Annotated in this window: 51 protein-coding genes, 1 other RNA gene and 1 pseudogene (1 of these 53 only partly in view); 21 read left to right on the top strand and 32 right to left on the bottom strand. The window is 65.2% G+C overall.

What is annotated here, in order from left to right; translation table 11 throughout:
• The 11 genes from murC to rsmH all read right to left on the bottom strand — a co-directional run.
• Positions 1-762 carry the 5' portion of a UDP-N-acetylmuramate--L-alanine ligase gene (gene murC, locus AC1RR3_RS34365; protein ID WP_492829042.1) on the bottom strand. 642 nt of this gene lie to the left of the window's left edge, so 762 of the gene's 1404 nt are visible here — the first part of the coding sequence; the start codon lies at positions 760-762; the stop codon falls past the left edge of the window.
• A gap of 123 nt (positions 763-885) precedes the next feature.
• The gene (gene murG, locus AC1RR3_RS34360; protein ID WP_492829040.1) at positions 886-1986 is read right to left on the bottom strand and encodes an undecaprenyldiphospho-muramoylpentapeptide beta-N-acetylglucosaminyltransferase; all 1101 of its coding nucleotides are present in this window, start codon (positions 1984-1986) and stop codon (positions 886-888) included.
• Between the two features lie 155 nt (positions 1987-2141).
• The gene (gene ftsW / locus AC1RR3_RS34355; RefSeq protein WP_492829038.1) at positions 2142-3293 is read right to left on the bottom strand and encodes a putative lipid II flippase FtsW; all 1152 of its coding nucleotides are present in this window, start codon (positions 3291-3293) and stop codon (positions 2142-2144) included.
• Between the two features lie 222 nt (positions 3294-3515).
• The gene (locus tag AC1RR3_RS34350) at positions 3516-3920 is read right to left on the bottom strand and encodes a hypothetical protein (protein WP_492829036.1); all 405 of its coding nucleotides are present in this window, start codon (positions 3918-3920) and stop codon (positions 3516-3518) included.
• Between the two features lie 2 nt (positions 3921-3922).
• Positions 3923-5323, bottom strand: a complete 1401-nt coding sequence (gene murD, locus AC1RR3_RS34345; protein ID WP_492829034.1) for a UDP-N-acetylmuramoyl-L-alanine--D-glutamate ligase — start codon at positions 5321-5323, stop codon at positions 3923-3925.
• Positions 5323-6426 carry a phospho-N-acetylmuramoyl-pentapeptide-transferase gene (gene mraY, locus AC1RR3_RS34340; protein ID WP_492829032.1) on the bottom strand — a complete coding sequence of 368 codons (1104 nt, stop codon included), beginning with the start codon at positions 6424-6426 and terminating at the stop codon, positions 5323-5325. The genes murD and mraY overlap by 1 nt, the downstream gene beginning before the upstream one ends.
• A gap of 188 nt (positions 6427-6614) precedes the next feature.
• On the bottom strand, positions 6615-7994 hold the full coding sequence (locus AC1RR3_RS34335; RefSeq protein ID WP_492829030.1) for a UDP-N-acetylmuramoyl-tripeptide--D-alanyl-D-alanine ligase: 1380 nt from the start codon (positions 7992-7994) through the stop codon (positions 6615-6617).
• On the bottom strand, positions 7991-9463 hold the full coding sequence (locus AC1RR3_RS34330) for a UDP-N-acetylmuramoyl-L-alanyl-D-glutamate--2,6-diaminopimelate ligase (protein ID WP_492829028.1): 1473 nt from the start codon (positions 9461-9463) through the stop codon (positions 7991-7993). The genes AC1RR3_RS34335 and AC1RR3_RS34330 overlap by 4 nt, the downstream gene beginning before the upstream one ends.
• Before the next feature lie 83 nt (positions 9464-9546).
• On the bottom strand, positions 9547-11289 hold the full coding sequence (locus tag AC1RR3_RS34325) for a peptidoglycan D,D-transpeptidase FtsI family protein (RefSeq protein WP_492829026.1): 1743 nt from the start codon (positions 11287-11289) through the stop codon (positions 9547-9549).
• Complete coding sequence (gene ftsL / locus AC1RR3_RS34320) at positions 11286-11678, bottom strand: cell division protein FtsL (protein WP_492829024.1); 393 nt, start codon at positions 11676-11678, stop codon at positions 11286-11288. The genes AC1RR3_RS34325 and ftsL overlap by 4 nt, the downstream gene beginning before the upstream one ends.
• Positions 11679-11681: 3 nt before the next feature.
• Positions 11682-12671, bottom strand: coding sequence for a 16S rRNA (cytosine(1402)-N(4))-methyltransferase RsmH (gene rsmH / locus AC1RR3_RS34315; protein WP_492829022.1), 990 nt, complete (start codon positions 12669-12671; stop codon positions 11682-11684).
• A gap of 512 nt (positions 12672-13183) precedes the next feature.
• On the opposite strand from rsmH, the gene AC1RR3_RS34310 reads away from it, so the two are divergent.
• Positions 13184-13966 (top strand): N-acetylmuramoyl-L-alanine amidase, encoded by a 783-nt coding sequence (locus tag AC1RR3_RS34310; protein ID WP_492829020.1) that lies wholly within the window; start codon positions 13184-13186, stop codon positions 13964-13966.
• 118 nt (positions 13967-14084) lie between these two features.
• Here the strand turns inward: AC1RR3_RS34310 and AC1RR3_RS34305 are convergent, their stop codons facing one another.
• Entirely contained in the window at positions 14085-15317 is a 1233-nt protein-coding gene (locus tag AC1RR3_RS34305) for an RNA polymerase sigma factor (RefSeq protein ID WP_492829018.1), read from the bottom strand.
• 22 nt (positions 15318-15339) lie between these two features.
• Positions 15340-15693, bottom strand: a complete 354-nt coding sequence (locus AC1RR3_RS34300) for a YciI family protein (protein WP_492829016.1) — start codon at positions 15691-15693, stop codon at positions 15340-15342.
• A gap of 148 nt (positions 15694-15841) precedes the next feature.
• Here AC1RR3_RS34300 and rnpB point away from each other — a divergent pair.
• An RNA gene (gene rnpB / locus AC1RR3_RS34295) (RNase P RNA component class A) lies at positions 15842-16258 on the top strand.
• A 155-nt stretch (positions 16259-16413) separates the two neighbouring features.
• Here rnpB and AC1RR3_RS34290 read toward each other — a convergent pair.
• Both AC1RR3_RS34290 and AC1RR3_RS34285 read right to left on the bottom strand, forming a co-directional pair.
• The gene (locus AC1RR3_RS34290; protein ID WP_492829015.1) at positions 16414-17127 is read right to left on the bottom strand and encodes an alpha/beta fold hydrolase; all 714 of its coding nucleotides are present in this window, start codon (positions 17125-17127) and stop codon (positions 16414-16416) included.
• A 70-nt stretch (positions 17128-17197) separates the two neighbouring features.
• Positions 17198-17662 carry a DUF983 domain-containing protein gene (locus AC1RR3_RS34285; protein WP_492829013.1) on the bottom strand — a complete coding sequence of 155 codons (465 nt, stop codon included), beginning with the start codon at positions 17660-17662 and terminating at the stop codon, positions 17198-17200.
• 49 nt (positions 17663-17711) lie between these two features.
• Here AC1RR3_RS34285 and AC1RR3_RS34280 point away from each other — a divergent pair, with 49 nt between their 5' ends.
• Positions 17712-19082, top strand: coding sequence for an aminotransferase-like domain-containing protein (locus tag AC1RR3_RS34280; protein WP_492829011.1), 1371 nt, complete (start codon positions 17712-17714; stop codon positions 19080-19082).
• A 7-nt stretch (positions 19083-19089) separates the two neighbouring features.
• Here AC1RR3_RS34280 and AC1RR3_RS34275 read toward each other — a convergent pair whose 3' ends face one another.
• Positions 19090-19350, bottom strand: a complete 261-nt coding sequence (locus AC1RR3_RS34275) for a hypothetical protein (protein ID WP_492829009.1) — start codon at positions 19348-19350, stop codon at positions 19090-19092.
• A gap of 216 nt (positions 19351-19566) precedes the next feature.
• Here AC1RR3_RS34275 and AC1RR3_RS34270 point away from each other — a divergent pair, with 216 nt between their 5' ends.
• Positions 19567-20310: a sulfite exporter TauE/SafE family protein gene (locus AC1RR3_RS34270; RefSeq protein ID WP_492829007.1), complete on the top strand. Its 744-nt coding sequence runs from the start codon at positions 19567-19569 to the stop codon at positions 20308-20310.
• Between the two features lie 16 nt (positions 20311-20326).
• On the opposite strand, the gene AC1RR3_RS34265 is transcribed toward AC1RR3_RS34270, so the two are convergent.
• From AC1RR3_RS34265 to AC1RR3_RS34245, 5 genes are all read right to left on the bottom strand, one after another.
• Positions 20327-21601: an O-antigen ligase family protein gene (locus tag AC1RR3_RS34265; RefSeq protein ID WP_492829005.1), complete on the bottom strand. Its 1275-nt coding sequence runs from the start codon at positions 21599-21601 to the stop codon at positions 20327-20329.
• Positions 21602-21697: 96 nt separating this feature from the next.
• A complete protein-coding gene (locus tag AC1RR3_RS34260; RefSeq protein ID WP_492829003.1) occupies positions 21698-23104 on the bottom strand; it encodes an MATE family efflux transporter in 1407 nt (468 codons plus the stop codon).
• Between the two features lie 55 nt (positions 23105-23159).
• On the bottom strand, positions 23160-24959 hold the full coding sequence (locus AC1RR3_RS34255; protein ID WP_492829001.1) for an ABC transporter ATP-binding protein: 1800 nt from the start codon (positions 24957-24959) through the stop codon (positions 23160-23162).
• Between the two features lie 476 nt (positions 24960-25435).
• Positions 25436-27019 (bottom strand): DHA2 family efflux MFS transporter permease subunit, encoded by a 1584-nt coding sequence (locus AC1RR3_RS34250; protein ID WP_492828999.1) that lies wholly within the window; start codon positions 27017-27019, stop codon positions 25436-25438.
• Positions 27020-27050: 31 nt separating this feature from the next.
• Positions 27051-28358: an HlyD family secretion protein gene (locus tag AC1RR3_RS34245; RefSeq protein ID WP_492828997.1), complete on the bottom strand. Its 1308-nt coding sequence runs from the start codon at positions 28356-28358 to the stop codon at positions 27051-27053.
• Positions 28359-28553: 195 nt separating this feature from the next.
• Here AC1RR3_RS34245 and AC1RR3_RS34240 point away from each other — a divergent pair, with 195 nt between their 5' ends.
• The gene (locus AC1RR3_RS34240; protein WP_492828995.1) at positions 28554-29189 is read left to right on the top strand and encodes a TetR/AcrR family transcriptional regulator; all 636 of its coding nucleotides are present in this window, start codon (positions 28554-28556) and stop codon (positions 29187-29189) included.
• A 52-nt stretch (positions 29190-29241) separates the two neighbouring features.
• Positions 29242-29583, top strand: a complete 342-nt coding sequence (locus AC1RR3_RS34235; RefSeq protein ID WP_492828993.1) for a DUF6665 family protein — start codon at positions 29242-29244, stop codon at positions 29581-29583.
• A 4-nt stretch (positions 29584-29587) separates the two neighbouring features.
• On the opposite strand, the gene AC1RR3_RS34230 is transcribed toward AC1RR3_RS34235, so the two are convergent.
• From AC1RR3_RS34230 to AC1RR3_RS34220, 3 genes are all read right to left on the bottom strand, one after another.
• Positions 29588-30181 carry a histidine phosphatase family protein gene (locus tag AC1RR3_RS34230; RefSeq protein ID WP_492828991.1) on the bottom strand — a complete coding sequence of 198 codons (594 nt, stop codon included), beginning with the start codon at positions 30179-30181 and terminating at the stop codon, positions 29588-29590.
• Between the two features lies 1 nt (position 30182).
• On the bottom strand, positions 30183-31391 hold the full coding sequence (locus tag AC1RR3_RS34225; RefSeq protein WP_492828989.1) for an extensin-like domain-containing protein: 1209 nt from the start codon (positions 31389-31391) through the stop codon (positions 30183-30185).
• A gap of 323 nt (positions 31392-31714) precedes the next feature.
• Positions 31715-32602: a DUF2147 domain-containing protein gene (locus AC1RR3_RS34220; RefSeq protein WP_492828987.1), complete on the bottom strand. Its 888-nt coding sequence runs from the start codon at positions 32600-32602 to the stop codon at positions 31715-31717.
• Between the two features lie 207 nt (positions 32603-32809).
• Here AC1RR3_RS34220 and AC1RR3_RS34215 point away from each other — a divergent pair, with 207 nt between their 5' ends.
• Together AC1RR3_RS34215 and AC1RR3_RS34210 are read left to right on the top strand one after the other, a co-directional pair.
• Positions 32810-33589: a DUF2147 domain-containing protein gene (locus tag AC1RR3_RS34215; RefSeq protein ID WP_492828985.1), complete on the top strand. Its 780-nt coding sequence runs from the start codon at positions 32810-32812 to the stop codon at positions 33587-33589.
• A gap of 187 nt (positions 33590-33776) precedes the next feature.
• Positions 33777-35171, top strand: a complete 1395-nt coding sequence (locus AC1RR3_RS34210) for a FecR family protein (protein WP_492829072.1) — start codon at positions 33777-33779, stop codon at positions 35169-35171.
• A gap of 155 nt (positions 35172-35326) precedes the next feature.
• Here the strand turns inward: AC1RR3_RS34210 and AC1RR3_RS34205 are convergent, their stop codons facing one another.
• Both AC1RR3_RS34205 and asd read right to left on the bottom strand, forming a co-directional pair.
• Positions 35327-35896 carry an NUDIX hydrolase gene (locus AC1RR3_RS34205; protein ID WP_492828983.1) on the bottom strand — a complete coding sequence of 190 codons (570 nt, stop codon included), beginning with the start codon at positions 35894-35896 and terminating at the stop codon, positions 35327-35329.
• A 66-nt stretch (positions 35897-35962) separates the two neighbouring features.
• A complete protein-coding gene (gene asd / locus AC1RR3_RS34200; protein WP_492828981.1) occupies positions 35963-36826 on the bottom strand; it encodes an archaetidylserine decarboxylase in 864 nt (287 codons plus the stop codon).
• Positions 36827-36861: 35 nt separating this feature from the next.
• On the opposite strand from asd, the gene AC1RR3_RS34195 reads away from it, so the two are divergent.
• The gene (locus AC1RR3_RS34195; RefSeq protein WP_492828979.1) at positions 36862-38526 is read left to right on the top strand and encodes an aminotransferase class III-fold pyridoxal phosphate-dependent enzyme; all 1665 of its coding nucleotides are present in this window, start codon (positions 36862-36864) and stop codon (positions 38524-38526) included.
• A 305-nt stretch (positions 38527-38831) separates the two neighbouring features.
• Here the strand turns inward: AC1RR3_RS34195 and AC1RR3_RS34190 are convergent, their stop codons facing one another.
• The 3 genes from AC1RR3_RS34190 to AC1RR3_RS34180 all read right to left on the bottom strand — a co-directional run bounded on the left by AC1RR3_RS34190 (position 38832) and on the right by AC1RR3_RS34180 (position 41512).
• Positions 38832-39491: a hypothetical protein gene (locus tag AC1RR3_RS34190; protein ID WP_492828977.1), complete on the bottom strand. Its 660-nt coding sequence runs from the start codon at positions 39489-39491 to the stop codon at positions 38832-38834.
• A 245-nt stretch (positions 39492-39736) separates the two neighbouring features.
• A complete protein-coding gene (locus AC1RR3_RS34185; RefSeq protein ID WP_492828975.1) occupies positions 39737-40426 on the bottom strand; it encodes a class I SAM-dependent methyltransferase in 690 nt (229 codons plus the stop codon).
• 33 nt (positions 40427-40459) lie between these two features.
• On the bottom strand, positions 40460-41512 hold the full coding sequence (locus AC1RR3_RS34180) for a glycosyltransferase family 4 protein (RefSeq protein ID WP_492828973.1): 1053 nt from the start codon (positions 41510-41512) through the stop codon (positions 40460-40462).
• A gap of 275 nt (positions 41513-41787) precedes the next feature.
• On the opposite strand from AC1RR3_RS34180, the gene AC1RR3_RS34175 reads away from it, so the two are divergent.
• Positions 41788-42504, top strand: coding sequence for a L,D-transpeptidase (locus AC1RR3_RS34175; RefSeq protein WP_492828971.1), 717 nt, complete (start codon positions 41788-41790; stop codon positions 42502-42504).
• A 140-nt stretch (positions 42505-42644) separates the two neighbouring features.
• Here AC1RR3_RS34175 and AC1RR3_RS34170 read toward each other — a convergent pair whose 3' ends face one another.
• On the bottom strand, positions 42645-43031 hold the full coding sequence (locus tag AC1RR3_RS34170; protein ID WP_492828970.1) for a nuclear transport factor 2 family protein: 387 nt from the start codon (positions 43029-43031) through the stop codon (positions 42645-42647).
• A 129-nt stretch (positions 43032-43160) separates the two neighbouring features.
• On the opposite strand from AC1RR3_RS34170, the gene AC1RR3_RS34165 reads away from it, so the two are divergent.
• Positions 43161-43646 (top strand): Lrp/AsnC family transcriptional regulator, encoded by a 486-nt coding sequence (locus AC1RR3_RS34165; RefSeq protein ID WP_492828968.1) that lies wholly within the window; start codon positions 43161-43163, stop codon positions 43644-43646.
• Positions 43643-44152, top strand: a complete 510-nt coding sequence (locus AC1RR3_RS34160; protein ID WP_492828967.1) for a GNAT family N-acetyltransferase — start codon at positions 43643-43645, stop codon at positions 44150-44152. The genes AC1RR3_RS34165 and AC1RR3_RS34160 overlap by 4 nt, the downstream gene beginning before the upstream one ends.
• Positions 44153-44165: 13 nt before the next feature.
• Here the strand turns inward: AC1RR3_RS34160 and AC1RR3_RS34155 are convergent, their stop codons facing one another.
• Both AC1RR3_RS34155 and AC1RR3_RS34150 read right to left on the bottom strand, forming a co-directional pair.
• Positions 44166-44441 (bottom strand): hypothetical protein, encoded by a 276-nt coding sequence (locus tag AC1RR3_RS34155; RefSeq protein ID WP_492828966.1) that lies wholly within the window; start codon positions 44439-44441, stop codon positions 44166-44168.
• Positions 44438-45217 (bottom strand): DUF899 domain-containing protein, encoded by a 780-nt coding sequence (locus tag AC1RR3_RS34150; RefSeq protein ID WP_492828965.1) that lies wholly within the window; start codon positions 45215-45217, stop codon positions 44438-44440. The genes AC1RR3_RS34155 and AC1RR3_RS34150 overlap by 4 nt, the downstream gene beginning before the upstream one ends.
• 93 nt (positions 45218-45310) lie before the next feature.
• Between AC1RR3_RS34150 and AC1RR3_RS34145 the strand changes: the two genes are divergently transcribed.
• The 9 genes and pseudogenes from AC1RR3_RS34145 (at position 45311) to AC1RR3_RS34105 (ending at position 56191) form a co-directional block, all read left to right on the top strand.
• On the top strand, positions 45311-46531 hold the full coding sequence (locus AC1RR3_RS34145; protein WP_492828963.1) for a helix-turn-helix domain-containing protein: 1221 nt from the start codon (positions 45311-45313) through the stop codon (positions 46529-46531).
• 28 nt (positions 46532-46559) lie between these two features.
• Entirely contained in the window at positions 46560-47198 is a 639-nt protein-coding gene (locus AC1RR3_RS34140) for a Vgb family protein (protein WP_492828961.1), read from the top strand.
• A gap of 138 nt (positions 47199-47336) precedes the next feature.
• Positions 47337-48905: a DUF4403 family protein gene (locus AC1RR3_RS34135; protein WP_492828959.1), complete on the top strand. Its 1569-nt coding sequence runs from the start codon at positions 47337-47339 to the stop codon at positions 48903-48905.
• Between the two features lie 111 nt (positions 48906-49016).
• The gene (locus AC1RR3_RS34130; RefSeq protein WP_492828957.1) at positions 49017-50126 is read left to right on the top strand and encodes an ABC transporter ATP-binding protein; all 1110 of its coding nucleotides are present in this window, start codon (positions 49017-49019) and stop codon (positions 50124-50126) included.
• 56 nt (positions 50127-50182) lie between these two features.
• Positions 50183-51241, top strand: a complete 1059-nt coding sequence (locus tag AC1RR3_RS34125) for an ABC transporter substrate-binding protein (protein WP_492828955.1) — start codon at positions 50183-50185, stop codon at positions 51239-51241.
• Between the two features lie 217 nt (positions 51242-51458).
• Positions 51459-52714: pseudogene (locus AC1RR3_RS34120) on the top strand (ABC transporter permease).
• Entirely contained in the window at positions 52711-53541 is an 831-nt protein-coding gene (locus tag AC1RR3_RS34115) for an ABC transporter permease (RefSeq protein WP_492828953.1), read from the top strand. Before AC1RR3_RS34120 ends, AC1RR3_RS34115 begins: the two are co-directional and overlap by 4 nt.
• 173 nt (positions 53542-53714) lie before the next feature.
• Positions 53715-54701 carry a hypothetical protein gene (locus AC1RR3_RS34110; RefSeq protein ID WP_492828951.1) on the top strand — a complete coding sequence of 329 codons (987 nt, stop codon included), beginning with the start codon at positions 53715-53717 and terminating at the stop codon, positions 54699-54701.
• 278 nt (positions 54702-54979) lie between these two features.
• Positions 54980-56191 (top strand): ABC transporter substrate-binding protein, encoded by a 1212-nt coding sequence (locus AC1RR3_RS34105; protein ID WP_492828949.1) that lies wholly within the window; start codon positions 54980-54982, stop codon positions 56189-56191.
• Positions 56192-56339 lie beyond the last annotated feature (148 nt).

Here is a 56339-nt window from a genome sequence, read left to right as displayed (position 1 = left end):
CATCGGCGTGAGATCGACGAAGCGCACATCTGCCTGCGGGTTCTCGCCGTAAGTAATGATGCGGCGATCCTCGATCTTGCCGACGAGGCTCTGCACGACGGGATGATCGATGCACATCACGGCAAAGCCGTAGAACGGCAAATTCTCGACGAAGCTTCGGAACGCGTCCTGCACGGCCTCGAACGTCTTGAAGTGGTCGAGATGCTCGGGGTCGACATTGGTGACGATGGCGACATCGGTCGGCAGCTTCAGGAATGTGCCGTCGCTCTCGTCGGCTTCCACTACCATCCAGTCGCCGGCGCCCAGCCGCGCGTTGGAGCCGTAGGCGTTGATGATGCCGCCGTTGATGACGGTGGGATCGAGCCCACCGGCATCGAGCAGCGTCGCGACCATCGTGGTCGTCGTGGTCTTGCCGTGGGTGCCGGCGATGGCGACGCAGCTCTTGAGCCGCATCAGCTCGGCCAGCATCTCGGCGCGGCGCACCACGGGAATGCGCCGTTCGCGCGCCGCCATCAGCTCGGGATTGTCGCGCTTGATCGCGGTGGAGACGACGACCACCTCGGCACCGTCGACATTCTCGGCCTTGTGGCCGACCGAGACTTTCGCGCCCTTCTTGCGCAGACGGTCGAGATTGTAATTGTCGGAGGCGTCCGAACCCTGCACGGCATAGCCGAGATTGACCAGCACCTCGGCGATCCCGCTCATGCCGATCCCGCCAATCCCGACGAAGTGGATGGGTCCGATCTCGCGCGGCAGTCTCATGCTCTGTTCCCTGACCTTGCCGCCGGAAAGGCGGCATCTGGCGAAGGTCACGGCCAAATCAGCCGCGCGCCCTTTCCTACTGGATGCCTCGCTTTAGAAGGCGAAGACAAGGGCTTTTTCGCGTCAGAGTCCCGCGACCTTGACCACCAGATCCGCCAGCCGCTCGGCGGCATCGAGCCGCCCTGCCCCCTTCGCGGCCGCAGCCATGGCGGCGAGGCGCGCAGGCTCGGCAGCGAAGGCGGAGATCTCGGACGCCAGCCGGTCCGGAGTGAACTCGGTCTGCGGAATGCGGATCGCGCCGTCGACCTTGGCCAGCACGCCGGCATTGGCAAACTGATCCTGGTCGATCGCGCCCGGCAGCGGCACCAGGATCGAGGGTCGTCCGATCGCAGCAAGCTCGGCGACGGTGCCGGCGCCGGAGCGCGACACGATCAGGTGGCAGGAAGCAAGCCGCGCCGGCAGGTCGGTGAAGAACGGCGCGAGCTCGGCCTTGATCTTGAGCTTGTCGTAGACCGCGCGGACGCGCGCCATGTCCTCGTCGCGCACCTGCTGGGTCAGGACGAGCCGGCTCCACAGCGCAGGCTCGAGCCGCTCGATCGTATCAGGCACGATGTCGGCCATGATGCGCGCGCCCTGGCTGCCGCCGACGACGAGCAACCGCAGCGGACCGTTCACTTCAGGCGCAGCGTATGGCACGGCCGCCGCAGCAAGCACCGCCGGACGCATCGGCGTGCCGACCGTCGTGGTCTTGCCTGATAGCGCCGGGTCGCGGTCGAGCACGCCGGGCAACGACGTCGCGATGGCGCGGACGCGGCTCGACAGGAACCGGTTGGCGCGACCGAGCACAGCGTTGGCGTCGTGGATGATGCCGGGTACGCCGGCGAATTTTGCCGCGACCAGCGGCGGCAGCGTCGGGTAGCCGCCGAAGCCGACGACGGCGACCGGCTTCAGCCGCTTGATCAGGCCGTAGGCGGACAGCGTGCCGGTGGCGAGCGTGAGGCCGGCATAGGCAAGCTGCAACGGATTGCGGCCGCGCGCGGTTTCGCTCGCGACGACGTCGATCATGTCCTTGCTGAACAGCCCGCTGTAGCGCAGCGCGCGCTCGTCCGTGACGAGACGGACGCGAAAACCGCGCCGGATCAATTCGACGCCGAGCGCCTCGGCCGGAAACAGATGACCGCCGGTGCCGCCCGCAGCGAGAAGAATCAAGGGGGAAGTGTCCATGGACGCCCTTTTACAAGGCCTCCGCCGTCATTGCGAGCGCAGCGAAGCGTTCGTAGCCCGGATGGAGCGTAAGCGTAATCCGGGGCGGTCTATCCGCGGTGAGACTTTCCCGGATTGCGCTTCGCTCCATCCGGGCTACGCGTCCACATTGACGACTACGCGTAACTCCGCATCGCCTCGGCGTGGCCGCTGGCTTCGACCTCGGTGCGCGGGCGCAGCCGCGTCAGCGCCAGCATCATGCCGACGCCATAGGCCAGCGACACGATCGAGGAGCCACCGTAAGAGATGAACGGCAGCGTCATGCCCTTGGCGGGGATGAGCTGGAGGTTGACCGACATGTTGATCGCCGCCTGCACGCCGAACAGGATCGCAAGGCCGGAAGCCGCAAAGCGCGAGAACATGTCCTCGTTGGCGTAGGCGCGCGACAGCGTGCGGATGACGACGAAGGCGAACAGCGCCAGCATCGCAAGGCACAATATGATGCCGAACTCTTCGGCGGCGACCGCGAACACGAAGTCGGTGTGGCTGTCCGGCAGGCTGCGCTTGGCAATGCCCTCGCCCGGCCCAAGCCCGAACCAGCCGCCGTTGTAGAAGGCTTCCATGGCGGTATCGACCTGGAAGGTGTCGCCCGAGGCCGGGTTCATGAAGCGCTTGATGCGTCCAGCCACGTGAGGAACAAAGAGATAGGCGCTGAACAGGCCGGCGGCGGCGGCGCCCGCAAGGCCAAACACCCAGATCATGCGCATGCCCGCGATGAAGAACAGCGAGCCCCACACCATCAGGATCAGCATGGTCTGGCCGAAGTCCGGCTCCATCACCAGCAGCGACACCAGCATCAACAGCAGCACCAGCGCCATCGTGGTCGCCGGCATCTCAGGCCGCCTGGTCGATTCCGCAAACAGCCAGGCGGCGATCACGACGAACGAAGGTTTTGCGATTTCGGAGGCCTGGATGTTGAGGCCGAGCAGCGTGATCCAGCGCCGCGAGCCCTTCACTTCAGGGCCGATCGCGAGCGTCAGCACGATCAGGATGATGCTGGCCGCGAAGATGATCAGGGCCGAGCGACGGATCGCGCGGGGCGACAGGAAGGACACGCCGAGCAGCACCATGAACGACGGCGCCAGGAACATCACGTGGCGGCTGAAGAAGTGGAACGGATCGAGCCCGATGCGGGTCGCAACCGGCGGGCTTGCCGCCAGCGACAGGATCACGCCGGTCAGCATCAACACCAGGATCGCGCCGAACAGCGGCTTGTCGACGGTCCACCACCACTCGGAAAAGGGGGTGCGTTCTTCACGGGAGAGCATGGGCGGCCGCTTTCGGACAGAGATAGTCCATTGGTCGCCGAGGTTGGTTACCGGGGGGTTAAGGAAACGTTCAAGTTTTGAAGAGTCTCGTGCCCCGGACGCAGCGCAGCGCGCCGCCTCTTCGCGACGTGGTGCGCTGCTGAGCCGGGGCCCAGCGGCATTCTGGGTCCCGGCTCTGCGGAGCGTCACTGCGTGCCGCACCGCGTCCGGGACACGAGGGCCCTATTCGTAGCTGATTGCAACATCACCCGCGCGCTGATCGTGCTTGTAGATCTGGTCAGGCCCGGGAATGAAACCGATCCGGACCGCCCGCTCACTGCTCCAGGCGACGACAGGATCAAGATGCCCGCGCACGCTGACGAAGGTCGGCGTACTCTCTGGCGAGAAGGTCCGGCCGCGCGCCACGATGCTGGCTTGCGTGCTGTCCGGTACCGTCGCTCCGCACGACTTCCAGACCACGACGACCAATTGACTACCGCTTGGGGAGGCGAACGCACGCTGGCGAACGACGCGGCATGCGCCGAATCCGTTCATGACGTTATCAATGAAGACAACACAGAAGAAACCCGCAGCGACCGAAACAGCAATGACGGCGGCGACCAAACCGATCCAGCGTCGCCGCGACATCCTCACACCACCGGCTTCACACCCGGCAGCGCCTGCACCAGCTCGCGGAATTTTGCGCCGCGGATTTCGAAGTTGCGGTACTGGTCGAAGGAGGCGCAGGCCGGCGACAACAGCACGACCGCATCGGTGAGGCCGGATGCTTCCGCATCACGCGCCGCGTGCTCGACGGCGACATCGAGGGTCTGGCTGATCTCGTGCGCGACTTGCGTGCCCAGCGTACCCGAAAACTCCTGCGCCGCTTCGCCGATCAGATAGGCCTTGCGGATGCGCGGGAAGTAGCCGGTCAGGCCAGTGATGCCGCCCGCCTTCGGCTTGCCGCCGGCGATCCAGAAGATATCGGCAAAGGACGACAGCGCATGCGCGGTGGCATCCGCGTTGGTACCCTTGGAATCGTTGACGAACAGCACGTTGTCGCGGCGACCGACCTGCTCCATGCGGTGCGCAAGGCCAGGAAAGCTGCGCAGGCCGTTCTGGAGCACATCGAGGTTGATGCCCATTGCGAGCGCCGCAGCGGCAGCGCAGGCCGCGTTCTGCGCATTGTGCTGGCCGCGCAGCGAACCGATGCCGCCAAGCTTTGCGACCTCGCTCCTCGCGCCGCCCGCGGTGCGCACGATGGTGCCGTGCTCGACATGGATGCCGCTGGCCAGCGAATTCTTCACGGAAATGCGCACCACGTTCTTGCCGGCGCGGTCGAGCCGGTCGGCAATGTCACGGCAAAAACCGTCATCGACGCCGACGATCGAGGTGCCGCCCACTTGCACGCCCGCAACGAGGCGCTCCTTCACCGCGGCATAATGTTCGATGGTGCCGTGGCGATCGATGTGATCCTCGCTGACATTGAGCAAAATGCCGACGGAGGGATCGAGCGAGGGCGTGAGGTCGATCTGGTAGGACGACATCTCGATGACGTGGACGCGGCCCGTGCCTGGCTGCTCCAGCGACAGGATCGCGGTGCCGATATTGCCGCCCATCTGGGTGTCGTAGCCGGCGACTTTCGTCAGATGCGCGATCAGCGCCGTCGTGGTCGACTTGCCGTTGGTGCCGGTGATGGCGACGAACGGCGCATCAGGTGCATGCCGCCGCCGCTCGCGGCAGAACAGCTCGATATCGCCGATCACTTCGACACCCGCCTCGCGCGCCTTCAAGACACTCCAGTGCGGCACCGGATGAGTGAGCGGCACGCCGGGCGCGAGCACGAGGGCTGCGAAACTCACCCAGGAGACGTTGCGCAGATCCGCGGTGATGAAGCCGGCTTGCGCCGCCTTGGCGACGTTCTCGGCATTGTCGTCGGCAGCGATCACCTCGGCGCCGCCGGCCTTCAAGGCGTGGCAGGAGGCGAGCCCCGAGCCGCCGAGGCCGAACACCGCGACCGTCTTGCCGGCGAAGGAGGTGACGGGAATCATCAGCGCAGCTTCAGCGTCGACAGGCCGGCCAGCGCCAGCATCACCGAGATGATCCAGAACCGGATCACGATCTGCGGCTCGGTCCAGCCGAGCTGCTCGAAATGGTGATGGATCGGCGCCATCCGGAAGATGCGCTTGCCGGTGAGCTTGAACGACACCACCTGCACGATGACGGAGACTGCTTCGAGCACGAACAAGCCGCCGATCACTGCGAGCACGATCTCGTGCTTCACCGCGACCGCGATCGCGCCCAGCATGCCGCCGAGCGCGAGCGAGCCGGTGTCGCCCATGAAGATCGAGGCCGGCGGCGCGTTGAACCAGAGGAAGCCGAGGCCGGCGCCCAATAGCGCGCCGCAGAGCACCGCGAGCTCGCCGGTACCGGCGACATATTTGATCTGGAGGTAATCCGCGAACACCGCATTGCCGGCGAGATAGGCGATCATCGCAAAGCTCGCGGTCGCGATCATCACGGGAACGATGGCGAGGCCGTCGAGACCGTCGGTGAGGTTCACCGCATTGCCGGCGCCGACGATGACGAAGGCGCCGAACACGACGAAGAACCAGCCGAAATGCAGCACCGTGTCCTTCAGGAACGGGATCGTCAGCGCGGTCGACGCGGGATCGCGGTTCAGCCGCACCAGCGCGTAGCAGGCGACCAGCGCGATCGCCGCCTCGATCAGCAGGCGAAGCTTGCCGCCGAACCCGCTCGTGGTCTGCTTGGTCACCTTCAGGTAATCGTCATAGAAGCCGACGAAGCCGAAGCCGAGCGTCACGGCGAGCACGATCCAGACATAAGGATTGAGCGGATTGGCCCACAGCACGGTGCCGACCGTGAGGCCGGACAGGATCATCAGCCCGCCCATGGTGGGCGTGCCCTTCTTGGCGAGATGCGATTGCGGACCGTCGGTGCGGATCGGCTGGCCCTTGCCCTGGCGGATGCGCAAATGATCGATGATCCAGGGCCCGAACAGGAACACGAACAGCGCGCCGGTGACCACCGCGCCGCCGGTGCGGAAGGTGATGTAACGGAAGACGTTCAGGAGGGTGCGGAACGCACCCAGGCTCGGAAATGTGTTGGAGAGCTCGATTAGCCAGTAAAACATTCAGACGGTCCTATGGCGCCTTTCGCACGCGGTCTTCTCGGCCCTGGTTCTTGGCCCTTGTTGTAGGCCCTCGGCCTCGACGCGCGTCATGCGCATTCACTGGTCTTCATCATGGGGTCGGGCGACCTCTGGGAAAACGCTTCGCGCCGCAAAAGGTGGGATTCGGGGAACAGCGCCTTCCAAGCAGTTTACGCCTTTGCCTGCAAGGCGGCCACTAGGCCCGGCACAAACTTGTTGACCCAGAACATCTTCTTGCTGCCCTTGACAACCACCACATCGCCTGCCTTCAGCAGATTTGCGACCTCGCCCGGCTTCAGCGTGGCGGGATCGTCGTGCCAGCCGAGGCCCTTGCCTGATGGCAGGACGTCATAGAGATGATGCATCAGGGGGCCGACGCAATAGACGCCGTCGATGCCTTCGAGATGCTTGGCAAGGCCGGTGTGATAGCCGGGCGCGGCATCGCCCAGTTCCAGCATGTCGCCGAGCACCGCAATGCGGCGACCACCGCTCACAGGGCGCGCCTGCAGGCTTTGCAGCGCAGCAGCCACGCTGGCCGGATTACCGTTGAAGCTGTCGTCGATCACGGTGACGCCGCCGATCGCCTGCTCGACACCGCGGCCGGTCATGATGCCGACGCGGTCGAGCTTGATCGCCAGTGTCGATGCATCGAGGTTCGCGGCGCGGATCGAGGCGAGCGCGGCGAGCGCGTTCTGGACGCGATGCGGCGCGCCCGGCGTCAGGCTGAAGGCGATCTCCTTCTTGCCGATCGCGGCCAGGACCTGCCAGCCATCGCCATGCGGCGCGTGCTTGACCTCGTGCACCTCGGCCTTCTCGCCGAAGCGCACCACCTTGCCCTTCCACTCGGACGCCTTGAGCCCGGCGGGCAGCACCAGCACGCCATCCTCGGGCAGGCCGAGTGCGATCGACACCTTCTCGCGGCGGATGGCTTCGAGCGAGCCGAGCTTTTCCAGATGCACCGGCTGGACGTTGACGACGAGCGCAACCGTCGGCCGCGTCAATTCGCTGAGCCGCGCGATTTCGCCGGTCTGGTTCATGCCCATCTCGACGACCCAGAGACTGGCATCGGGCCGCGCATTGCACAGCGTCAGCGGCACGCCCCAGAAATTGTTGAAGCTCGATGGGCTCGCATAGGCGTTGGGATAGGCGGCGAGGAATTCCTTGGTGCTGGTCTTGCCGGCGCTGCCGGTGAGCCCGATCACCGGGCCTTTGAAGCGCGCGCGCGCGGCACGCGCGAGGCCCCAGAGGCCGTCGATCAGCGTGTCCTTCACGACGATCTGGGGAATGCGGATGCCTGCGATCTCATGCGGGACGATCATCGCCACTGCGCCAGAGGCTTCCGCCTTGTCCGCGAACTCCCAGCCGTCGCGCGCGCTGGCGAAGGCCGAGATGAAGCCGCCGCTCGGCGTGCCGCTCAGCGCAACGAACAGGCTGCCCGGCTTCACCAGCCGGCTGTCCTGCGTCACGAAGTCGATCGGCGTGTCCGGAAACGATCCGGCGGCACCAAGTGCGCGCGCCACTTCGGCAACCGTCCATATCGGCCCGCTCATGCAACCCTCGACGCTAATGCGGCGGCGACCGCCTCGTGATCACTGAAGGGCAGCACTTCGCGGCCGACGATCTGCCCGGTCTCATGGCCCTTGCCGGCGACGAGCAACGCATCGCCCTCTTCAAGTTCCTCGATCGCAGCGCGGATCGCCGCGGCACGGTCGCCGATTTCGCGGGCGCCCTTTGCTGTGGCGAGGATTGCGGCACGGATCGCCTCCGGCTTCTCGCTGCGTGGGTTGTCGTCGGTGATGATGATGCCGTCGGCATTCTCGGCTGCGATCTCGCCCATGATCGGACGTTTGCCGGCATCGCGATCACCACCGGCGCCGAACACGACGACCAGCCTGCGCTTCGCATAAGGACGCAGCGCCTGGAGCGCCTTCGCCAACGCGTCGGGCTTGTGCGCGTAGTCGACAAAGATCGGCGCGCCGTTGCGCTCGCCGACGCGCTCGAGCCGCCCCTTGGCGCCTTCGAGATGTTCGAGGCTCGCGAACACGTTGGCGGCATCACTGCCAGTGCCGATCGCAAGACCGGCGGACACCAGCGCGTTCTCAATCTGGAATTCGCCGACCAGCGGCAGCCGGATCGAGTAGCCCTTGCCGCGATGTTCGAGGCTGAGCTTTTGCGAGAACCCCTCGATCACGGCCTCGGTGAGACGGATGCCCTCGCCTGCCCCGTCGCCGTTGCGACCGACCGCCATCACGCGCAAACCGCGCGACTTGGCCGCGTCGATCACTTCGGGCGAGCAATCATGATCCGCCGAGATCACTGCCGCTCCGTCAGGCGCAACCAGCTCGCGGAACAGCCGGAGTTTTGCCGCAAGGTAATGCGCGACGGTCGGATGATAATCCATATGGTCACGCGAGAGATTGGTGAAGCCGCCCGCGGAGACGCGTACGCCGTCGAGGCGATATTGGTCGAGCCCGTGCGAGGAGGCCTCGAACGCAAGATGCGTGACGCCCTCGCGCGCGATCTCGTCGATCTGCCGGTGCAGCGCGATCGGATCCGGCGTCGTCAGCGAGCCATATACCGTGCGCTTGGGCGAGACGAGGCCGATCGTGCCGATGCTGGCCGAGGCATGCCCAAGCCGCTCCCAGATCTGCCGCGTGAACGCCGCGACCGAGGTCTTGCCGCTGGTGCCGGTCACCGCGGCAATCGTGGCGGGCTGCGCAGGGAAGAATTTTGCCGCGGCCAGCGCCACCGCGCGGCGCGGATTCGCGACCGCGACGAACGGCACCTTGCAGCCATCAGGCGCATGGTCGCCGACGACCGCCACCGCGCCTGCGGCAACCGCGGCATCGATGAAACGGGCGCCGTCAGTCTTGCTGCCCGCGAGCGCGAAGAAGAGGTCGCCCGGCTTGACCGCGCGGCTGTCGAGCGCAACGCCTGTGACGTCGAGCGCCGCGACAGCGGGCTCGATCGCGGCATCATTGCCCAAAACGTTCTGGCCTAGGAGGTCGCGCAGCTTCATGGTCTTCCAGTCGACATGCCCTGCCGGAAAGCCGAATCTTCGGAAAAACCCCGACTCAGCGCGGCAACGGCTTACCCAATTGATTACTGGGTTGTCCTGGATGCTGCAAGAATAAGGCGCTCGGACGGCGGCAGGTCAAACCGCGGCTCGACGCCCAGAAGCGGCGCGATCCGCTCGATCACCTTGCCGCCGGTCGGCACCGCGTTAAAGCCCGAGGTGATGAAACCATGCGTTTCGGGCAGCGCCTGCGGCTCGTCCAGCATGACGAGAATCTGATATTTCGGATCGTCGGACGGCATGATCGCAGTGAAGGAGTTGAGCACCCGCTTCTTGGCATAGCGGCCGTTGATGACCTTCTCGGAGGTGCCAGTCTTGCCGCCGACATAGTAGCCGTTCACATTAGCGGACTTGGCGGTGCCGATTTCGGCATTGAGCCGCATCAGATACCGCATCTTGTCGCTGGTCTCCGGCTTGATCACGCGCTTGGCCATCGCGCGCGCTTCTTCTTCGCTGCGTTTCATGAATGTCGGCGGAATCAAATAGCCGCCGTTCATCAGGGCGTTGATGCCCATCACCGCCTGGAGCGGCGCGACCGACAGGCCCTGGCCGAACGCGATGGTGACCGTGTTCAGCTCACCCCAGCGGCGCGGCACGAGCGGAGCCGCGCTCTCCGGCAACTCGGTACGCAGCCGCGTCAATTGTCCCATCTTGGCCAAGAACGCCTTATGCGCCTCGACGCCCTGGCCGAGCGCGATCCGCGCCGCGCCGATATTGGACGAGAAAGTGAACACTTCCTTGGTGTTGATGAAACGTCCGAGCGAATGGCTGTCATGGATGGTGAACTTGCCGTAGTGGAGGTTTCCCCGTGCATCCCACATCGAATTCAGGTTGATCTTGCCGGAATCAAGCGCCATCGCCAGCGTGAACGCCTTGAACGTCGATCCCATCTCGTAGACGCCGGTGGTCAGGCGGTTGATGCGATCGGGATCGTGGGCTTCCTTCGGATTGTTGGGATCGAAGTCCGGCAGCGAGACCATTGCCACGATCTCGCCGGTCTTGACGTTCGAGATGATGCCGGAAGCCGCCTTGGCGTGGAATTTTTCCTTGGCCTTCGAAAGCTCGTCGCGCAGCGCGTGCTCGACGCGCAAATCGACGGACAGCTCGATCGGCTTCTGCAGCCGGTCGGTGGCAAAGCCGGCGCGGTGGAGATCGGCGAGGCCTTGATTGTCGAGCCACTTCTCCATGCCGGCGATGCCCTGGTTGTCGATGTTGACCAGACCGATGAGGTGGGCGACCTCGTTGCCGGTCGGATAGACGCGCTTGTTCTCGCGCAGGAAGCCGATGCCGGGAATGCCGAGCTTGTGGATGTCCTGCTGCTGCTTCGCCGTAACCTCACGCTTGAGCCAGACGAAACCCTTGCGTCCCGACAGACGCTCGCGCACTTCGGCTTCGTCGAGATCGGGCACGGTCGCGGTCAGCAGCTCGATCGCCTCGTCCTTGTCGATGATGCGGCGCGGCTCGCCGAACAGGCTCGCCGCCTTGACGTCGGTGGCAAGGATGGCGCCGTTGCGATCGACGATGTCGGGCCGCGCGGTCGCAACCACCTCCTGCGACGCCGCACGGCGCGCGCCGTGAGCATCGGCGCCGATCGCGAACATCACGAGCCGGCCGCCGATCAGGGCGTAGACCGAGGCGAAGGCGAGCATAGCCAGTCCAACGCGCGCACGCGCCTTCGCGGCGCGGTCGACATTGCGCCCGTAGAGCAGGCTGCGGATCAGCCGTTGCCGCCAGGGCTCGGTCGGTTTGGCCGGGGTCACAGCGCTCATTGCTTGTCCTCGGGCTGAGGCACGGAGCCCGTTACGGTGTCAGGATCGCTCGCGGCTTCGATGGTTTTGAGCATGGCCCCGATCGGATCCGGCTCGCCGGGCCTGAACATCCGCGGCGGACGCTCGGGCAAATTCTTCAGCGAGTCATATTGCGTGGCGTTGACCGGCTTGAGCGGCAGATGCCGATCGGACAGGCCTTGCAGGCGCAAGGGCGCATCGAGCTTGGCCCATTCGGAGCGCAGCGATGCGATCGCATCGCGCTGCTCGCGGATCTCCGCATGCAGCCGCAACACCTTCTCGGTGCGCGCCGTGGAATCCATCTTGATCCGGTAGACATAGGCCGCCGCGAAGATCAGCGCGCCAATGACGAGGAGGTGGATGAAGCGCATGCGCTAGCCTCCCCTCATCACGTCGGAGAGTTTTGGCCAAGACGACGGCTCGCCGTCGTCATGCGCAGGCGCGTCGGTGCGCTCTGCAGCGCGCAGCTTTGCGGAGCGCGCACGCGGATTACGCGCGACCTCCTCTTCGCCGGCGACGACAGGCCGCCGCGTCAGGAGCTGGAAGCTCGGCGCGGTTTGCGCCACTTCCGGCAGATGCCGCGAGCCGCCGCCGGTCTTGGAACGCTCGCCAAGGAAATTCTTCACGATGCGGTCTTCCAGCGAATGGAACGAGACCACCACGAGCCGTCCGCCGGGCTTGAGCACGCGCTCGGCAGCCGTGAGCGCGGTCTGGAGTTCATCCAGCTCTTCGTTGACGAAGATGCGCAGCGCCTGGAACGTGCGCGTCGCCGGGTGAATGTCGCCGGGCTTGGAGCGAACCACCCGGCCGATGAGGTCGGCGAGCGCGCGCGTGGTCGTGAACGGCGTCTCCTGCCGGTCCGCAACGATGGCGCGGGCGACGCGGCGCGAATGCCGCTCTTCGCCGAGGAGATAGATGATGTCGGCGAGATCGCCTTCGGAGGCGCGGGCGACCACGTCGGCCGCCGTCGGTCCCGTCTGCCCCATCCGCATGTCGAGCGGACCGTCGAGGCGGAAGGAAAAGCCGCGGCCGGCCTGGTCGAGCTGCATCGAGGACACCCCGACATCCATCACGACGCCGTCAACGGCCTCGACGCCCTGCGCCGCACAGACTTCGGCGAGATTGGAGAAGCGGTCTTCGACCAGTGTCAGCCTACCGGCGGAGCGTTCGACCAGCTCGGCGCCGCCTGCGATCGCAGTGCGGTCGCGGTCGATCGCGATCAGGCGGGTTCCCGGCACGTCGAGAATCGCGCGGCTGTAGCCGCCGGCGCCGAAGGTGGCATCGACATAAATACCGCCCTCGCGCGGGGCGAGGTGGTCGACGGCCTCGCGGCCAAGAACGGGAATGTGCGGAACCGAGCTCATGCGGAACGTCTGCCTGACGCCCATGCGGGATCGGGGACGAGCAAGCCCATAACGCCTCGAATTATTCCGCGTCGCGGCGGTTCCACGACCCAACCCTTGTCCAACATGGTTACCGAGCCCGGTCGTCCCGGGCCGCCAACCCAGTATTCCCCTTGGAATTTGTCGGGCAGCCATGGGATTTCGAGCCAAAATACGCTTTGGCCGCCTCAGGACGCGGGTCGGCTCTTCATCCCTCAGTAACGGCCCTTAGCGTTAAGAAAGCGTTGATCGGCTGGTTACAAGTCGAAAAGGTGACGGGCCGGTGATGCCCCATCCACACACCCGCCCAAAATGCATCCGTTAACCGCGACGCGCGATTGCGCACAGCGGAGGGTAAAGGAATAGTAAAGAGAAGGGCTTGGCCCACTCTCCTGTACCGACTTGAGCTGTCTATGTCGTCCGGTTCGTCCACGCCATCAGGATCTGATTCGAAGCGTCAGCGCGTTCTCCCGGTTCCCAAGGCCGCGGCGAACATGCGGACGTTCGAGCCGGATTCCTCGATCGTCTCCGACATCATTCCTTCGCCGAACCATGGCGAGCGCAACAAGGGGCGGCAGCCGGACATGATCGTGCTGCACTACACCGGCATGCCCGATGTCGAGGGCGCGCTGGCGCGGCTGTGCACGGCGGGGACGGAAGTCTCGGCGCATTATGTCGTGCTCGAGGACGGCCGCATCGTGCAGTGCGTGTCCGAGGCCAGGCGCGCCTGGCATGCCGGCGTCTCGACCTGGGCCGGCGAGGACGACATCAACTCCTGCTCGATCGGCATCGAGATCATCAATCGCGGTCATGACTGGGGCTACCCGGAATATCCGCTGCGCCAGATCGCCGCCGTGATCGCGCTATGCCGCGGCATCATGCTCCGCCGCAAGGTGCCGGCGCATCGGGTGCTCGGCCATTCCGACGTCGCGCCTGCGCGCAAGAAGGATCCCGGCGAAAAATTTCCGTGGCACTCGCTGGCCAATTCCGGCGTCGGCCACTGGGTCACACCGGCGCCGGTCGTGCGCGGCGAGAGCCTGATGCTCGGCACCATCAGCGACGAGGTGCTGAGCCTGCAGCAGGCGCTCGCAAGGTACGGCTATGGCGTGCCGCTATCAGGCAAATACGACGCCGCCACGATGGAAGTCGTCACTGCCTTCCAGCGCCACTTCCGCCCGGCGCGGCTGGATGGTGTCGCGGACCATTCGACACTCTCGACCTTGCAGGCGCTGCTGGCAAGCCTGCCGGCGGATGCGCCGGCCGTCGCGTCGAAGTGACGGCAGAAACCGCACACGCCGTCATTGCGAGCGCAGCGAAGCAATCCAGACTGTCACCGCGGAAACAGTCTGGATTGCTTCGTCGCTTCGCTCCTCGCAATGACGGAGTATGTGGCAGCTATTCCATCTCCCTCAATCTTCGCTCATACAATCTCCGCAATGGCTCCAGCTGCGTCGCCTCCGTCGCAGCGCGATAGGCCGCGCGCGCCTCATCCTTCCGCCCCAACCTCCGCAGCAGATCCGCGCGCACCGCGGGCAACAGCTCATAGCCGTCAAGCCCGCCGCGCGCAGTGATCGCATCGACGAGATCGAGTGCGCGCGCGGGGCCATCGACCATCGACACCGCAGCGGCGTGATTGAGCTCGATCACCGGCGAGGGGGTGATGCGCAGCAGCACCTCGTAGAGCCCTGCAATCTGCGGCCAATCAGTTTGCTCATAGCTCGGCGCACGCGCGTGCAGCGCTGCGATCGCGGCCTGCACCGCATAGGGCTGCGGCCGCCCGGGCATGCGCAGCGCGTCGTCCACCGAACGCAGGCCCTCCTCGATCTGCGCACGATCCCACAGCGACCGATCCTGCTCTTCCAGCAGCACGATGTCGCCGGCCGACGTCTCGCGGCCGGCGCGACGCGCATCGTGCAGCAGCATCAAGGCCAGCAGGCCCTTGATCGCGGCGCGATCGGGCATCAGACGGTCGAGCAAGCGGCCGAGCCTGACGGCCTCGGCCGCAAGATCCGGCCGCATCAGGTCTGCGCCTGCGGTTGCGACATAGCCTTCGGTGAAGACGAGATAGATCACGGCGAGCACACCGTCGAGCCGCGCCACCAGCGTGTCGCGCTCGGGCACTTCATAGGGGATGCCGGCAAGCCTGATCTTCTGCTTGGCGCGGACCAGCCGCTGCGCCATCGCGTCTTCGCTGACAAGGAAGGCGCGCGCGACCTGCGCGGTGGACAGTCCGCAGACGGTGCGCAGTGTCAGCGCGACCCGGACTTCGGGCGCGAACGCGGGATGGCAACAGGTGAAGATCAGCCGCAGCATGTCATCGTCGAGCATCGCCGGCGGCTCGTCGGGTGCTTGCGCATTCAGCTCGAGCTCGTGCACCAGCGCCTGCTGCTTGCCGCGGAAGGCAATCTGGCGACGGACGCGATCGATCGCCTTGTGCTTGGCGACATTGACGAGCCAGGCGCGCGGATTGTCCGGCGGCTCGCAGGCCGGCCAGCGCTCCAGCGCGACGGCAAAGGCGTCCTGCAGCGCATCCTCGGCGAGATCGAAATCGCCGACGAGGCGGATCAGCGTGGCCAGCGCCCGCCCCGCCTCGTCACGAAATATCCTGTCGATCTCGCCCGGATTCATGCGTCGATGTACGGCTCGTCCGTCACTTGTCGTAAACCCAGATCGGCCGCACCTCGATCGACCCGATGCGTGCACTCGGAATGCGCGCGGCAATCTCGATCGCGGCGTTGAGATCCTTGGCCTCGATCAGATAATAGCCGCCGAGCTGCTCGCGCGTTTCCGCGAAGGGGCCGTCGGTCGCCAGCACTTTGCCGTCACGCACACGGACCGTCGTCGCCGTCGCGGTCGGCTGCAAGCGGTCGCCGGCCTTGAAGTTGCCGCTCTGGACGATGCCTTGCGTGAAGGACTGGTATTCGGCCAGCATGTTCTGGCTGGTCGCTGCGTCGTTCTTCGCGTACTCGGCTTCGTTCTGGTAGATCATCAGCAAATACTGCATCGCTTAACTCCTGTTGCGCGGGGATCGCCGACATCCAGTCGAACGGGGCACGCTCCCAACGACATCTTCAGGATAAATTATTTCGGGCGAAGCGTGCGCGGCGATATCCGCTTGACGAAACCGTCACAAATGCCCCATGCCTGCCCCGTCAGTCGGCCGGACGGCCGCTCCGGCAGGTGCCGAAAGGCCGCCGGGGAGGAAAGTCCGGGCTCCCTTGACATACGGTGCCGGATAACGTCCGGCGGGGGCGACCCCAGGGAAAGTGCCACAGAGAACGAACCGCTCCCTCCTCGGAGGAAGTAAGGGTGAAAAGGTGCGGTAAGAGCGCACCGCGGATCCGGCAACGGAGCCGGCATGGTAAACCCCACCGGGAGCAAAACCGAATAGGGACGGCGTAGCGGGCTGTTCGCGCAAGCGATAACGCCGCGGGGCGATGTCAGGCCCGCCGTCCGGGTAGGTTGCTCGAGGCCATGTGCAAACATGGTCCCAGAGGAATGGCCGTCACGTATCGTTCGCGCAAGCGGACGGTGCCTTACAGAACCCGGCTTACAGGCCGGCTGATATCTTGCGACGGGGGGCCCGGTGTTAGCGCATCGGGCCCCTCACCATTTTTGGCCTCGTCATTCCGGGGCTCGCGAAGCGAGACCATCGGGCGGCGGGGAATGTGGAGGAATGGATTGCGGGTTCGTGCTGCGCACGCCCCGGAATGACGACCGTGGGTCAGTCGACGATCTTCTCCAGCACACCCATCAAAGCCTCGGGCGCGGTCACATTCGGCGCGTGGCTCGCATCGAGCTCGAAAGTGCGCCAGCCATCTTCGCTCTTCGTGCGCTTCGCAAACTGCCCGAACACATCGCCCGGTGGAATGCGCTTGCAATAGATATAACTGCGCGGCATCGCCGGCTCGCCATGTTCAAGCTTCAATCTCGTCTCGAAGCATTTGACCGGCATGTTGATGCGGCGCGCATTGAGCCAGTCGAGATCGGCCTGCGGCGTGTCCGGCGGCGGCGGGTTCGGCGGGATGCGGTAGCCATCACCCGCGGCAGCCGCCTTGCGCATCGGCTCGCGCCCTCCCTCATTGAGATCGAACAGCGACTGGCCGTCGCGCGGCACGAAGGCATCGAGATAGATCAACTGCGTCACGCGCTCGCGCGCACGATCGGCAACACCGGTCGCGACCATGCCGCCATAGCTGTGGCCGAGCAGCACGATGTCGTTGAGATCCTCGAACGTGATGACGTTGAGGATATCCTGGATATGCGTCTCCAGATCGATTGCGGGATTTGCCAGATGCGAACGTTCGCCGAGCCCGGTGTAGGTCGGCGCGATCAGGCGGTGGCCGGCCTGCGCCATCAGCGGATGCATCTTCTTCCAGGCCCATCCGCCGGACCACGCGCCATGACAGAGCAGAAAAGTCTTCGCGCGTGCGGCCATCGGCGTTTCCATCGTTCTTGTTTGATACGATGGAGTGTAGCGGCCGAGCGCGCGAAGTAAACGCTGCCGCTCAGGCCGCGTGCGTGTCCGCCTTCACGAAGACGGGTGCGAGCTGACCAGCTTCGCGCCGGAGCTTGCCCGCCTCAAAGCCGTGCATGCCGATCTGCCATTGCAGGCCGACGATGGCGCCCTTGGTCGGTTGCAGCAGCGCGAGCGAAGCAAACAGCGTCACCGGCAGCCACACCGCCAGTTGCAGCCAGACCGGCGGCGCATAGGCGGTCTCGACCGCAAGAATGGCCGGCACCACGAGATGACCGACCACGACCATGACGAGATAGGCCGGGAAGTCATCGGCGCGCTGGTGAAACAGCTCCTCGCCGCAATGATCGCAGGCATCGGCGACTTTCAGGAAACGGCCGAACATATGTCCTTCGCCGCAGTTCGGGCACTTGCCCAGGAAGCCGCGCCACATCGCCTTCGAGAGAGAGACTGAACCGATTGCCATGACAGCACCTCTTCCTTTTCGCTGATCCATACAATAATATATTGTATCCATACATTCAAAGGATATGGGCCTAAATTGCATGGATTGGACCCCTACAATCTCGGAGCTGAGCGGGCCGCGCTACCAGCGCATCGTCGAGGCCATGGAGGCCGACATCGCCGCCGGCCGGCTGGTGCGCGGGCAGCAATTGCCGACGCAGCGCGCACTGGCAAAAGCGCTCGGCCTCGACCTCACCACGGTGACGCGCGCCTACAGCGAGGCGCGGCGCCGCGGCATCATGGAGGCCCGGGTCGGACAGGGCTCCTTCGTGTCGGAAAGCAGCGCGCGCCGCGCGGTCGACCTGCCGCATCCCGTCACGATCGACCTCTCGATGAACGTGCCGCCGCATCCGCTGGAAGCGCAGCTCGACGAGCGCATCATCGCAGGGTTCGAAGCCCTCCGCGTTCAATCGGGGCTGACCGCGTTCCTGAACTACCAGCCGCCGGGCGGCAGCGCGCATGAGCGCGAGGTCGCCGCGCGCTGGATGCGTGCACGCGTCCCGCATGCGCAGGCCGACAGGCTCGTGATCTTTCCCGGCGCGCAGACCATTCTGTTCAACCTGCTCGCTCATCTCGCGCGGCCCGGCGACATCGTGCTCACCGAGGCCCTCACCTTCCCCGGCATCAAGGCCGCCGCCGCGCGGCTCGGCATCAAGCTCGTCGGCGTCGCCATGGACGACGGCGGCATCCTGCCCGATGCGCTGGCGAAGGCCTGCCGCGCGCACAGGCCGAAGGCCGTGTATCTCATTCCGACGCTGCACAATCCGACCACCGCGACGCTTCTCCCGGAGCGGCGCAGCGCCATCGCGAAGATCATTCGCGATGCCGGCACGATTCTGATCGAGGACGACGCCTACGGGCTGCTCGATCGCGCGGCGTCGCCGATCGCGAACCTCATTCCGGAGCGGACATATCTGGCGACCACGCTGTCAAAATGCATCGCGCCGGCGCTGCGCGTCGCTTATCTCGTGACACCCGACACTGGCGCGCAGCAGGAGATGCGCGGCTATTTACAGGCCACCGTGCAGATGCCGGCACCGCTGATGGTCGCTCTGGTGACGCATTGGATCGAGACCGGCATCGCCGACCGCATCATCACCGCCATCCGCAACGAGGCGGTCGGTCGCCAGCAACTCGCGCAGCGCACGCTGAAAGGCTTTCAGTTCCTGGCCAAGCCAGCCGCTCATCATCTCTGGTTGCGGCTGCCGGAGGGCCGCCCCGACGTCGCGGCTCATCTGCTGCGAAATGGTCTCGCGGTCGTGGCCGGAGATGCCTTTGCCGTTGACGGCGCACCGCCGCATGCGGCGCGGGTTTCGCTTGGCGCAGCGCGCAACAGGGCGGAATTGACGGAAGCGCTCCGCATCCTGGTCGGCGCGCTGCATCAGCCCGCCGACACCAGGCAGATCGTCTAGCCTCTTCTTACTGGTGATGACGACGATGGCGCGGGCGAACGGCCGGCGTCACGACTGACGGATAGGCCGCATAAGCCTCGCTCGGTGCCACCGTTTCACCGCGGGCCGCGCGCCCCGCCGGTGTGAGCTGGCCGCCATTGAGCACATCGCGGTCGGGATGGGCGGCCTGATAGGCCGCGGGCTCGGAAAACTGCGCCTGCGCCAAGGTCGGCATCAGGGCGGCCGCCGACAACAGCGCGGCCGCAACGGCAATATTCATGCGGGTCATGATCATGCTCCATCATCTCATCCGGGACGGCGCTGCGATTTCCGGCAGGCCCCAAATTGAAGTATTGGCGTCATGTAGTCGCGTCTTCCGCGAACGCCCGCCCCCGGGGATCACGCTTGCGTGCGGTTTTGAAATTGACCGTCCCGGCCGCAGCCGTGCTATGCGGGCGGGAGCGATCAACAGCTGGGGATCGCCCCTTGCGACAAGGACAATCGGTTGGAAACGCTCACTTACGCGCTGCTGCCGCTCGGCGCATTGGCCGGCGGCTTCGTCTCGGGGCTCGCCGGGTTCGGCACGGCGCTGATGGCGCTGGGAATCTGGCTCTACGTGCTGCCGCCCTCGCTCGCGGTGCCGCTGGTGCTGATCTGCTCGGTGATCGCACAGACCTCGACGCTGCCGTCGATGTGGAAGAGTTTTGATCTCTCGCTGGTCTGGCCGTTCCTGATCGGGGGACTGATCGGGGTTCCGCTCGGGACCATGATGGTGGCCTCGGCCGATCCCAAAGTGTTCAAGCTGAGCGTCGGCGTGCTGCTGCTGATCTTTTCGAGCGCGCTCTATCTGAACAAGAAGCCGCTCGCCATCACGTTCGGCGGCCGGATCGCCGACGGCGCGATCGGTTTTGCCGGCGGCATTCTTGGCGGCCTCGCCGGGTTGTCGGGACCGCTGCCGATCCTGTGGGCCAACATCCGCGGCTGGAACAAGCATGAGCGGCGCGGCATCTTCCAGCTCTTCAATTTCACCGTGCTCGCCACCGCGCTGGTGCTGCAGACGGCATCGGGCCTCGTTGCGTTCAAGGTGGTCTGGCTCGCAGCTGTCGCCTTTCCCGGCACGCTGATCGGCGCATGGGCCGGCGCGCGCGTCTATCACGCGCTGAGCGACAAGCACTTTGGCGATGTCGTGCTCGGCCTGTTGTTCCTGTCCGGCGCCACCCTCGTCTGGAACAGCATCGGCGCGCTTTAGCCTTGTTCAGCCTTGTTCAACCTTGGGCCTTCTTCGCGGCGAGCGCCATGCCGCCGGCGACGCCGACACCGAGCACATAGATCCAGCCCGAGGTGAAATCGAACAGGTGCGTGTTCAGCAGCGAGGACAGCATGTTCTGCGCCACGACCAGCAGGCCGATCCAGCAGGCCAGCCCCTCGCCGCGAAACATCGACAGATGCGCAATCCACAGCGCGTAGAGCACCAGGACGCCAACGACGCCCCACTGCACGGCAACAGCGAGGGTCTGATTGTGCGGATTTTTGACGATCTCGCCGCGCAAGGGATCTGCGTCCACATCGCCAGCCACACTTTCGAACAGGCCGCGGATCGAGCCGGTGCCGTGGCCAAGCACCGGCGCATCCGCGATGAATTGCGCGGACTTGCGCCAATATTCCAGGCGCGAGCCCATGCCGCTGACGTCGTTGCCGACGATGCTGGCCTCGTAGTCGCCGCTGAACTTGGCGACCGTCTGGCGCAGATGCGGCGAGACGTTCCACAACAGCACCGCCAATATCCCCATCGCGCCGGCGGCGGCGAGGGCCGCACGCCAGCGCAGATGCAGCAGCGCAAACACCACGACCAGGACCGGAAGCGTTACCAGCGCGGTGCGTGAGACCACGACGAACATCATGTTGGCGAGAAAACCGACCGCCAGCACGGCGAGCAGCGCCGCGATGCGAACGCGGCCCTGGCGGAACAGCGCCACGATTGGATAGACCAATGCGAGCGCACAGAGCGCGAACTCCTGGCTCTGGTCGATATAGTTGCGCACGGCAATGCCGCTTTCGACCTTGTAGGGCCCGCGCGAGAGGTAAAGCTTCAGCGAAACATCGGGATCGATCGCAACGGCGAAGGAGTAGAGCATCAGCAGCGCACAGGACGCCAGGAACGCCGAAAACACCCAGTGGCCGTAGGGCCAGCGCTCGAACTGGTAGATCAGCAGCGGGATCACCAGCAGCTTTGCCGTCGGCCCGATCGCATGGATCCGCTCCGGCCAGGGGGCATTCGACCAGAGCGTGCCGACAGCGGCGAGGATGACCAGCGCGATCGGCAGGAGGCAGATCGGGCGGAGCAGCGAACGCGGAAATTCGCGGAGATCGACGAACGCGAAGGCGATCAGCCAGGGTATGAGCGCGAAGGTCAGCCCCGTCGTCGTCCACGGCAGCAGCAACGCGATCAGCGCGACGAAGCGGGCCGGCGTGCGATAGCGCGCCGCCCAGATCGCCGAGAGCATGGACGCCGGCCGCTGCTCGTCCAACAATTCGGTCATCACATCCCCGGCAGATTCGAAAAGCCAACCCCACGGCGCGGCAAACTAGCCGGAGCCGTGGTTGGAGGACAAGCGCGTGCCCCGCTCGATCTGTCGCTACGCGGGCTCGCTGACGGGAGGCACAACCGGCGCGGGGCTTGCTGCCTCCGCAACCCTCTCCTGCGGCGGCCGCGGAAGGCGCTTGTCGAACTCGCGGCGCAACAACCAGACGCTCAGGGCGGCTTGCAACGTTGTCGTCGCGATCGACAAATACCATACGTGCTCCATCCGGAAGCCGGGCCACGTCGAGAGCCAGATCGACGGCAAGGAATAGGTCAGGACCCGCGTTGCCGAGGTCCACAACACCGGTTTGGTGTTGCCGAGCCCCTGGAACATGCTGGAGCAGGTAAAGATCAACCCCTGCGCCACCATGTTGAGCGAGATAATCCGCAGAAAGAGCGACGCGACCGCCATCGTCTCTCGATCATTCGAGAAGCCGGCAAGCAACAGGCCCGGTGCGAGCTGCGCGAGGATCAGGAGAATGACCATCACGGCAGTCGCGATGAGCGCCGCCTTGACGAAAGTCTCCCGCACCCGCGCGCCATTGCCGGCGCCGAAATTCTGGCCGGCGATCGGCCCTGCAGCGAGCGCGACGGCAAGCGCCGGCATCTGGATCAGGCCGAGGAGACGCGTCCCGATGCCAAATCCGGCCTGCGCCGCCGCGCCGAAAATGCTCAGCACGTAGTAGCCCACGGCCATGATGATGAAGACCATCACGAACTCACCGCCCGCGGGCAGGCCGACATTGAGGATCCGCTTCCATTGCCGAAGCTGCGGCCGCCATTGCGCGGGATGAAAGGCGACGTAGCGCTCTCGCCTGAGGAAATACCCGAGCAGCATCAGCATGCCGATGAACACGGCGATCGAGCTGGCAAGGCCGGCTCCGGCAACACCGAGCGCATGCCCGGTGCCCCAGCCCGAAATCAGCACCGGCGCCAGCGCGATGTTGATGGCCACGGCGAGCGCCTGCACCAGCATGCTCGGCCGAACAATGCCGGTTGCCCGCAATGCGGACGCCATCACTTGCGTCGCGAATTGCAGCGCCAGCGCCGGCATGAACCAGAGCAGATAGACGGCGCCGGCTTCGACCGTGGCCTCGTCAGCCGCGACCGCGCGCATGTAAGGGCGCGACAGCACCAGGCCGGCGATCAGGGTCAGCAACCCGAACAGCACGGACAGGACGACCGACTGGTTGAAGACGAGATTGGCGTCGCCGCGGTCCTTGCGTCCCACGGCGTGCGCCATCAACGCCACCGTGCCGACGCCGAGCACCTGCATCAGCGCGTTGACGAGAAAGCCGGCATTGCCGGCCGCCGCGACACCGGCGATGGCCCCCTCGCCGAGTCCCGAGACGAAGTACAGGTCGACCAGCTGGCAGATCATGATCGTGATCATGCCGACCACGATCGGAGGTGCCATGCTCAGGATGTGGCTCACGATGGAGCCGCTCGTCAGGTCCTTCATCTCATTCCATTTCCGGCGACGCGGCTTTCGGATCGTCGTCCGTCAGCCACGCGCCTCACTCCGCTGCTGCGATCCGCCCGAGCTCCACCACCTGGCGCTCGAACAGGCTGCGATAGATGCCGCCTTGTTTGCCCGCGAGCATGGCATGGGTGCCTTGCTCGACGATCTCGCCGCGGTCGAACACCAGGATCCGATCGAGGCTCCGTACCGTCGACAGCCGGTGCGCGATCACGATCGAGGTCCGACCCTTCATCAGCCGCTCCATCGCCTGCTGGATCAGCGCCTCCGATTCCGAATCGAGGCTCGACGTTGCCTCGTCCAGGATCAGCACCGGCGCATCCGCCAGGAACGCGCGCGCCAGCGCCACGCGCTGCCGCTCGCCGCCGGACAATTTCACGCCGCGCTCGCCGACCAGGGTGCCGTAACCCTTCGGCAGGCGCAGGATGAAGTCGTGCGCGTTCGCCAGCCGCGCGGCCTGCTCGATCGCCTCGAGGCTGGCGCCGGGCCGGCCATAGGCGATGTTCTCCGCAAGCGTACGGTGGAACAGGATCGGCTCCTGCTGCACGATCGCGATCTGGCTGCGCAGCGATTGCTGCGTGGCCAGCGCGATGTCCTGCCCGTCGATCAGCACGCGTCCATCGGAGACGTCGTAGAGCCGCTGCACCAGCTTGACGAAGGTTGTCTTGCCGGAGCCGGAGCGGCCGACGAGGCCCACGCGCTCGCCGGCGTGGATCGTCAGCGACAGCCCGTCGTACAGCGGCGCGCGATGGCCGCCATAGTGGAACGTGACGTCGTCGAACACGATCTGGCCGCCCTCGATCGCGATCGGCCGCGCGTCGACCGCATCGGCAATGCCGATCGGCTCGTCATGGATCGCCACCAGCTCCTCCATGTCGTTGACCGAACGCTGGAGGTTGTTGATGTGCATGCCGACGTCACGCAGATAAGCGTGGATGACGTAGTAGCTGGTCAGTACATAGGTGACGTCGCCGGGCGTCGCGTGCCCGTACATCCACAACAGCACCGAGCCGCCGATCACGGACCCACGCAGGCACAGCAGCAACGAGAGCTGCGCCATGGCGGTGTAGTTGTAGCGGAACCAGGTGCGACGCACGCGCGTGCGCCAGCGGTTGATGACGCGGGCGAGCCGCGCATCTTCCCGCGCTTCGGCGCCGAAGGACTTCACCACCGCGTTGCAGGTCAACGCATCGGCCAGCGTGCCGCCGACCTTGGTGTCCCAGGCATTGGAGATTCGCGCGGCCGGCGCGATGTAGCGGGTCGAGAACAGCACCGTCATCGTGACATAGAAAAGCGCCCCGAGCGCGATCACCGCGCCGAGCGAGGCCCAGTGCACGCCGAGCAGGATCATCGACCCGATCAGCACGACTAGCGATGGCAGCAGCGCCAGCAGGAGGGTGTCGTTCAGCAGGTCGAGCGCCCACATGCCGCGCGTGACCTTGCGCACGGTAGAGCCGGCGAAGGAGTTGGCGTGCCAGTCGGTCGAGAATCGCTGCACGCGCATGAACGCGTCCTGCGCCACCTCCGACATGATCTTCAGCGTGAACGGCACGATCACCTGCAGGCCTGCCAGCCTCAGCACCATCGAGGCCGCGCCGAGCGCCACGATGGCGCCGAACGCGACCAATGCGGCGTGACGCGCGTCGGTATCGGACGGTCCGCGCGTCAGCGCGTCGATCAGGTGCCCGGAGAAGACCGGCATGAAGAGGTCAGCGGCGGTCGCGCCCAGTAGGCCAATGACGATGGCGAGCGTGCGCCCCGGCTGCTTCAACCAGTGCCGGAACACGAAGGGCAGCACCACGCGTATCGCCGCGGGCTTTTTTGACAGAGCGGTCATGGCATCATCCGGCCGCTTGGGCGCGCGCCGGCTCCATCGATGGACGCAGGCCGGCCGCAAGGGCCGAGACGGCGTCAGCTAAAATTGGCTTTGACTTGGGAAGTTGGGCGATCGGGACCTGGTGCCCAATCGAAGCTGGCTGAAATGACCTCTAGGAGGTCGAGCACACACCGAGCCAGAACATCATCGAGCACGGGCGCGCGATCTGCGAAAGCGACGAAATCATGCAAATCTCTCCCCGGTTCGAATGAATGAGGTGCGCTTTATAGATGTACCGTTTGCGGTTTGCAACGGGGGTCCTGCGAGATCACGGACGAGTGTTGCAATTTGGTGCGGGGTGCCGCCTAGCCCTCCGCCATCATGCCCCGCGAAGGCGGGGCATCCAGTTCGCCGCGGCTTCCCGGTTCTAGCCGCGCCGTCTCGGCGTACTGGGTCGCCCGGTCAAGCCGGGCGACGACACCGAATATATGGCTCGTTCAGTGCGCGTCGCCGCCGCCGGCCATCGACGCCGGCTTTTTCAGCAGCGTCACCAGCAGGCTAAGGCCGAGATAGAACAGCGTCAGCATGAAGAAGGCATCACCATAGCTCATCACCGCGGCCTGGCGGTGCACCAGCTGCGAGAGCTGCTTCATCGCCATCAGCGTGGAATCGCCGAGCCCCTGGAATTTCTGCGCGAGCATGGTCAGGGTTTCGGTCGCGGTGGCGTTGCCCCAGGTCACACGCTCCTGAAGGCGGGTGATGTGCAGGTCCGTGCGGTCGTTGAGCACGGTGTTGATGACGGCCAGGCCCACGGCGCCGCCGAGATTGCGCATCAGGTTGAACAGCCCCGAGGCGTTCTTCACCCGGTCAGGCGCCAGCGTGCCGAGCGCGATGTTGTTGGTCGGCACCATCGCGAACATCATGCCGATGCCGCGCAGGATCTGCGGCACCAGCAGCTCGTAGAAATCGTAGTCGCGCGTGATCCAGGTCATCTGGTAGGAGCCGATCGCGAACACGATGAGGCCGAACGCGATCATGTAGCGCATGTCGAGCTTGACCATGAGACGGCCGACCAGCGGCGCGACCAGGAACATGGTGATGCCGGAGACGAACATGGTCTCGCCGATCATCAGCGCGCTGTAGCCGCGCACTTCGGCGAGGTAACGCGGATAGATGTAGGTCAGGCCGTAGAGGCCGATGCCGATGCAGAATTGCAAGAGGCAGCCGATCGCGAAATTGCGGTTGGAGAAGGTGCGCAAATTGACGATGGGCTCGGCCGCCGTGAAGACGCGCCAGAAGAAGGCGATCGCCGAGATGCCGCAGATCCAGGCGCAGATCGCGACCGAGGGATCCTGCATCCATTCATATTGCGGGCCTTCCTCCAGCACATATTCGAGCGTGCCGAGGAAGCCGGCCATGAAGATCAGGCCCCACCAGTCGAAGCGGTCGAGCAGCTCGAAATGCGGCTCGTCGAAATCGACCAGCGCCAGCACGCCGAGGGTGATGGCGATGCCGGGCACGACGTTGATGAAGAACAACCAGTTCCACGACATCAGATCGGTGATGTAGCCGCCGACCGTCGGCCCGATCGTCGGCGCCAGCGTCGCGACGAGCCCGATGATGGGACCGACGATGTGGAATTTGGAGCGCGGGAAGACCGTATAGGCCGAAGCGAACACCGTCGGGATCATGCCGGCGCCGAGAAAGCCCTGCAGCGCGCGCCAGAGGATCATCTCCTCGATGGTGGTGGCAAAGCCGCAGAGCAGGCTCGACACGGTGAAGCCGGCGGCCGAGATCGCAAACAGCAGCCGCGTGCCGAAGGCGCGCGACAGGAAGCCCGACAGCGGGATCGCGATGACTTCGGCAATCAGATAGGCGGTCTGGACCCAGGAGACTTCGCTGGAGCTCGCCGACAGTCCGGCCTGGATTTCGCTGAGGGAGGCCGAGACGATCTGGATGTCCAGGATCGACATGAACATCCCGAACACCATGATGATGAAAGCGAACAGCCGCTTCGGCGCGATGCGCTCCGAAGCGGGGTTCGCCATCATGGCAGGTGGAGCAGTCGTGGCGTTCGCCATGGTCTGACCTCGCAGCGCTCAGAGAGCGCGTTTATTGCGGATGGACCATGGTGGGATCGTCGAGATCGACCTCGCTGTCGGCGTCGGCCGCGCCCTTGTTGGTGTCGACGGTCGCATAGATCGACATGCCGGCGCGGAGCAGGTTCTGCTTCGCCACCGATTTCGGCACGCGGATGCGGACCGGCACGCGCTGCACGATCTTGGTGAAGTTGCCGGTGGCATTGTCGGGCGGCAGCAGCGTGAACACCGAGCCGGAGCCCGCCGCGATGCTGTCGACGACGCCAGAGAACTTGCGCATGCCGTAGGCATCGACCTTGATCGTCACCGGCTGGCCGGGACGGATGCGCTTGAGCTGCGTTTCCTTGAAATTGGCATCGATATAGACGTCGTCGAGCGGCACGACATTGCCGAGGCGCTGGCCGACCGCGATGAAATCGCCGGCGTTGACGAGACGGTTCGAGAACGTGCCGTCGACCGGTGCGCGCACCGCGGTGAAGGCGAGATCGCGTTCAGCCTTGGCGAGCGAGGTCTTGAGCTCGGCGAGCTGGGCCTGCGCTTCGGCCTGCTGGGCCTTGGTGACGTCGACATTGCTGACGGCGACGTCGTAGGCAGCCTGTGCGGCCTTGACCGCGGCGGCGCCCTGGTCGCGCCCGGCTTCCGAACTCTCGAACGTGGCGCGCGAGGCAAAGCCCTTGCTGCTCAGCGCCTGCTGGCGCTCATAGTCGAGATCGGCGCGCTTGAGGCCGGCTTCGGCCGAGACCAGCTGCGCCTTGGCCTGTGCGACCTGGCTCTCGAGCGCCGCGATCTGGCGGCCAATGCGATCGATCGTGGCCTGCTGGGTCGCGATCCGGGTCGCGGCGGCATCGACCGCGATCTTGTAATCGCCGTCGTCGATGCGGAAGATGATGTCGCCGGCGCGCACGGTGGTGTTGTCACCGGCGAGGATCGAGGCGATGTGGCCGGCGACGCGCGCACCCAGCATGGTGTTGTTGGCGCGCACATAGGCGTCGTCGGTCGAGACATAGAAGCGGCCGACCAGCGTGTAATAACCGGCGTAGCTCGCTGCCGCGAGCGCCAGCACGAGGCCGACGCCCATCATGACGAATTTGCGCTTGCCGGATTTTGGCGCGGCAGCAGCGGGGGCGGTCGGGGCCGGCTTGTCCGTCACGGGCTTCTCCGGCACCTCGCCGGTGCGGCGCTTGGTTTCCTCGGCCACATGGGAGCGCAACTGCTCGGCGAGGGCTGCGGGCGCCTCGGCCGCCGCTTCGCCGTTCGCCGGAATCGTCTCTACCGCTTCCTGGCGAAGGACGCGCGCTACCTGGTCTCTCGATACGGCCATAAAGGCCTCCCCAAAAAAAGTGCGATCAAGGGCGGCCGCCCTGCGGCCCGCTCCTCTCGCTGATCCCAAATATCATTGACCGAACGGTTCGGTCAATATACATAATATTCCCAGGCAGGACCGTACTGGCCCGAATCCTTTATTTGCGTTTCATAGTTCGGCACCTCTCCAGAAACCTTCCGAGACCCTGAACCAATGGTTGTAGCTGCCAGCGAACATCTGCACGTCCTCCAAGAGGAGGACAGCTCCAAGCGCCGCCAGATCCTCGACGGTGCCCGTAAGGTGTTCATGGATCTGGGTTTTGACGGCGCCAGCATGGGCGAGATCGCGCGCGCGGCGCAGGTCTCCAAGGGCACGCTCTACGTTTACTTCGCCGACAAATGCGCGCTGTTCGAAGCCATCCTCGAGCAGGAAGCGCTCCAGCACGGCCAGGTCGTGTTCAATTTTGATCCCGCCCGCGATGTCGAGACCACGCTGAACGAGTTCGGCCAGGCCTATATCCACCTGCTTTGCCGGCCCGGCGGCGGGTCGGCGATCCGCACCGTGATGGCGATCGCCGAGCGCATGCCCGATGTCGGCCGCCGCTACTATGCGCGGGTGCTGGACAAGACCATCAACCGCCTCACCGATTATCTCAAAGCCCATGTCGCGTCCGGCGATCTCGCGATCGGCGATTGCGACCTTGCGGCGTCGCAGTTCATGGAACTGTGCAAGGCTTCGCTCTTCCTGCCCTTCGTGTTCCAGGCCGCGCCCGCGCCGTCGGAAGAGCGCATGACCGAGGTGGTCGACAGCGCGACGCGGATGTTTCTGGCGGCGTACCGGGCCAAGTAACAGCAAGCGGCCGCGCGTTGCGCAGGCCGGCCCCCGGCGTTATTTTTGGGCCATGTCTCGTGATCTTCGCCCGCCCGTCGATATCCTCCATTATGAGATCGTCCAGGAACAGGCCTCGGCGCTTGGACGGATGGGCCGCGCCCTCGAACAGGCGCTGGCGCGCTTGCGCGAGTTCGACGCCGCGCACGCTGCCTCTGAACTGCCGGCATCGATGCAGCCGGCCCGGCGCAAGCTGGTGCTGGAGGCCGGCCAGGCGCTCTGGATGCTCGTGGTGCAACGTGAGGCGTCCGGCTTGCGCGACAGCCGCCATATCATGCGGACCTACAACGTCCCCGGCGAGGTGCAGCTGTGCATGGGGCTGGTCCCCGCGCCGTCGAAGCCGACCTCGACATAATTCCTTAAAGCGACGCCCCGGTCTCTTCCATCTTGCGCCACCCATGCAGAACATGGCGCCCATCCCGCGCGAAGGTGAAGATATGGCCGCCGCCGGCCGGCTGATCATAGGCGCGATCGATGGGGTGGCCGGCATAATGGCAGAGCAGCAGCGTGCCGACCGCGCCGTGGCCGACGAAGAGAACTTCGCCGGGACGATTGCGCGCCAGCACCGCTTCGGCCTCGCGCACGATGCGCGCCTGCGCATCCACTGCACGCTCCCAGCCGCGGACGCTGAGATGCGGCTGTGCGAAGAATTGATTGGCGACCGCCTCGAATTCGGCCGGCTTCAGGAAGCCGGTCGCCGAGCGATCGTTCTCATGCATGGCCTCGCGGATCTCGATCATGATGCCGAGCAGGCGTGCGATGATCTCGGCTGTCTCGATCGCCTTGCGTTCGCCGCTGGAGATCACTTGCGTGGTGTTCGCGAGCCAGCTTGCATTCGCCACGGTCTCGGTGCGCGCGCGACCGACTGGGCTCAGGCCCCATTGCGGCACCGGCACATCGGGATCGATCTGTACCTGCGGGTGGGTGAGATAGCGGACGATGTCGGTGGGCATCTTAGTCGTCGGCGTACTCGTCTTCTTCCTGCTTGCGCGTCATGCTCTTGCGCGCACCGAGCGAACCGGTCACCGACGGATCGCGCGCATTCGCATAGGGATTGCGCGACTGCGCACGCGCGGCGACCTCTTCGCCGGAGACCGCGGCGGGCTGGCAGATCAGCCGGCGGCTGGCGCGGCGCATCAGATCCACGTGGATGTGATCGTAGTGATAGACGTTAGAGCCCGGCGCGAGCACCGTGGTGAAATGCGCGCAGGCGCCCGACTGCACGTCGCGCAAAAAGCCCTGCTCTTCCGGCATGCCGCGCCAGCCGTCCTTGACGGAGACGCGGCGGCCATCGGCGAGCACGAAGGCGGCGATGTCGAGCGCATTACCGAAGGCATGCTCGGAGATGTGGGCATGCGAGTTGCCGTTCATGCCGCGGCAGGAATAGGCGGAGATCTGCTTGATCTCGACGACGCGGGCGCCGAACCAGCGCATCGCCGACGGCTGCACGGTGTCGGCGAACCAGCGGTCGAGCTCGGACACGATCGGACAGGCGAGCGTCGCGACCGGCTTCACCGCGACCGGGCCGACGGCGGTGACGGGACTGCCCTGCGCGGGCCCGAGCCGCGGCAGCGGTTGCTGCGCCGGCGGCTGCGAGTATGGCGCCGCCGACCGGGCCGGATAGCTCGGCGCATTCATGTAGCGCGCAGCGCCCGCGGCATCGGTGCCATCGGGCGGCAGGTCGATCTCGTCCTCCTGCGGCGCCACGCCGGGTGCATTCAGCGGCATCGGGCCGGGCGAGGCGCCATAGCCGGCAGGCTGGCGCACCGCGCTCTCGGGATAGTTGGGCCGTTGCGGATAGGACGACGCTGGATAGGTCTGATTCTGCGGATAGTTCGAGCGCGGCTGCGTCACCGGCCAGCGCGGCTGGCCACCGACGCTCCCGGGCGGGCGCAGTTCCTCATCGGCAAAGCCGTAGCTGCCGGAGGGCTCGCCAATGGCGGCAACCTTCAGCGGATACTCGGCGCCGCACATGCCCGGGCCGGAGATCGGCTCGATGCGAACGATGTCGGCACTTTCCTTGACCGCACCCGATTTCAGGCACGCAGCCTCGGCCTCGGCCCGCCACGGTTCACGTTCGGCCTGGAAAAAGCCGCGTCCGCAACCCGCAAGCGAAACAAGGACGATGGAGCCGACGAGATACAAACGAACTCCGCGCGTCATGCACGCACGTTCGGTGAATTTACTTAAAGACTCTTCAACACGTTGATTTCAGTGTTCTTTAACCATACCGGGCGCGGCAACGCCGGGCACTGCGAAAGATGAGCGACAGCAAGGCTGACTTTTTCGAAAGCAGACATTCTGTTAACCATGAGGCTGCGCGCAAAGCGGCGCGCATGGAGGGAGCGACCTCATGACGTTCGCCGGGAGACTGAGCGTAGTCACCGCGTACCTCGCCATGGCCTTTGTCGGCGCCATCGTGCTCGGCATGATCTAGAGATTTTACGACGGCAGCGCGGGCCTGACCGGCGCCGGACCGGGAGGCGCTACGACCTTGCGCCCCACTGGCGCGACGTCGAGAACACCTGCGCATGCGGCTCCTCGACGCGAATCCAGTCGTTGCCGGAGCACCAGAAGCGGCCGAGCGCGCAGGCTTCGACGTAGAGCTTGCCGGAGGCCGTCAACGTCATCCTCCCGTAATAGGTGCTGCCGCTGGAGCGGCTGTAGATGCTGCCGGTCCAGACGTCGTGCGTCTTCGGCTTCATGTTGACGAGCACGCTCTCGCCCCTGTTCGACGCTTCGGTGAGCGCGAAGCCGCATAATGCCGGGCCACAGCGTTCGATGCGAACCGTGCCCTTGGCGCCGGTGCTCTCCCATTCGCCGAGCGGCGAATAGGCCGGCTCCTCGTCGCTACGCTGTGCAATCGGTGCGGCTTGCTTGATCTCGGGCTTGGGGCCAATGGCCGACTGCTCCAGGCGCGGCGGATCGAGCGCAACAATCTTCGGCGGATCTACGCGTTGCAGGTCAACCCGCGGCGGATTGGCGCTCAGCGCGTCACTCCTTGGCGTCTCGAGTTTTGGCGCCGGCGGCGGCACGACGGGTTGTGACGTCGTGGCAGCAAGGACGGGGACCGGAGATGCCGGCGGCGGGGCCACGACCGCTGCTTGCGCTGGCCGCGCCGGAGCAGCCGGATAAACCGGCTGTGGCGCCTGGACCACTGGCGCAGGCGGCGGGACTGGTGCCGTGCTGACATCGTCCGTCGCGCGAAAGCTGCGGCTGGACACCGAAACGCAGGAGGTGGACCGGCAATTCCTGGGCGCCTCGATATGGAACCGGTGGCCGCCGATCGCGAAGGAGTAGGAACCGGCCTGCGCCGCGGGCGCCACCGCCGTCAGTGCGATCACGATGCCAAGCGAAGTCACAAGCCGCGTCATCGGCGCCTCCCTCTATGTCGCGACGAGATTACGCGGAATGCACGGCGGCTGAATGTGCGCTGGCTCACCCAAGCCTCGATGAGCGGGCTGCACCTCCTTGTGATGTCCGTCACGGAAGGCGCGACCGGCCCGCCGTAGGGTCGAACCACGCTTCATCCACCAGCGACTTCAGTCCATCTCGGGACCGCACATTTTTCGGAGGTTGTCATGAACAAGCTCACCATCGCCGCCACCGCGCTCTTCCTCGCTTCGACCGCCGTTGCCCATGCCGGCAACGCGATCTCCTTCCAGATCGAAGGCCAGCACATCCGCATCGAGACGCCGCGCAATTGCGCCTCGCTCGACTGCGTGACCATCGTCGCGCCGGGCCTGTCGAACAAGCCGATCAAGCTGAACAACATCAACCTCAAGGGCCTCGGCTCCAAGGACGACGACGCCGACACCACGCCGGCTCCAGCCACCACCACCGCGCAGCCCGCGCCGGCTCCGGTGCTGCCGCAGCCCGTGCAGCCCGCGCCGATGCAGGCGACCGCGCCGGCAGCTCCCGTTGTTGCCCCCGCCGCTCCGGCGACCACAATTGCCGCCGCGCCGTCCGTCGATACGACGACGCAGCCCGCGCCGGTTGCGGCGCCGGCCCCGGTCGCAGCAGCTCCGGCCTATGCGCCCGCTCCGGCGCCGGTTGCCGCCGCGCCGGTGCAGGCCGCCAACACGCCGATCGGCATCTGGGCGACCGAAGAGAACAAGGGCAATGTCCGCGTCGAGCAGTGCGGCACCAATCTCTGCGGCTATGCCGAGAAGACCAACGAGCGCATCCTGATCAACATGAAGCCCGATGGCGCCAAGTGGAGCGGCCGCATCCACGATCCCGACTCCGGCCGCAACTACGACTCGACGATCGCGATGAAGGGCCCGAACGCGATGCGCGTGCAGGGTTGCGCCTTCGGCGGCATGTTCTGCGGCGGCCAGACCTGGAAGCGCGTGAGCTGAGGCCAAACGTATCGCGGCTGACAAGCCTTCTTGTTCTTATGATGGCGCCACGTCCCTGACACCGGGACGTGGCGTTTGAACGTTCATCCCGTCCATGCGACAGATGTTCATCCGCCGTTCAGCCATGTCAGGCTGAAATCGGCGGACCTCGCCTCGCGCTCTCACCGGGACCTCATTCGTGGCTTTGATAGTGGCTTGGCGCCGCTTCGTGTTTGCTGTTCCGCTGCTGGCTCTGTCGCTGGCCGGCGCGAGCGCTGCATCCGCCTCCGAGACCATCGAGCTTGCGCAGGCCCAGCCTCAGGCACAGCCGGTGCCCGCGCCCTCCCCGACACCATCAGCCTCGCCGACACCCGCCACAGACGCGCAGCCGGCCGCCGTCGAGCCGATCGGCAACGTCGCAACCGTCACGGGGATCGCGACCGTGATCCGCGACAAGAACTCGTATCCACTCAAGGTGCGCGACGACATCTATCTCAACGACGTCGTTCAGACCTCGTCGAATTCCGCGCTCGGCATCACCTTCAACGACGCCACCACGTTCAACCTCTCGGCCAGCGCGAAGATCACCATCGACAATTACATCTATGAGGACGGCGGCAAGCAGAATTCGGCGATCTTCGACATCGGCAAGGGCACCGTCGCCTTCGTCGCCGCAGCCGTGGCGAAGACCGGCGACATGAAGATCGCGACGCCGACCGCGACGCTCGGCATCCGCGGCACCACCGGCGTCGTCGACGTGCCCGAGAACGCTACTGCGAACACTGCGAATAACGTCAACATCAAGCTCTATCCCGACGCCGACGGCCGGGTCGGCCACATCGAGGTCAACGACCGCAGCAGCGGCACGCGGCTCGGCGCGCTGACGCAGGCCGCAAGCGGTTTTGCGATCCGCCCGGGCGCCGGCGGCACAGGCGGCATGCGCTTTGCCGCGGTGCCGATCACGATCGCTCCGCAGCAGATCGCGCGCGACCGCGGCTTCGTCAGCCAGGTGCATCTGGCGCAGACCGCGGGACGGCAGATCGTCACCGAGCAGCGCGACTTCCGCCGCGCCAATCCGGCCGCGATCAGTCGCATTCCGCGGCCGGCGCAGCCCCCGCAACAGCAGCAATTGCGGCCGAACAATGCGCCGGGCCAGCAGCCGCAGCGGCCAAACGGCCAGCCCGGTCAGAACAACCGTCCGGGTCAGCAGCAGCCGGGCCGCCAAGGCAGCCAGCCGCCGCAGCGGCAGGGCCAGGGACAACAAGGACAAGGCGGCGCCGTGCAGCCGGGCACGCCGCGCGCGGGTCAAGGTCAGCGGCAACAAGGTCAGCAGCAACCTGCGCAGCAAGGCGCAGGTCAGCCGGCAGGCACACCGCGCACCGGACCAGGTACGCAACCGGGCGGAGCGCCGCAGACGCAGCCGGGTGCAACACCGCAGCCGCAAACGCCGCGCACCGGATTGCAGCCGGGCCAGCCGCCCGCGGCTCAACAGCCAGGCATGCAGCGACCCAGCGGCTTCCAGCAGCGCCTGCCCGGCGCACAACGCCCCGCAGCGCCGCGCAAGCCGGCGCCGGCTCCGAAGGAAAAGAAGGAGCGGCGGTGACGGTGTCCGCCTCTCACCCTGAGGGACGTTGCGCGCGCCGCCCCTCCTCCGTCATTGCGAGCGTAGCGAAGCAATCCAGAATCATTCCGCGGAGGGACTCTGGATTGCTTCGCTGCGCTCGCAATGACGACTTGGAGGCAGGGCACGATGACGGCTCACGCCTCGCCGCGCAGCCAGGCCTTCACCTTTTGCAACAAGCCATGCCGCAGCTCATCAACCGAGGCAGCTTCGGCCGGCGTCAACGTTTGCAACGCTGCATCGACGTCGTCGGTTGCCGGTGGTAGCGGCGCCTCGGGTGCGGGCGCTTCCGACAGCCCCGAAGCCGCAAGCGCGATCGGACCCACCTGAACCAGGAACGCGCGCTCATATTCGCGCGACAGGCGCGCGATCGCGTCATCCAGGGACAGCCAGTCGACCGCCTTGATGTCGTTCATCAGCTTGCGGACCGGCCCGCCCGTGGCCTCCATGCGCCAGAAATGCACGGCCTTGGAGCGGCCGCCGGACTGGTAGACCAGTGTCCCCAGGAATTCGTGGATGGCGACCTCGTGGCCGGTCTCCTCCAGCACCTCGCGGTGCGCGGCCTGTTTCGGCGTCTCGCCGTCGTCGAGCTTGCCCTTGGGCAAGACCCATTCATTGCGCTTGCGCTGGCGCACCACTGCAACCAGCGGCGGCGCGCCACGCCGCAGCACAATACCCCCCGCCGCCAGTACCGGCGCCCGCGCCATCGAAAATCTCGCCGTGTCGAACCGTCCCCGCGAACGATATAGGCGGACCGCACGGCGGAATGAAGACTAGTTTTTTCTCAGCAGCGCTTGACCGGCGCGGATACGCGTGCCCTCGGCGATACCATCGCAAAACGCAAAATCGCCGGGCGCGAGGATGATGATGGTCGAGCCGTGCTCGAACCAGCCGAGCTCCTCGCCCTTGGTCACGTCGACATCGCAGGGAAAGTTGACCGGGCCGCGTGTCTGCGCATTCAGCACCATGTCGAGGAAATGCAGGCGGATGCTCGCGACCAGGATCGCGGCGACCGGCACCAGCGTCACGGCTTCGCCTGAACTGAGATGCGTCCGGATCACCGCGCGCTCGTTCTTGCAGAACAGACGCTCGACCCGCTTCAGCGCGATCGGATTGACGTTCCAGACGTCGCCATGGATCAGCGTCACGCGCTCGATATGCGCGTCGTAAGGCGCGTGGAAGCGGTGATACATGCTCGAGGTCAGGCGCAGCGTGACGAAGCTTCCGTTGCGGTGCTGATCGACCAGCGCGGAATCGCCGAGCAGGTCGAGCAGCGAATAGGGCGCGCCCTTGACCTGGAACAGCTCGGTGTCGGCGATCCTTCCATGGGCACCGACGATGCCGTCCGAGGGGCTGGCGACAATGGATGGGTCCGGATCAAACGGCCGCAGGCCGGGCTTCAGCTCCCGGGTGAAGCAGTCGTGCAGGCTCTTGAAATGGGTCTTGCGTGCCTCCGACAGATCGAGGTCGGAGAACAGCTTCCACAGCGCGATCGAGCCGTCCCGCACGAGCGGATTCTCGATCTTGGAGAACCAGCCCATGAACCGGGTCAGCGCGGCGCGGGGGATGCGGTTGGTCAACAGGAAGTTGAGGTCTTCCTGCTGGGTGAAAGAGGCGATGAGGGCTTTGACTGTCATGAATCTGTCAGCTCGCAGTATTAGCGCTTGTTGTCATGGAAACGACACTCCCGATTCTCTCATTTTCCGTGGCCGCCGCAGCGTCCGCTGCCGCCGCCTTCCCGAAGCTCAAGGCGCGGATCGAACTCTCCCGTGCCAAGCACCGCTCGCTCGCCGGACACTCCAAGATGTCGCGCCGGGTGGCCAAGCTGCTCCCGTTCTACGAGTTCGAGGGTGACAAATATTTCGGCTGCGACGGCGCGCCCGCGAACATCGTGGCCCAGCGCAAGGACGCCTTCTTCCGCCTCGCGCGCCTCTACGGCGAGCGCTACCCCAAGGGCCGCGCGATGACGAAGGAAGCGGCGGAAAAGATTTCCGACCTGCACTTCACCGAGACCTACCGCGTGCCGTTCCAGTTCTCGCGTCTCGTCCGCGAGCATCTGGGCACCTCGACCTTCATGGAATCGTCGAGCGGCGTCACCGTCACAGATGTCGACGGCAACACCTCCTACGACCTCACCGGGTCCTACGGCGTCAACATCTTCGGCAACGACTTCTACAAGGAGTGCATCGAGGGCTCCGAGAAGCGCGCGCATGCGCTCGGTCCCGTGCTCGGCCCCTACCATCCCGTCATCATCGAGAACGTGCAGCGGCTCTGCCAGATCTCCGGCCTCGACGAAGTCTCGTTCCACATGTCCGGCACTGAAGCCGTCATGCAGGCGGTGCGGCTGGCGCGCTACCACACCAAGCGCACGCATCTGGTTCGTTTCGCCGGTGCCTATCACGGCTGGTGGGGCGACGTGCAGCCCGGCGTCGGCAATCCCATTCCCGCGCACGAGACCTACACCCTCGCCGAGATGTCGGAGAAGACGCTGCATGTGTTGCGCACGCGCAAGGACATCGCCTGCGTGCTGGTCAATCCGCTGCAAGGCCTGCATCCGAACGGTAACGCGCCCGGCGATTCCTCGCTGGTCGACTCGTCCCGCGGCGGCAATTTTGACCGCGCGGCCTATACCGAATGGCTCAAGAAGCTGCGCGAGGTCTGCACCGAGCGCGGCATCGTGCTGATCTTCGACGAGGTGTTCGTCGGCTTCCGTCTCGCGGCCGGCGGCGCCCAGGACTACTTTGGCGTGCGCGCCGACATGGTGACTTACGGCAAGAGCCTCGCCGGCGGCCTGCCGGTCGGCGTGGTCTGCGGCAAGCGCGAGCTGATGCGCCGCTTCAACGACGACCGCCCCGCTGACATCTGCTTTGCCCGCGGCACCTTCAACTCGCATCCCTACGTCATGACGGCGATGGACGAGTTCCTGAGCCGGCTCGCCAGCCCGAACTTCCGTGCCATCTATGACGGGCTGGACGCCACCTGGAACGGTCGCGCCCAAAAGCTCAATCAGATGATGACGGACGCCGGCCTGCCGGTGCGTTTCGCCAACTTCTCGTCGATCTGGACGGTGAAATATACCACGCCGTCCCGCTACAACTGGATGCTGCAATATTATCTGCGCGCCGAAGGCCTGTCGCTGAGCTGGGTCGGCACCGGACGGCTGATCTTCAGCCTGAACTACACCGACGCCGACTTCACCGAAGTCGCCGAGCGCTTCGTTCGCGCGGCGGAGAAGATGAAGGCCGACGGCTTCTGGTGGCACGACGGCGTGCTCACCAACAAGACCATCAAGCGGCAGATCCTGAAAGAGATGCTGGCCAAGCGTTTTGGACGCTAAGGCCTTTCCGCACTTCTCCACAAACACCGCCCTCTCCTCCCCCTCTCCCCGCCTGCGGGGAGAGGGTTGGGGTGAGGGGGGCTCTCCGCGCGCGCGGTGAGAGTTGGCGGACAATCCGGAAGCAGCGCCCCCGCGGAGGGCCCCCCTCACCCGAATTTGCGCTTCGCGCAAATTCGACCTCTCCCCGCACGCGGGGAGAGGTGAAGAGAGCGCCGCGTGCGCAGCCCCCAAGACGTGGATGCCCGGGACAAGCCCGGGCATGACGCAACCAATGGACATCGGAGGGTTCGATATGCGCGGCGCGCTCAGGCGTGCTGCTCTTCGAGCGTGGGCTCGGAGATGAGGCCCAGCGTGTGCTCGGGGTTGAGATGCAGGCCCGGATCCATCAGCTCGCCGCGCATCAGCGCCATCGGCGCAGTGCGATAGAGCATCAAATCGTGGAAGGGATCGGTCAAGATCTTGGTCATCCAGACGAGGCCGGTCTCGACGTCGCGGATGAAGAACAGGTGCACGGTGCGGAACAAGAGACCGCCGCCGCCGATCACGAGCCAGATCTTGGCGACCTGCCGCATGAAATCGGTCGCACTCGCCCAGGGCGTGAACAGGCCGAACAGTGTCGGATCGACGAACAGCACCAGCGGCGATGCCGCCCAGATCGCCATCAGCACCACCTTGCGCTGAAGGTTGTAGCCGACCTTGATGTCTTCCTTGTACTCGTGCGTCGCCTGGTTGATGTGGTCGTAATCGTGTGGCTCGAAGAAGAAGTGACCGGCCTGGCGCGAGGTCATCGAGACCAGCCAGCCGACCAGCGCAGAGATCATGGGATCGACGAACAGCCAGACATAGGCGAAGAGAAAGCTCAGCGCGCTGACGAAGTGCAGGCTCTGGTTGATGCGGCTGTGGTGATAGTAGCGATGGTCGTCCCAGCGCTGGATCCGCAGCTGCTCGAGATAATTCTTGATCATGCTCTCCCCCAAAATGCTTTCGGGTTCTGGATTTACAGGGATTCGATGTACGCCATGTGACATCATCATTTTGTCATGTGACGATGTGCAGCGGCGCGATGACGCACGCGTTACGCTCTATCCCCTCATCCTGAGGAGCGCGGAACGCCCGTCTCGAAGGATGAAGGCCGAGGTGCATCAGCACGGGCCTTCATGGTTCGAGACGGCGCTTGCGCGCCTCCTCACCATGAGGAGCAACAGCAGTGCTAGGCCGCCTTGGCGACGTCGACCTTGCGGAAGCGCACCAGCGAGAAGTGACCGAGCGGCGGAATCAGGCGACGCTCGGCAAGCTCGATGCCGTTGGCGCCGGCCAGCCACTTGGCATAACGCGACCAGGCGAACTCGGCGGTGCGGAAGCCGAGCGGACGCACCACCGGCTGGAGCTTCTGCTCGATGAAGCGGCGCATGCCAGTGTCGGCGCTGACGCGGGTCAGGATGATCAGCTCACCGCCCGGGCGCAGCACGCGAGCGAATTCGTCGAGCGCCACTTCCGGATTCGGCACGGCGGTGACGACATATTGCGCCATCACGACGTCAAAGGAATTATCGGGGAATTCGAGCTTCTCGGCATCCATCACCGCGAGACCCTCGACGTTCTTCAGTTGGCCCTCGGCCACGCGCTGGCGCGCCTTGTCGAGCATCGCTTCTGAAATGTCGGTACCGAAGATACGCAGATGCGGCGCGTAGAGCGGCAGCGAGATGCCGGTGCCGACACCGACCTCGAGCACACGGCCGCCGATCTTGTTGGTGGCCGCGATCGCGGCCTGCCGGCCCTTGGCGAACACGCCGCCGAACACGAGATCGTAGACCGGCGCCCAGCGGTCGTAAGCCTGCTCAACCGTGCCACGGGTGAGGTCGAGCTGCTGGGTGCCGTCAAGGTTCATGATCTTAGCCATCGATGAGGTTCTCGCTGTGGGTCAAAGTAAAGATCAACCGCGCACCGGCCGCCGCGCCATGACGGGCGAGGCGCGCAAGGCACGGCTGGGCTGAAGTGAGGTGAGGTTTCCGACGAACTGGCGCGCGCTGTTTTCCCAGGAGCGCTCTAGCGCGAAGTTGCGGCAGGTCTCGCGCGACATCGTGAGTGCGCGCAGGCACGCGGTACGCAGATCATGGTCGATCGCGCCGATCGGATGATCGGCGATGACGTCCTTGGGACCCGTCACCGGAAACGCCGCAACCGGCGTGCCGCAGGCGAGGGCCTCGAGCTGAACGACGCCAAAGGTGTCGGTAAGGCTCGGAAAGACGAACACGTCGGCGGCGGCGAGATGTGCGGTGAGATCCGCGCCCTTCTTCTCACCGAGGAAAACGACATCAGGATATTTCTTTTCGAGCGCCGCCTTTTGCGGGCCGTCGCCGACGACGACCTTGGTGCCAGGCAAATCGAGCGAGAGGAACGCTTCGAGATTCTTCTCCACCGCGACGCGGCCCATGGTCATGAAGATCGGGCCCGGCAGGTCGAGCTTGGCGGGACTATTGGGGTGGAACAGCTCGGTGTTGACGCCGCGCGTCCAGAACCCCAGCCGCTTGAAGCCGCGCTCGGAGAGCTCCTGCCGCAGCGAGGGCGTCGCTACCATCGTCATCGCGGCGGCGTCGTGGAAGTGGCGCAGCACCGCATAGCCGACGGCCGCGGGGATGCCGGTCCGCACCGAGACGTATTCCGGAAAGCGCGTGGTGTAGGAGGTGGTGAAGGCGAGCCGGTTGCGGCGGCAATAGGCCCGCGCGGCCCAGCCGATCGGGCCCTCGGTCGCGATGTGCAGCGCTTCCGGCGCGGCCTTCTCGATCCGCCGCGCGATTTCCTTAGCGCTCGGCAGCGCGATGCGCAGGCCCGGATAGGTCGGCAGCGGCCAGGACGGGAAGCCGTCCGGGGTCAGAAAGTCGATCTCGACATCCAGGGCCTTGGCGGCAGCAGCCAGCGAGGTCAGCGTCCGGACCACACCGTTGACCTGCGGATGCCAGGCGTCAGTCGCGATTAATACCCGCATGGGAAAATCCCGAGAGTTTGATGATTCTCGGCTTTCGACCATCAACCATGGATATTTCAGGCGTGTGACGTCACAGAAATGTCGGCCCGCTGTTTTGTTCGTTAACGCGTCGGCGGCGCCACGAAACCGTCATGAAACAATCCTTGCCGCCATGAAACCGTTTTCGGTTTTCCGCGCAAACGTCCCGAAACTTATTGTCGTTAGTGATTTAGGCAACGGAGCACCGAAACGGTGCCGGGGTGACCAAGAAACACCTAAGCAAACAGGGGCGACCAATGTTCAATCTGGACACGTTCAAGACGTATTCGCGCGCCGTTGCTCTCGGTGCGGTGGCTGTTACCGCAATCGCATTCGCCGGTCCGGCCAAGGCCGCTCCCGTGCAGCTCTTCCCCTTCTTCCAACCGCTGCCGCCGATGGCCGCGCCGCAGCCGATCCAGCCCTATCAGCCCTACCAGGCGGCGCCGTCCCAGGCTGCACCGTCGGAGGACCAGGACGCCGTCGAGACGCCGGCCCGCTTCCGCCGCCAGACCGTCTCCTACGCGACGCGTGAAGCGCCGGGCACCATCATCATCGATACACCCAATACCTATCTCTATTACGTGCTGGGTAACGGCCAGGCCGTTCGCTACGGCATCGGCGTCGGCCGCGACGGCTTCACCTGGTCCGGCGTCCAGTCGGTGACCAAGAAGGCCGAGTGGCCGGATTGGACCCCGCCGCCGGAGATGATCGCCCGCCAGCCCTATCTGCCGCGCCACATGGCCGGCGGCCCCGGCAACCCGCTGGGCGCCCGCGCCATGTATCTCGGCGGCACCGTCTACCGCATCCACGGCACCAACGCCCCCGACACGATCGGCAAGCACGTCTCGTCCGGCTGCATCCGCCTGACCAATGAGGACGTCTCCGACCTCTACTCCCGCGTCAACGTCGGCACCAAGGTGATCGTGCTGCCGATGACCGAGCGCCGCGCCGACCTCGGCGCCGCGACGCGCTAAAGCGACAGGACATTGTGACGAAAACGGCCCCGGAACCTGCCGGGGCCGTTTTCGTTTGCGCCGGTGATCGCGGCCCATCCTTCGAGACGCCCGCCTTCGGCCGGCCCTCAGGGTGAGGGCTGAGTGCGCGGCATCTTGCTCTATGTTTCGTATCTCCGCTCGACGTGGAACGATTTCGCCGTAATCAGCCAGCTGCCGTCGATGCAGTGATAGGCCAGATAATCAACGTACTGGAGCACGTCGATCCGGACTCTGACCTTCACCAGGGCTTGCGCGGGCGACGCCAGATCGATCAGCAAAATCTCCTGGAGGCGTGGGGCATTCTTCGATTTGGGCGACGCGGTCGAGGCCAGCATCGTCCTGTAGTCGCGAACGGGCAGGATCCGCAATTCGGCGTCGCGAAATCCGTGGAGCTGCGCAGTCGGTGCAAAGACGCGGTCGAACTGCGAAACATCATTGTCGTACATCAGCGTGAAGTAACGTTCGACGGCCTCCAGCAGAGGCGCAAGGTTCGGGCTCTCGGTCATGGCTCACTCCATCAGCAATGTCGGAGCAATCCATCCCACGGAAAGCCGAGGCATGTCCTTGCGAACTAGGCTAATCTCGAAGCCTCCGGCGCAACATTGCGCCCTTCTTGATCCCACAGGATGCGGTTCATGCCAAAATGCGAGCTGGATGCGATCGACCGGCGCATCGTCACTCAACTCCAGGCCAATGCACGATTGAGCAACATCGAGCTGGCGGACAAGGTCGGATTGTCGCCGTCGCCCTGCCTGCGGCGGGTGCGGCGGCTGGAGCGGGACGGCTACATCGACGGCTACCGCGCCTCGTTGCGACGCGGCCGCCTCGGACTCGGCTTCTCGGCCTTCCTCGGCGTCAAGATCAACGGCCATGCCAACGACCAGGCACTGAGCTTCGAAAGGACCGTCGTTGCCATGCCCGAGGTCGTTGCCTGCCACCTCGTCTCCGGTGAAGCCGACTACCTCCTCGAAATCGTCGTGCCCGAGCTCGAGGATTACCAGCGCTTCCTCGTCGACAAGCTGCTCAACCTGTCGATCGTGCGGGAGGTTCGCAGCAGCATCGCCCTCCAGACGCTCAAGGCCGGCGCACCCCTGCCGCTGGCACATTTGGCATCGCCGTGATCAGACTACTCACACCCGCCGACGCGGCTCTCTACCGCGCGATCAGGCTCGAAGCACTCGCGGCCAATCCCGAAGCTTTCACCAGCTCATTCGAACGCGAGCAGGAAAAACCCCTCGCATGGTTCGAGGAGCGCCTCACGACATCGGACGTGTTCGGTGCGTTCATCGCGGGCGAGCTCATGGGCACCGCCGGCTTCCGCCGGGAGGACGGCGCGAAGACGGCGCACAAGGGGGTTCTCTGGGGCATGTATGTGCGGCCGCAGGCGCGCAAGTCCGGCACGGGGCGGCTCCTCGTCGACGCGGTGGCAGCGCACGCTGCACAACGCGTCGAGCAGCTTCATCTCGTCGTCGTCAGCGAGAACGAGGCCGCGTTGAGGCTCTACACGGCCGCAGGATTTGTCGAATACGGCCGCGGCGTGAAGGCGCTGAAATGGGGCGGCCGATATTACGACGAGACGCTGATGGCCATGTTCTTCGACGGAAGCAACGCGTCGCGGCCACGGTGATGTGGCGGCCGTCTTAACGGCCGACCGCCCGTCGCCGCTCCGCCATCAGCTTCAGCCACGCTGCCGAATGAAACGCGCTCATCAGCAAATACATCGGCACCATCCCGCCGAGCACAGACCCCTGCCCGGCGGCACACAGCATGTCCGCTGGGCCGCCGCCGATCATGGCCGTCAGTGCGGCCATGATCGCGAAGGTCGGCGTCGCCGCTAAGGCCAGCCATCGGACGAGGTGGCGCGCGGCCTCCACGCCATCGCGGCTGGCGCCGGTGGCGGGACTTGTCGCGGTCACGCGCCCGCCTCGCGCAGTGCCTTCTCGCCGGCGGTCGACACCTCGACCCACCTCTTGTCAGGCGCGGCGCCCTCGACATAGCTGTCGTGCCAGTTCCACCATTTGTAGGTCGGCGTCTGCGGATAGCCTTTTGGCGAATCCTCCCAGACCTCCTGCCGGCCGAGCGGGGTGATATCGAGATAGTTCCAGGTGCCGCCCATCTGCTCGTCGCCGCGGCTCTTGATGAAATAGGTCCGGAAGATTTGATTGCCGTCGCGGTAGAACACGTTGGTGCCGTGCCATTCGTCGACGCCGAAATCCTTGTCAAAGCTGTCGGTGACGGTGACCCACGGAATCTCCCAGCCCATCCGCTTCTTCAGCCTGATGATATCCGCCTGCGGCGCGCGCGAGGCAAACACGAGCGTGGTGCCGCGGGCGTTCAGATGCGAGACATGGGCGACCTGGTCGGCGACCATCGAGCAGCCGCGGCAGGCATGATCGGGCCAGCCGAACACGCCCGGCTCGAAGAAGGCGCGGTAGACGATCAGCTGCCGCCGGCCCTGGAACAGGTCGAGCAGGCTGACCTTGCCGCCGGGCCCCTCGAACGCATAGGTTTTGTCGACGAGCATCCACGGCATGCGCCGGCGCTCGGCGGCCAGCGCGTCGCGGGCGCGGGTCTGCGCCTTTTCCTTCATGAGCAGTTGCTGACGGGCTGCCTCCCAGTCCTGCGGCGACACCACCGGCGGTGTTTGCATGGCGGTCTGTCCGTTAGTTCCTGCGTTGTCTGCTGATGTCATCGTGACTCTCCAAACCTCTTGCTTGACGTCCTGCCAACGATTTCTGGCACCAAGCGGTTGCGCGGTGGGAGTAACAAGTGTGGCGGGATTGACATGGAGTCGCTGATCACGGCCGCAGCGCGCGCGCTCGAGGCCGGCGATCCACTCGGCGCGCTGAACCGTGTTGCGCTGCGCAACGACGCCCCGTCGCTGGCGCTGCGCGGCATCGCGATGGCGCAGCTCGGCGATCTCGCCAAGGCCAAGACGCTGCTGCGCAGCGCCGCACGGGCCTTCGGTCCGAAAGAGGCGGTGGCGCGCGCCAGATGCGTGGTGGCGGAGGCCGAGATCGCGCTGGTCTCGCGCGACCTGAACTGGCCGGTGAAAGCGCTCGCGGCGGCGCGCGCGACGCTTGAACGGCACGGCGATCTCGCCAACGCCGCCCATGCGGGCCATATCGAGGCACGTCGTCTGCTCCTCGTCGGACGCCCCGACGAGGCCGAGCGCATACTGGCCGAGCTTGGCGCGGCCCCGCTTCCGCCAGCATCGCAAGTCGTCCGCGAGCTCGTGGTCGCCGGCATCGCCATCCGGCGTGTCAGGACGAAGGATGCGCGCACGGCGCTCGACCGCGCGGCCCACGCAGCGCAGCTGGCGAAAATCCCGGCGCTCGCGGCCGAGGTCGATAGCGCCAAGCTTATTCTCGACACGCCGGCAGCGCGCCTGATCGCGCGCGGCAGCGAACATCCGTTGCTGCTCGGAGAGGTCGAACGACTGGCGACCTCGACAGCGCTCGTCGTCGACACCTTCCATCATTCCGTGCGCAGACAAGGCATTGCCGTGTCGCTCGGAACGCGGCCGGTGCTGTTCGCGCTCGCCCGCCTTCTGGCGCAGGCATGGCCCGCGGATGTCTCGCGCGAGACGCTGATATCAGGCGCGTTTCGCGCGAAGCACGCCGATGAATCGCATCGCGCGCGGTTGCGCGTCGAGATCGGGCGGCTCCGCACCCAGCTCAAGCCGCTGGCCGACATCAATGCGACGAAGCAGGGTTTTGTGCTGGCGCCGCGCAGGACGCGCGACGTCCTCGTGCTGGCGCGGCCCGTCGAGGAGAAGCGCGCCGCAATCCTCGCCTTCCTCTCCGACGGCGAGCCGTGGTCGAGCTCGGCGCTGGCGCTGGCGCTTGGGACCAGCGCGCGCACGGTGCAGCGGGCGCTCGACGAGCTCGCACGATCGAACAAGGTGCAGTCGTTCGGACACGGCCGCGCGCGGCGCTGGATGACTCCGCCCGTCCCGGGTTTCCCGACAGGCTTGTTACTCCCCGGACCGCTCCTGAAGAACTAAGGTGGGTCACTTCACAGGGATCAAGCACATGAAGCGTTCAGCCGCCGAGATCGTCAGGGAGTACGGGCCGTTTGCGGGCGTCGAGGCCGTGCATGGCGTCACCTATGACGGCACCCATGTCTGGTTCGCATCCGGCAACAGATTGAATGCGGTCGACCCTGATAGCGGCAAGATCGCGCGCTCCATCGACGTCGCCGCGCATGCGGGAACGGCGTTCGACGGCCGGCACCTGTTCCAGATCGCCGAGGACCGCATCCAGAAGATCGACGCCGCAACAGGCAAGGTGATCGCCACCATCCCCGCACCCGGCGGCGGCGGCGATTCCGGCCTCGCCTGGGCGGAAGGCTCGCTCTGGGTCGGCCAATACCGCGAACGCAAGATCCACCAGATCGATCCGGAAACCGGAAAGGTTCTCCGCACCATCGAGAGCAAGCGCTTCGTGACCGGTGTCACCTGGGTCGACGGCGAGCTCTGGCACGGTACCTGGGAAGGCGAGGACAGCGACATCAGGCGGATCGATCCTGAGACCGGCAAGGTGCTGGAGCAGCTCGACCTGCCCGCGGGCACGATGGTCTCGGGCCTGGAATCCGATGGCGGCGATCGCTTGTTCTGCGGCGGCGGAAGCACGGGCAAGGTGAGAGCGGTCCGCCGCCCCCGGCGCGGCTAGTTTCGCGATGAGGGCCTGAAGACGGCAATGGCGCGTTCGCAACCATTAACCTGTTCGCCCCAATTCCACCCCATCGGTGCGCTCTAGCGCCCTCCTCGTCCGCCCTGTAAAATCCCCGTCGGGCGGCCTGGGGGATTGATGCGACTCACGTTGAACTTGAAGACTATCCTGATCGCCGTCGCGGTGCTCGCGGTGTCGTTTGTCGTCAGCCTGAAGGCGATGGACTGGCTGTCGCCGCGCGCGACGAATTCGGCCCCGCCGGTCGCGCAATTGCCGCCGCTGCCGCCGGCCGCGAAGAGCTCGATCGTGATCGCACCGGTCGCCATCGCGATATCGGCGATCCGGGAGCAGGCCGAGAAGGCCGCGCCGCGCAATTTCGCCGGCAAGGCCGAGAACCCGATCTCGCAGATCCTGCAGGACGCCGACATCGGCTGGTCCGCCGTGCGCGGGCCGATGGCGGCAAGTGGCGACAAGGACGTGCTGACGATCTCGACGCCGCTCAGCGGCAAGCTGAACGTGACGGGATCGCTGTCCTCGAAAGCCACCGGCGCGCTCGGCGACGCGCTCAGTGGCGTGCTCGGCGGCGATGCGGCGAAACGGATCGGCGCGGTCAACATCAAGAATTTGAACGCCAGCGCCGAGATCAAGGGCAACGTGGTCGTCACCTCGCGCCCGAAGCTCGCCGCCAATTGGCATCTCGAGCCCAATCTCGGCGCCCAGGTCAATCTCGGCGACACCAACCTTGCGGTCGCCGGCGCCAAGGTCAACGTGCCGGCGCAGGTCAAGCCGCTGATCGACAAGAATGTCGGCGAGCAGATCAACATCGTCTCCGAGCGTATCCGCAACGATCCGTCGCTACGCGAGAACGCGAAGCTGCAATGGGCCAAGGCCTGCCGCTCGATCCCGCTGCAAGGCTCGGGCTCCTCCGCCGCGCTGCCGCCGCTCTGGCTCGAGATGAAGCCGACCCGCGCCATCGCGGCGCAGCCGCGCGTCGACGCGCAGAACGTGACGCTGCTGCTTGGCCTCGAGCTCGAAACGCGCGTGACCTCGACGCCGTCCAAGCCGGACTGTCCGTTTCCCGACAAGATCTCGATCGTGCCGCCGACCGGCACCGGCGTGAATATCGGCGTGCCGATCGACGTGCCCTTCACCGAGATCAACAAGCTGATCGCGGCGCAGATGGTCGGCCACACCTATCCCGAGGACGGCTCGGGTCCGGTCGACGTCACCGTGAAGAGCGTGGACGTGGTCCCCTCGGGCGAGCGGCTGCTGATCTCGCTGCTGGTGCGCGCCAAGGAAAAGAAGAGCTGGCTCGGTCTCGGTGCCGAGGCGACCGTGCACATCTGGGGCCGGCCGATGCTCGACCAGGCGCAGCAGACGCTGCGGCTCGCCGACATCCAGCTCGCGGTGGAATCCGAGGCCGCCTTCGGCCTGCTCGGCGCCGCCGCGCGCGCGGTGGTGCCGCAGATGCAGCAGGCGCTGGTGCAGAAGGCGACGCTCGACCTGAAGCCGATCGCCGCCAATGCGCGCGAGAAGATCGCCGCCGCGATCGCTGACTACCAGAAGAGCGAGGACGGCCTCAAGGTCGACGCCAAGATCGACAGCCTGACGCTCGCGGACATCGCCTTCGATTCCAAGACGCTGCGCATTGTCGCGGAGGCCGGAGGTTCGGTGAATGTGTTCGTGACGAAGCTGTCGGGGATGTAGCGCTCCCACGCGCCGGACGCGCGCTTGCCCCCTCGTCGGAGGATGCTAAGCTGCTCCTTGCGACCTCGAACGAGGTCGCAACAGCATTGGCGCTGACGACGCGAGGACAATATGGAAGCCGGCATGGTCGAGCCTGCGCCGGCACTGGTGCGCTTTTCCGGCATCCAGAAGACCTATGATGGCGAGCACCTCGTGGTGAAGAACCTCGATCTCGACATCAGGAAGGGCGAGTTCATCACCCTGCTCGGCCCGTCGGGCTCGGGCAAGACGACCACGCTGATGATGCTGGCCGGCTTCGAGGTTCCGACCCAGGGCGAGATCTACCTCTCGGAACGGCCGATCAAGAACGTGCCGCCACACAAGCGCGACATCGGCATGGTGTTCCAGAACTATGCCTTGTTCCCACACCTGACGATCGCGGAGAACATCGCCTTCCCGCTCTCCGTTCGCAACACCAACAAGGCGGACACGCAGGAGCGCGTCAACGCGGCGCTGCGCATGATCAAGATGGAGACCCTGGCGCAGCGGCGGCCAGGGCAGCTGTCAGGCGGTCAGCAGCAGCGCGTCGCGCTGGCCCGGGCGCTGGTTTTCAATCCGCAACTCGTGCTGATGGACGAGCCCCTGGGCGCCCTGGACAAGCGCCTGCGCGAGCAGATGCAGCTGGAGATCAAGCAGCTGCACGAGACGATGGGCATCACCATCGTCTACGTGACCCACGACCAGAGCGAAGCGCTCACCATGTCGGACCGCATCGCCGTGTTCAACGACGGCATCGTGCAGCAGATCGACAGGCCCGACGCGCTGTATGAGCATCCGGTCAACAGCTTCGTCGCTCACTTCATCGGCGAGAACAATGTGCTCACCGGCACCGTCGAGACGGTGGACAGGGACTATTGCCGCGTCGCGCTGGCCGGCGGCGGCACCGTGACCGCGCGGGCGGTCAACGTATCAGGCGCCGGCACATCGACCTCCCTGTCGGTGCGGCCGGAGCGGATCGCCATCATCCCCGATGGCACCTCCAGCGATGGACCGAACCGGCTGCCGGCCAAGGTGCAGAACACCATCTATCTCGGCGACCACGCACTGGCTGTGCTCGATGTCTCAGGGAATGCCGAGTTCATGGTCAAGCTTCAGCTGGGGGCGCATCGCAGTCTCGCACCCGGCGAAGGCGTGTTCATCACTTTCCGTCCCGAGGACTGCCTGGCCCTCGATCCCGTCTGATCCGGATCTGTATCGATCAACCTCAACGCAACACACGTGAAGAAGGAACAAGAACCATGCTGAAGCGCAAGACAGGCAAGATTGCTCTGGGTTTCGCCGCGGCGCTCACCGCCAGCGCTGCACTGGCCACGGTCGCACAGGCGCGTGACCTCACAATCGTGTCGTGGGGCGGCGCGTATCAGGACGCGCAGAAGAAGGTCTATTTCGAGCCGTTCAAGAAGGCAGCCGGCGTTGCGATGAACGACGAGTCCTGGGACGGCGGCGTCGGCGTGTTGCGCGCCAAGGTGCAGGGCGGTGCCGCCACCTGGGACGTCGTCCAGGTCGAGAGCGACGAACTCGCGGTCGGCTGCGAGGAAGGCCTGTTCGAGAAGTTGGATTATTCCAAGATCGGCGGCGAGGCCGCCTATATCCCGCCGTCGGTCAACGCTTGCGGCGTCGGTGCCATCCTCTACGATTTCGTTCTCGGCTACGACAAGGACAAGCTGAAGCAGGCCCCGAATGGCTGGGCCGACTTCTTCGACACCAAGAAAATCCCGGGCAAGCGCGCTTTGCGCCAGGGCCCGAAGACCACGCTGGAGATCGCCCTCATGGCCGACGGCGTCGCACCGAAGGACGTCTACAAGGTGCTGGCGACCGACGAGGGCATCGAGCGCGCATTCAAGAAGCTGGACACCATCAAGGGCGACATCGTCTGGTGGAAGGCCGGCGCCCAGCCGCCGCAATTGCTCGCCTCCGGCGAGGTCGCGATGACCTCGGTTTACAATGGCCGCATCGACACCGCGAACAAGAACGACAAGAAGAATTTCGGCATGGTGTGGGACGGAGCGCTCTTCACCCTCGACAGCTGGGTCATCCTGAAGGGCAGCCCGAACAAGGACGCGGCCTACAAGTTCCTGGATTTCGCCGGCAAGGCGGAGAACCAGTCCAAACTGTCGGAGAACATTGCCTATGGCACCTCGAACAAGGACGCCGCCGCTCTGCTCGCGCCGGCCGTTCTGAAGGACCTGCCGACAGCGCCTGACAACATCAAGAACGCGGTCGAGATCAACGTTGCCTTCTGGCTCGAGAACATCGACCGCCTGACCGAGCGCTTCAACAAATGGGCCACGAAATAGCGCGTGACTCGACCGGCGTGCGACGCGCATTGAAAGCGGTGACGTTGCGGCCATCCTTCGAGACGCCCGCCTTCGGCGGGCTCCTCAGGATGGGGACGGAGTCTGTGGTAGCGACATTGCAGGCCCTGATGTCGTTGAGCCTCATCCTGAGGAGACCGCGAAGCGGTCGTCTCGAAGGACGAGGCGCTTGCTCAGGCCGCGCCAAGAGACTGCTCCCATGACGGCAGCCTCCGCCCATGCATCGACCGAAGTGCCGCTCAAGCGCCGCTTGAAGCGGGCGGAGCGCGCGCGCCAGCTCAAGGCGCTGGCACTGATCCTGCCGCTTTTGCTGTTTCTGCTCTTCACCTTCGCGGGGCCCATCGCCGGCATGCTCTGGCGCGCCGTCGATGACCGGGAGGTGCGCCAGGTTCTACCTCAAACCGTCGCGGCGCTCGCCGACTGGAACGGCAAGGACCTGCCGGACGAAAAGGCTTACGCAGCGCTGGCGAACGACATTCTGGCCGCGCGCGCCGCCGGCACGATGGCGATTGCGGCCAAGCGGCTCAACTACGCAATGAACGGCTTCCGCACGATCCTCACCAGCACGGCACGCAATCTGAAGGCGGTGCCGGAGCCCGGCACGGCCAGTGAGACGCGCTGGGCAAGATCAATCCGGCCTGGCGCGAACGCACCACCTGGACCACGATCAAGGACGCCAGTGGCCCAACGACCGGCTTCTACCTTCTGGCGGCGCTCGACCTGACGCGGAACGCGGATGGTGCGATCATCGCGGCCTCGCCCGATCAGGCCATCTACCGCGACGTGTTCGCCCGCACCTTCCTCATCAGCCTCAGCGTCACGATACTCTGCCTGATCCTCGGCTTTCCGGTCGCCTACCTCCTGGCGACGCTGCCGCCGGGGCGGTCGAACCTGCTGATGATCTTCGTCCTGCTGCCGTTCTGGACCTCGCTTCTGGTCCGCACCTGCGCCTGGATCGTCTTGTTGCAGAGCAAGGGCGTCGTGAACGACAGCCTGCACTGGCTTGGCATCATCGACGAGCCGTTGCGGCTGATCTACAACCGCTTCGGTGTCTGCGTGGCCATGACCCACGTTCTGCTGCCGTTCATGATCCTGCCGCTGTACAGCAGCATGAAGGCGATCTCGCCTGCCTACATGCGGGCCGCCGCCTCGCTCGGTGCGCCACCCCTCACTGCCTTCCTGCGGATCTATCTGCCTCAGACGCTGCCCGGCATCGGCGCGGGAAGCCTGCTCGTCTTCATCCTGGCGCTCGGCTACTACATCACGCCGGCCCTCGTCGGAGGCGCCGCCGACCAGATGATCAGCTACTTCATCGCGCTCTACACGACCGAGACGGCCAATTGGGGCCTCGCTTCGGCGCTGGGTGCGGTGCTGCTGCTGGCCACGATCCTGCTCGCTCTCGTCTACGGCAGACTGGTGCAGGGACAGCAGGTCACGGGAGGAATGAAGAATTGAGCGATCATTCTTCCATTCGCACGCCCAGCCAGCGCATCGCGTGGACCGCGACCATCGTCATCTCGACGCTGGTATTCATCTTCCTGATCGCGCCGATCCTTGCGATCATGCCGCTGTCGTTCAGCTCCGGCTCGTACCTCACCTATCCGCTGCCGGGCTTCTCCTTGCGCTGGTACGACGATTTCATCAATTCGCCGCGCTGGATGAATGCACTGAAGAACAGCATGATCATCGGGGTTGCCTCGACCCTGCTGTCGATGGTGCTCGGCACGCTGGCCGCGCTGGGGCTCGCGCAATGGAAAAGCCGGCTCAAGCCGCTCGTGCTGGCTTTCGTGCTGTCGCCGGTCGTCGTGCCCGGCGTCATCACCGCGGTCGGCCTTTATTTCTTCTTCGCACCGATCGGGCTAACCGGCAGTTATCTCGGCTTGATCCTGGCCCACACCGCGCTGGCGACGCCCTTTGTAGTGATCACGGTCGGCGCGACGCTGCAGAGCTTCGATACCAATCTGGCACGTGCCGCCGCCTCGCTCGGCGCCTCGCCGCTTCAAGCGTTCCGCCGCGTGATCCTGCCGTTGATCCTGCCGGGCCTCGCATCAGGTGCGCTGTTCGCCTTCGCGACCAGCTTCGACGAGGTGGTGATCGTGCTGTTCATGGCAGGTCCCGAGCAGCGCACCCTGCCGCGCGAGATGTTCAGCGGCATCCGCGAGAATATCAGCCCGACCATCACGGCGGCGGCGGTGATTTTGACGACGGTGTCGGTCATCCTGCTTGCAACGCTGGAAGGCTTGCGCCGACGCAACGAACGGCTGAAGGGCGGCAGCGTGTGACGGGCAGCATCCTTTTTCCCCTTGCTTGCGGAAGAAGGGCAAATTGATCGAAGACTGTGCAGCGTTTCCAGGCGGGTAAGGGAGCGGCCGTGAACTATCCCACAAACTCGCACAGATATTTATGCTAGCTTGGCGGGATGTAGCATGTTGCGCGGCCCGATTGGCGAAAGCAGATGCCCACCCGATCTTCCATTGTTCGCGGTCTGTGCACCGTCTTGATCGTTGCTGGCCTTGCGCTGTTTTTGTGGAACACGCTCGCCGCCCAACAGAACTCGGACACTCTGCAAGACTCCAGAGGGGCCTGCTTGCAGCTGCGCAGCTTGCAACACCGCAAAGCCAGACTTGAAGTCGAAAAGCTTCGCGTTGAGCTTAGTAAGCTCAAGCTGGAGGTCGATAGCAGGTGGACCCCAACAATTGTTTCGCTCGTTGGCGGCATGTTCTTCGCCATTGCCGGTGCCTGTGTCGGTATTTATACCGCAACGAGACATGCTCGCAGTGCTATGGACGTAGCTCAGAAGAACGCTGACGAGGCTGCGAAGGCTGCTCGGCAGAAGACTATCGATGATATAGAGGCAGCTAATCGGGATGGTCTCGCCGCTATGGAGGCGGCTTATCAAAAGCAGATCGCGGACATTGACCAGGCCACTCACGAAAGGAGACTGGAAAGCTATCCGGAGCTTTTTGGGCTTACCTCGCCATTGGCGATTCACTTCCCAACGCAATTACTCGATCCGCGGACTTGCGAAGACATCGGCCGCGCAATTTCGGAATGGTATTTTGTTTCGGGCCTGCTCTTGAGTATGGAGGCTCGTGATGCCTACTTTCTTTTTGCGCGTGCCCTAACACGTGCATCCTCCGTGGACGACCTGTGTCTTCCCAAGTCCCCCGATGACATCAAGAAACTATCCCAGAAAAGCATCGACGGTTACCGTAAACGTTTCCACATGGAGCAGCCCGACAAGGACCTGGTCGAGATGTGGTACTTTGGAGAACCATCAGCGGCGATGCGCTCTCTAGCGCCATTTGATCGGGAATATGAATTCAAAGACTATGCGTTCCTGCAGACGTTGGGCAGTCGGCTTCGAACTTCGCTTACAGAGGATATTGGCAGCCGCCGCCGACCGGGTCACAAACAACCCGTCAGTTCGCCTGGATCCTGAAACGACGGCGAGACGGAGTTTTGGCTCACTCGCTCCGTTGCTTGACTGCCCATAGCCGATAGGCCTGGTCTTCGTAGGGATCGTCACACCGGTCGGCGGCGGGATCAGCTTCGTGCCCTCCACGCGGAAGTGGTCGAGGCGGGAGAGGGTTAGAGCACCGCCACCCCCTACTTATTTCGCACCCCTCCTCGCGCATCCCGGGCTTTGCCCCCGCGACCGTTTGTCGCTACAACAGTCCCCGCAACAAAACCCAAACAACAATGCTGAGGGAGAAACATATGCAAAAACTCATCGCCGCGGTTGCGGCCGGTCTCGCGCTCGCCGCGACATCAGGCGCCGCGCAGGCGCAGATTTCCGACGATGTCGTCAAGATCGGCGTGCTCACGGACATGTCGAGCCTCTATGCGGACGCGACCGGCAAGGGCTCGCTCGCCGCCGTCGAGATGGCGGTCGCCGATTACGGCGCCAAGGTCGCCGGCAAGCCCGTGCAGGTGGTCGCCGCCGATCACCAGAACAAGCCTGATGTCGGCGTCAACATCGCCCGCAACTGGTACGACAACGACAAGGTCGACGCGATCTTCGACGTGCCGACGTCCTCGGTGGCGCTGCCTATCTCGGCACTGACGCGCGAGAAGAACAGGATCAACATCAATTCCGGCGGCGGCTCATCCGACATCACCGGTGTCGCCTGCTCGCCCAACACCGTGCACTGGACCTACGACACCTACGCGCTGTCGAACGTCGCCGGCAAGGCGATGGTGAAGCGCGGCGAGGACACCTGGTTCTTCGTCACCGCCGACTATGCCTTCGGCATGGCGCTGCAGCGCGACGCCGCCAACGTGGTCAAGGAAAGCGGCGGCAAGGTGCTCGGCGAGGTCCGCCATCCGCTCAATTCGTCGGACTTCTCCTCCTTCCTGCTCCAGGCCCAGGCCTCCAAGGCCAAGGTGGTCGCGCTGGCGAATGCCGGCGGCGACACCACCAACGCGCTGAAGCAGGCCGCCGAGTTCGGCCTCGTGCAGGGCGGCCAGAAGATGATCGCGCTGCTCCAGGAGATCACCGACACGCATTCGCTCGGCATTAAGGCGACGCAGGGCCTGATCGTCACCGACGCGTTCTACTGGGACATGAACGAGGAGACGCGCGCCTTCTCGAAACGCTTCAACGACAAGGTCGGCCACATGCCGACCATGATCCAGGCCGGGCTCTATTCGGCAACCATGCATTATCTGAAGGCGATCGAGGCCATCAAGACCGACGAGGCGCCGAAGGTGATGGCGCAGATGCGCGCCACGCCAGTCAACGACTTCTTCGCCAAGAACGGCAAGATCCGCATCGACGGCCGCATGGTCCACGACATGTATCTGTTCGAGGTCAAGAAGCCCGAGGAATCCAAGGGCGAGTGGGACCTCTACAAGCTGATCGCCACCGTACCCGGCGACGAGGCATTCCGTCCGCTCGACAAGGGCGGCTGTCCGCTGGTGACGCACTGAGCAAACATCCTCCGTCATTGCGAGCGAAGCGAAGCAATCCAGAAATGCCCCCGCGGCAACAGACTGGATTGCTTCGTCGCTTCGCTCCTCGCAATGACGGGAAGACACGACAGCGGGGCCGGTGGAAAACAGGCGAGCTTCGCATCCC

It is taken from the genome of Bradyrhizobium sp. GW821-FHT13H05, assembly GCF_058804065.1.
This window is presented reverse-complemented; position numbering and strand designations above follow the sequence as displayed.

Bases quoted from the DNA above. Each gene is read 5' to 3' on its own strand.
- AC1RR3_RS34235 (WP_492828993.1), top strand. From the start codon at position 29,242: ATGTCTCGTGATCTTCGCCCGCCCGTCGATATCCTCCATTATGAGATC.
- AC1RR3_RS34230 (WP_492828991.1), bottom strand. From the start codon at position 30,181: ATGCCCACCGACATCGTCCGCTATCTCACCCACCCGCAGGTACAGATC.
- AC1RR3_RS34125 (WP_492828955.1), top strand. From the start codon at position 50,183: ATGCTGAAGCGCAAGACAGGCAAGATTGCTCTGGGTTTCGCCGCGGCG.
- ftsW (WP_492829038.1), bottom strand. From the start codon at position 3,293: ATGCTCTCCCGTGAAGAACGCACCCCCTTTTCCGAGTGGTGGTGGACC.
- AC1RR3_RS34220 (WP_492828987.1), bottom strand. From the start codon at position 32,602: ATGACGCGGCTTGTGACTTCGCTTGGCATCGTGATCGCACTGACGGCG.
- AC1RR3_RS34110 (WP_492828951.1), top strand. From the start codon at position 53,715: ATGCCCACCCGATCTTCCATTGTTCGCGGTCTGTGCACCGTCTTGATC.
- AC1RR3_RS34190 (WP_492828977.1), bottom strand. From the start codon at position 39,491: ATGATCAAGAATTATCTCGAGCAGCTGCGGATCCAGCGCTGGGACGAC.
- AC1RR3_RS34145 (WP_492828963.1), top strand. From the start codon at position 45,311: ATGGAGTCGCTGATCACGGCCGCAGCGCGCGCGCTCGAGGCCGGCGAT.
- AC1RR3_RS34150 (WP_492828965.1), bottom strand. From the start codon at position 45,217: ATGACATCAGCAGACAACGCAGGAACTAACGGACAGACCGCCATGCAA.
- AC1RR3_RS34260 (WP_492829003.1), bottom strand. From the start codon at position 23,104: ATGAAGGACCTGACGAGCGGCTCCATCGTGAGCCACATCCTGAGCATG.
- AC1RR3_RS34165 (WP_492828968.1), top strand. From the start codon at position 43,161: ATGCCAAAATGCGAGCTGGATGCGATCGACCGGCGCATCGTCACTCAA.
- AC1RR3_RS34205 (WP_492828983.1), bottom strand. From the start codon at position 35,896: ATGGCGCGGGCGCCGGTACTGGCGGCGGGGGGTATTGTGCTGCGGCGT.
- AC1RR3_RS34265 (WP_492829005.1), bottom strand. From the start codon at position 21,601: ATGACCGAATTGTTGGACGAGCAGCGGCCGGCGTCCATGCTCTCGGCG.
- AC1RR3_RS34280 (WP_492829011.1), top strand. From the start codon at position 17,712: ATGGATTGGACCCCTACAATCTCGGAGCTGAGCGGGCCGCGCTACCAG.
- AC1RR3_RS34285 (WP_492829013.1), bottom strand. From the start codon at position 17,662: ATGGATCAGCGAAAAGGAAGAGGTGCTGTCATGGCAATCGGTTCAGTC.
- asd (WP_492828981.1), bottom strand. From the start codon at position 36,826: ATGACAGTCAAAGCCCTCATCGCCTCTTTCACCCAGCAGGAAGACCTC.
- AC1RR3_RS34245 (WP_492828997.1), bottom strand. From the start codon at position 28,358: ATGGCCGTATCGAGAGACCAGGTAGCGCGCGTCCTTCGCCAGGAAGCG.
- AC1RR3_RS34135 (WP_492828959.1), top strand. From the start codon at position 47,337: ATGCGACTCACGTTGAACTTGAAGACTATCCTGATCGCCGTCGCGGTG.
- AC1RR3_RS34105 (WP_492828949.1), top strand. From the start codon at position 54,980: ATGCAAAAACTCATCGCCGCGGTTGCGGCCGGTCTCGCGCTCGCCGCG.
- ftsL (WP_492829024.1), bottom strand. From the start codon at position 11,678: ATGCGCTTCATCCACCTCCTCGTCATTGGCGCGCTGATCTTCGCGGCG.
- AC1RR3_RS34335 (WP_492829030.1), bottom strand. From the start codon at position 7,994: ATGAGCGGGCCGATATGGACGGTTGCCGAAGTGGCGCGCGCACTTGGT.
- AC1RR3_RS34175 (WP_492828971.1), top strand. From the start codon at position 41,788: ATGTTCAATCTGGACACGTTCAAGACGTATTCGCGCGCCGTTGCTCTC.
- murG (WP_492829040.1), bottom strand. From the start codon at position 1,986: ATGGACACTTCCCCCTTGATTCTTCTCGCTGCGGGCGGCACCGGCGGT.
- AC1RR3_RS34240 (WP_492828995.1), top strand. From the start codon at position 28,554: ATGGTTGTAGCTGCCAGCGAACATCTGCACGTCCTCCAAGAGGAGGAC.
- AC1RR3_RS34330 (WP_492829028.1), bottom strand. From the start codon at position 9,463: ATGAAGCTGCGCGACCTCCTAGGCCAGAACGTTTTGGGCAATGATGCC.
- mraY (WP_492829032.1), bottom strand. From the start codon at position 6,426: ATGTTTTACTGGCTAATCGAGCTCTCCAACACATTTCCGAGCCTGGGT.
- AC1RR3_RS34215 (WP_492828985.1), top strand. From the start codon at position 32,810: ATGAACAAGCTCACCATCGCCGCCACCGCGCTCTTCCTCGCTTCGACC.
- AC1RR3_RS34310 (WP_492829020.1), top strand. From the start codon at position 13,184: ATGCGGACGTTCGAGCCGGATTCCTCGATCGTCTCCGACATCATTCCT.
- AC1RR3_RS34185 (WP_492828975.1), bottom strand. From the start codon at position 40,426: ATGGCTAAGATCATGAACCTTGACGGCACCCAGCAGCTCGACCTCACC.
- AC1RR3_RS34255 (WP_492829001.1), bottom strand. From the start codon at position 24,959: ATGACCGCTCTGTCAAAAAAGCCCGCGGCGATACGCGTGGTGCTGCCC.
- murD (WP_492829034.1), bottom strand. From the start codon at position 5,323: ATGATTCCCGTCACCTCCTTCGCCGGCAAGACGGTCGCGGTGTTCGGC.
- AC1RR3_RS34300 (WP_492829016.1), bottom strand. From the start codon at position 15,693: ATGCAGTATTTGCTGATGATCTACCAGAACGAAGCCGAGTACGCGAAG.
- AC1RR3_RS34195 (WP_492828979.1), top strand. From the start codon at position 36,862: ATGGAAACGACACTCCCGATTCTCTCATTTTCCGTGGCCGCCGCAGCG.
- AC1RR3_RS34180 (WP_492828973.1), bottom strand. From the start codon at position 41,512: ATGCGGGTATTAATCGCGACTGACGCCTGGCATCCGCAGGTCAACGGT.
- rsmH (WP_492829022.1), bottom strand. From the start codon at position 12,671: ATGAGCTCGGTTCCGCACATTCCCGTTCTTGGCCGCGAGGCCGTCGAC.
- AC1RR3_RS34325 (WP_492829026.1), bottom strand. From the start codon at position 11,289: ATGAGCGCTGTGACCCCGGCCAAACCGACCGAGCCCTGGCGGCAACGG.
- AC1RR3_RS34350 (WP_492829036.1), bottom strand. From the start codon at position 3,920: ATGTCGCGGCGACGCTGGATCGGTTTGGTCGCCGCCGTCATTGCTGTT.
- AC1RR3_RS34225 (WP_492828989.1), bottom strand. From the start codon at position 31,391: ATGACGCGCGGAGTTCGTTTGTATCTCGTCGGCTCCATCGTCCTTGTT.
- AC1RR3_RS34140 (WP_492828961.1), top strand. From the start codon at position 46,560: ATGAAGCGTTCAGCCGCCGAGATCGTCAGGGAGTACGGGCCGTTTGCG.
- AC1RR3_RS34170 (WP_492828970.1), bottom strand. From the start codon at position 43,031: ATGACCGAGAGCCCGAACCTTGCGCCTCTGCTGGAGGCCGTCGAACGT.
- AC1RR3_RS34130 (WP_492828957.1), top strand. From the start codon at position 49,017: ATGGAAGCCGGCATGGTCGAGCCTGCGCCGGCACTGGTGCGCTTTTCC.
- AC1RR3_RS34250 (WP_492828999.1), bottom strand. From the start codon at position 27,019: ATGGCGAACGCCACGACTGCTCCACCTGCCATGATGGCGAACCCCGCT.
- AC1RR3_RS34275 (WP_492829009.1), bottom strand. From the start codon at position 19,350: ATGACCCGCATGAATATTGCCGTTGCGGCCGCGCTGTTGTCGGCGGCC.
- AC1RR3_RS34305 (WP_492829018.1), bottom strand. From the start codon at position 15,317: ATGAATCCGGGCGAGATCGACAGGATATTTCGTGACGAGGCGGGGCGG.
- AC1RR3_RS34290 (WP_492829015.1), bottom strand. From the start codon at position 17,127: ATGGCCGCACGCGCGAAGACTTTTCTGCTCTGTCATGGCGCGTGGTCC.